Genomic DNA, 56860 nt, shown 5'->3' with positions numbered 1-56860 from the left:
GCCCGGCGCGCACGACGGGCGCCTGGCCCGGCGCCGTCGCGGTGACGGTGAGATGCGAACGCATGAAGGCCCAGTCGCCGTGCACCTGGATCTCCTCGATCTCGCTGCGGCCGTCGAACCGCATCGCGGCACCGGCCTGCGCCTGCATGGCCTGCGCGAACTCGCGCTTGCCGAAAGGCGGGCGACCCGGCACGAGGAACACCGCGTCCTCGGTCATCAGTTCGAGCACCGCCGCGGTGTCTCCCGCCTGCGTCGCCGCCATCCAGCGGTCGACCAGGTCGCGGATCGCGGCTTCATCGGGATTCATGGCGACGGCTCCGTGGGCGGCGCATCATTGTGCGCCCGGCCATCGTGGAATCGTGGTGAGTCGCGCTGCTGCAGCGATACGGGGCGCCACCGCGATCGTACGAATGTCGCCGCGCCGTCGCCCGCCTCAGCCGCGATGCTCCAGCGCCAGGTATTCGGCCGACTGCATCTCGATCAGGCGCGAGGTGGTGCGCTCGAACGCGTGGTTGAGCTTGCTGCCCACGTACAGTTCGGTCGGCGCCGCCGCCGCGGTGCAGACGAAGTTGACGTGGCGGTCGTAGAGCTCGTCGATCAGGTGCACGAAGCGGCGCGCCGGATCGTTGCGGGTGTCGTCGAGCTGCGGGATGCCGCCGAGCAGCACGGTGTGGTGCTCGGTCGCGATCTCGATGTAGTCGCTGGCCGCGCGCGGGCCTTCGCACAGCGCGGCGAAGTCGAACCACGCATGGCCTTCGGCGGTGGCGCGCACCGGGATCTCGCGGCCGTCGATCTCGATCGCGCCGGCGGCATTCGCGCACGGGTCCTGCGGCAGGCCGGCGGTGAGTTCGCGCCAGCGCGAGGCCAGCCATTCCTCGGACTGCGCATCCAGCGGCGCGCGATACACCGGCGACCGGGTCAGCGCGCGCAGGCGGTAGTCGTTGGGGCTGTCGAGCAGCAGTTCCACCGTGTGCGCGCGCAGCTGCGCGATGGCCGGCAGGAAGCGTTCGCGCTGCAGGCCATGTGCATACAGGTTCTGCGGCGCGGTGTTGGAGCTGGTGACCAGCGCCACGCCCTCGGCGAACAGGCGTTCGAGCAGGCGTCCCAGCAGCATCGCGTCGCCGATGTCGTTGACGAAGAATTCGTCGAGCACCAGCACGCGCAACTGCCGGCGCCAGTCGCGCGCGATCTTCGCCAGCGGATCGCTTTCGCCGGCGTGCACGCGCAGCGCGGCGTGCACTTCGCGCATGAAGCGGTGGAAGTGGGTGCGGCGCTTCTCGGCGATCGGCAGTCCGTCGAAAAACAGATCGATCAGAAAGGTCTTGCCGCGACCGACGCCGCCCCACAGGTACAGGCCTTTCGGCGTTTCGGTCTTGCGGCCGAACAGGCTGTCGAACAAGCCACGCTTCACCGGCTGCACCAGCAGCGCGTGCAGGCGGTCGAGTTCGCGCAAGGCGGCGTGCTGCGCCGGATCGTCGTTCCACTCGCCGCGCGCGACGCCGTCGGCATAGCGCTGCGAGGGCAGCCGGGCCGCTTCGCTCACGAACGGGCTCCGGGAAGACGGGATGTCGCGGGCACGGCTTCGCCCCTCGCCTCGTTCGCGCGTGCGGGCATCGGCATCACTCAGTCGGCGACCGGGTTGGGCAGGTACGGCCGGATGGCGGTCTTGATCGCGCCGCGCAGGTCCATCAGGCGGCGATGGAAGAAGTGGCTGGTGTCGGGCATGCGCACGAGCTCCGGCGCCAGGCGCAGCTGCGGGCGGATCGATTCCACCCAGTCGTACACGGCCTGCGGCTCGACGATTTCGTCGGCATCGCCCTGGATGATCAGCCACGGGCAGTCCGGCAGCGTGATCGCGCCGAAGTCCCAATTGCGGCCCGCGGCCGGCGGTGCGATCGAGATCAGCATGCCCGGCTGCAGTTCCGCCGCGCACTTGATCGTCACGTAGGAACCGAAACTGAAGCCGGCCAGCCACAGCTGCGCCTCCGGCCGTTGTTCGCGCACCCAGCGCGCGACCGTGCGCAGGTCATCGGATTCGCCCTGGCCGTGGTCGAACTGACCGTGCGAGGCGCCGGTGCCGCGGAAGTTGAAACGCACCGTGGCGATGCCCGATTCGCGCAGCGCGCGCGCCGCCATCGTCACCACCTTGTTGTGCATGGTGCCGCCCTCGGTGGGCAGCGGATGGCAGACGATCGCGATGATCGGTTGCGCCGGCCCCTCGGGCAGGTCGACGGCGGTTTCCAGGTCGCCGACCGGCCCGGGCAGCCGCAGCGATGCGGATTCGGTGGGGAACGTGGGTGCGTTCATGTGCGCATTCTACGGGCGCGGCCATGACGGCCGGGCCGAAAACGACAACGCCGCCCGGAGGCGGCGTTGCGGAAGTCGTGGGTCGAACTTACTTGATGTTCGACAGCATCCAGTCGACGGTGGCCTTGACCTGTTCGTCGGTGAGGGCCGGGTTGCCGCCCTTGGCCGGCATCACGCCGGCGCTGCCGGTGAAGCCTTCGATCGCGTGCTTGTACAGCGTGTCCTTGCCCTGGGCGATGCGCGGGCCCCAGTGGGCCTGGTCCAGGGTCGGGGCGCCGCCGGCGCCGGAGGTGTGGCAGCCGGTGCACAGCTGGCCAAAGATCACCGAGCCGTCGGTGGTGCCGCCGTAGGCGACCTGCGAGGCGGCCTGGGCGGCGGCGGCGGCCTGGGCGGCCTGCTGCGCGGCGGCGCCGGTGCTGCCGGCATAGACCGCGCCGGCCGGCGCGATGCGCATCTCGGTGCGCTTGGCGGCGATCGGGCTCACTTCCGCCGGCAGCTGCTGGTGCACGTAGTAGGCACCGATGATCAGGCCCAGGGTCACCATCACCAGGAAGGCGATCACCATGGAGAATTTCTTGAGGAATTCGAGGTCGTAATTGCGCACGAGGGGCGGGTTCCTACAGCAATGCCTGGGACGTGTTCCCGGACCACGGACGGCCTGCGCCGGCGGGTCAAAGAGCGCGAATTATTCCAGAAGCGGGCAGCGGGCGCGAGTTTTCCCTCCGCGCCCGGGGCCCGGCGATACCGGCGATGGGCGCGCGATCAGGCTTCGAAGCCCGCGATCGCGGGCGCCGGCGTGTCGCCGGCCACGTCCCGCCAGAAGTGGTACATGACCCCGAACATCACCGCGTACAGCGCCAGCATCGCGCCCAGATAGAGCAACAGCACCGCCAGCACCCCCAGGGTCGGATGCAGCAGGCTGAGGACGGTGGCGACCAGCAGCGCGGCCAAGCTCGCGGCCATCACCGCCGCGATGATGACCACCGCCATTACCAGCAGCGGCAACAGGTTGCGTGAGGCGCCGGACAGGCCTTCCAGCAGTGCCGCACCGACGCTGCGCCCGCGCAGCACCAGCTGCCCGAGTCCGATTGCGAACACCGCCGCGACGAACAGCGCGAACAGGCCGGCCAGGCTGAAAAGACCGCCGACGCCCTCCGGCGGCGCCGGCACCGCGGGCTGCTGGCCGGGCTTCGCGTTCTGCAGCAGCTCGGCCAGGCTGGCCGACCAGGCCTGCAGGGCCTCCATGACGCCGCCGAAGATCGCCATGATCACGGTGAACGCGCCCAGCTGCACCAGCAGCATGACGAAGCTGAAGACGATCATGCGCCGTGCATCGTGCGCATCGCGGAACGGCGCCAGCACGTCGGCGGCATGCGCGGGCACGCCGCGTTCGCTGGCATCGATCACGCGCAGGTAGCCGCCCATCAGCGGGCCGAGCAGGATCACGCTGACGACGGTGGTCAGCGCGGCGATGACCGCCGCCAGGCCCGGGCCGGGCCGCAGCAGCGCATGCGCGAAGACCTGCAGCACGCCCGGCACCAGCGCCGCCACCATCAACAGCGATGCGCCGCCGAAGACGGCACGCGGGTTGGTTCGCCCGACATTGAGCCCGCGCTTGAGCCAGGCCAGGCCTGCCAGCGGTCCGTTGGCGCGAGTGGTCATCACATCTCCGTGGGGGAAGGGCGCGCCGCAGGATGGGGGCGCGCCGGGCCGGGTCCAATGCCCGGGTGAAAAATGCGGGTAGGGAATGCCGGTGGAATCAGCGCGGCAATTGTCGCGCGTGGCGCACGAACCGCCGCAGCACCAGCCGCGCGTGCGGCGTGGCGCTGACGCCGCGTGCCACCTGCCTGTGGCAGCGGCCCTCGCGCGCCAGCGCCTCCTCGCGGGCGTGCACGTAGCCGCGCATGTGCGTGGCGGAAAACTCGGGGTGGAACTGCACGCCCCAGGCGCGATCGCCCCAGCGGAAGGCGTGGCAGGCGTCGTGGTCGGACTTCGCCAGCACCGTCGCGCCCGCCGGCGCGCGCAGCACGCTCTGCAGATGGGTCGCCTGCGCCGGGAACTGCGCCGGCAGGCCCGCGAACAGCGGATCCTCGCCCGCCTGCGGATGCAGCTCCAGTTGCACCGTGCCCATCTCGCGGCCCGCCGGGTGGTAGTCGACCTCGCCGCCCAGCGCATGCGCGATCAGCTGATGCCCGTAGCAGATGCCGAACAGCGGCAGGCCGTCGTGCGCGGCCTCGCGCAGCCAGGAGGCCGCGCGCTCGCTCCAGTCGTGGCGGTCGGTGACCATCGCGCCCGAGCCGGTGACGATCGCGCCGGCGAACCCCTCGCGCGACGGCAGCGCCTGCCCGGCCTCGACGTTCACCACGACGGCATCGTCCGGTTCCAGCCCGGCGGCGACGCGGATCCAGTGCGGGAAGCCGCGATGGCGGCGCATCGAAGCGACCGGCTGGCCGGTTTCGAGGATGAGGAAGGGGTGAGGATGCCGCGTCAAGCCGATGCCCTGTCGGCATCGGCTGCGGCACCGAACGCCCGGCCATGGATGGCCGGGCCGGACGATCCGAAGCCGATGCGGTTGCGCCACGGACGGCACTGCAAGGTCATGGAAACACCGTCAGGCGGATCAGAAAAACCATTTGCCGGTGGGCCGCGCGAACATCGAAAAACCAGCTGCCGCAAGCCCCGTCGCTATACTACCGCGCTTTGCCCCGCGGCCTTCCCGAACCCATGTCACAAGCCAGTGCGCCGACCTTCCAGCAGCTGATCCAGCGCCTCAACGCCTACTGGGCCGAGCGCGGCTGCGTGCTGATCCAGCCGCTGGACCTCGAGGTCGGCGCCGGCACCTTCCACCCGGCGACCTTCCTGCGCGCGCTGGGCCCGGAACCGTGGAACGCCGCCTACGTGCAGCCCTGCCGCCGCCCCACCGACGGCCGCTACGGCGAGAACCCCAACCGCCTGCAGCGCTACTACCAGTACCAGGTGGTGATGAAGCCCTCGCCGGACAACATCGTCGAGCTGTACTTCGATTCGCTCAAGGCGCTCGGCGTCGATCCGCTGGTGCACGACCTGCGCCTGGTCGAGGACAACTGGGAATCGCCCACCCTCGGCGCGTGGGGTCTGGGCTGGGAAGTGTGGTTGAACGGCATGGAAGTCACCCAGTTCACCTACTTCCAGCAGGCCGGCGGACTCGAATGCCGCCCGGTGCTCGGCGAGATCACCTACGGCCTCGAGCGCCTGTGCATGTACCTGCAGAACGTCGACAACGTCTACGACCTCGTCTGGACGCACGGCCCCGACGGCACGCCGGTCACCTACGGCGACGTGTATCACCAGAACGAAGTCGAGCAGTCGGCGTACAACTTCGAACATGCGAATGTCGAGGAGCTGTTCCACCGCTTCGACGCGTGCGAAGCCGAGGCGCTCAGGCTGATCGAACTGGGCCTGCCGCTGCCCGCCTACGACCAGGTGTGCAAGGCCTCGCACAGCTTCAACCTGCTCGACGCGCGCCGCGCGATCTCGGTGACCGAACGCCAGCGCTACATCCTGCGTGTGCGCAGGATCGCGCAGGGCGTCGCCGAGGCGTACTACGCGCAGCGCGAGAAGCTGGGTTTTCCGGTGGTGAAGAAGAGCGCCGAAGCGGCGTGATCGATCGCGCGCTTTGAAGCCCCTCTCCTCCGGAAGAGGGGTTGGGGAGAGGGTGCGACGAAGCGGGAAGGGTGGACAACCAGCAGCCGGACCGCGCTCGTTGCCCTTTCCTCCGTTGCACAAGTTCCTTCGCTCCGCCGAACCCTCATCCGGCGCTTCGCGCCACCTTCTCCCGGAGGGAGAAGGGAAAAAAACAAAAGCAAAAGGCACCACGATGACGATGCAACCGCTCCTGATCGAACTCGGCACCGAAGAACTCCCCGTCAAGGCCCTGCCCGGCCTCGCCCAGGCGTTCTTCGACGGCGTGCTCGACGGCCTGGCCAAGCGCGGCATCGCCTTCGAGCGCGGCGACGCGAAGCCGCTGTACACGCCGCGCCGCCTCGCCGTGCGCCTGCCGGGCGTGGCGACGGAACAGCCGGAGCAGGCGTCGGAAGTGCTCGGCCCGTACCTCAACATCGCGCTCGACGCCAACGGCGAACCGACCCGCGCGCTGCAGGGTTTCGCGCAGAAGGCCGGCGTGGAATGGACCGCGCTGGAAAAGACCAGCGACGCCAAGGGCGAGCGCTTCGTGCGCCGCTCGGTGAAGCCGGGCGCGAGCACCGCATCGTTGCTGCCGGAAATCATCAACGAAGCCATCGCCGCGATGCCGATCCCCAAGCCGATGCGCTGGGGCGACCACGACTACGGTTTCGCGCGGCCGATGCACTGGCTGGTGCTGCTGCTGGGCAAGGACGTCGTCGCCGGCGAAGTGCTCGGCATCCGCGCCGACCGCATGAGCCGCGGCCACCGTTTCCTGCACGACAAGCCGGTGTGGATCAACGGCGCCGGCGAGTACGTCGAGGCGCTGCGCGGCGCGAAGGTGCTGGTCGACCCGGACGAGCGCCGCGCGCGCATCGTCAGCGAAGTCGAACACGCCGCGCAGGCCGGTGGCGGCAGCGCGCGCATCGACGCGGGCATCCTCGAAGAGGTCAACGGCCTGACCGAGTGGCCGAAGGCAATCGCCTGCAGCTTCGACCGCGACTTCCTCGCCGTGCCGCAGGAAGCGCTGATCGCGACGATGGAGGCGAACCAGAAGTTCTTCCCCGTGCTCGACGGCGACGGCAAGCTCAGCGAACGCTTCATCGGCATCGCCAACATCGAGTCGAAGAACGAAGCCGAAGTGCGCAAGGGCTACGAGCGCGTGATCCGCCCGCGCTTCGCCGACGCGCAGTTCTTCTTCGTCGAGGACATGAAGCAGGGACTGGCCGCGATGGCCGAGGGCCTGAAGACCGTGACCTACCAGGCCAAGCTCGGCACCGTCGCCGACAAGGTCGCGCGCGTCGCCGCGCTGGCCGAAGCAATCGCGCCGCAGGTCGGCGTCGATCCCGCACTGGCGCGCAAGGCCGCCGAATTGTCGAAGGCCGACCTGCAGTCGCGCCTGGTCAACGAATTCCCCGAACTGCAGGGCATCGCCGGCCGCTACTACGCCGCGGTGGAGAATCAGCCGCTCGAGGTCGCCAACGCGATCGACGAGGCCTACATGCCGCGCTTCGCCGGCGATGCGATAGCAAAGTCGAAGCTGGGCCAGGTGCTGGCGATTGCCGAGCGCCTGGACACGTTGACCGGTGGCTTCGCCGCGGGCCTGAAGCCGACCGGCAACAAGGATGCGTTTGCGTTGCGGCGTAATGCTTTGGGGCTGGCGCGCATAGTCGTCGAAGGCGGCATCGAACTGGATTTGCGAAAGCAAATCGCCTCTGCAATCGCTCAATTGCCCCCTGGAGGACAGCCAAGCGCTGACCGTAATACCGAAACACTGGGTCTCGATCTGTACGACTTCATCATCGATCGCCTGCGCAGCTACTACGCCGACCAAAGTGTCCCCGTGCAGCAGTTCGAAGCCGTGGCGGCCTTGCGTCCCGCCTCGTTGCTCGACTTCGACCATCGCCTGAAGGCCATCGGCGAATTCGCCAGGCTGCCCGAAGCCGAAGCCCTCGCCGCGGCCAACAAGCGCATCCGCAACATCCTGAAGAAGGTCGAAGGCGAGCTGCCCACGGCGATCGACCCGGCGCGTTTCACCGAAGCGGCCGAGCGCGAACTCGGCGACGCGGTCGAAGCCGCGTGCAACGACACCGACGCGCTGCTGCAGACGCGCGACTACGTCGCCGTGCTCGGCCGCCTCGCGCGCCTGCGTCCGCAGGTCGACGCCTTCTTCGACAAGGTGATGGTCAACGTCGACGACGCGGCCGTGCGCAACAACCGCCTCGCCCTGCTCAAGCGCCTGAGCGACCGCCTCGGCAGCGTCGCGGCGATCGAGCACCTGTCGATCTGATCGTGGGGATGCCGTGCATGCCACGGCATCGCTTCGCCCGCATCGCGGCGCAAGCCGGGGCGCCGGCACGTGTCGTCAGCTTTCCTGCCGTCATCCCAGCGCAAGCTGGGATCCATTGTGCTGTTCTTCGCTCCGTCAGCGGCAACGTGGACAGCAAGATCAAAATGGATCCCAGCTTGCGCTGGGATGACGAGATTGCCGGGTGCCGGACGGCCGCATGCAGCCACAAGCCTGACCGCGCACACGTTCACAGGCTGACCTCGCATACGTCCGCAAGCCTGACGCAAATCCGACCTGGCATGCGTCCGTAAGCCAGACCTCGCAGAAGTCCGCAAACCTGACCTCGCGCGCGTCCGAACCCGACCTCGCACATGTCCGCGACCCGACCCCATGCACATCGCGCGATCCGCCACGTGACAGGCCCCGCACACTTCCCGCTCCGTTAATTCCCTTTTGATCCGCGGCCGGTATCCTCGCCCGATGCCCCGTCTCCCCCGACTGCTCATCGCCGGCTTCCTGTGCACGCTCGCCGCCGGCGGTGCGCGCGCCGCGACGGTGGCCGCGGTCGACGTGCGCGGGCTCGATGAGGCGATGGCGCTGAACGTGCGCGTGTCGCTGTCGCTGGTCGATGCGATCGGCCAGGACATCTCCGGCCGCCGCCTGGCCTACCTGCTGCGCGAGGCCGAGAGCGAAACGCGCGAGGCGCTGGAACCGTTCGGCTACTACTCGCCGCGCATCACCGTCGAACGCACGCGCGACGGCGTGACCACGGTGGTCGGTGAAACGACGGCGCCCGCGGCACCGCCCGCTGCCCCTACCGCCGCCGCAAGCACTCCGACGAATCCACCGACCGCTTCCGTCGCCGAGCCCGGCGCCACTGCGCCTGCCGCGACCGCCGCCAGCGAAACGCCCCCGCCCGGCGAACGCCGCACGAACACCTCGCCCGTCACCGTCACCATCACCGTCGAGCTCGGCGAGCCGGTCACCGTGCGCCGCTCCCATATCGCCATCGAAGGCGAAGGCGGCGACGACAAGTACCTGCGGGCGGACCTCGGCGAGTTCCGTCCGCAGTCCGGCGATGTCTTCGACCACGCGCTGTACGAAGCGAGCAAGACCCGCATCACCCGCCGCCTGGCCGAGCGCGGCTATTTCGATGCCGACTTCGCCACGCGTCAGGTCGCGGTGACGCGCGCCGAGCACGCGGCCGACATCGACCTGGTGTGGACCAGCGGCGACCGCTACGACATGGGCCCGATGCACATCGTGCAGACGCCGAAACACATCATCCGCGACAGCCTGATCGAGAAGCTGATCTACTGGGACGAAGGCAGCTACTACCACCAGGGCAAGCTCGACGCCTTCCGCGACTCGCTGGCGCGGCTCGATTATTTCGCCGGCATCGACATCCAGCCGCAGCCGGAGAACGCCGTCGATGGCGAAGTGCCGGTGGAAGTGACGCTCACGCCGGCCAAGCGCAGCATCTACACCGCCGGCCTCAGCTACGGCACCGACAGCGGTGCCGGCGTGCGCTTCGGCATCGAGCGCCGTTACCTCAACGATCGCGGCCACAAGCTGCTGAGCCAGATCGACTGGGCGGAAAAGCGCAAGACCGCGACGGTGCAGTACCGCATTCCCGCCTTCGCCTGGCTCGACGGCTGGTACACGGTCAGCACGCAGTTCTACGACGAGCAGACCGACTACATCGACACGCGCAAGATCGAACTGGTCGGCAGCCGCAGCGGTCAGGTCAACGACCGGCTCAACGCGGTCGCGTCGCTGCACGGCCTGCGCGAACGCTGGGCGTATGTCACCGACGACAACGGCGGCGGCGAGGTCGCCTACAACTACGCGACCTTCCTGTATCCGTCGCTGCGCGGCGAATACATCGATGCCGACAACCGCCTGTTCCCGCGCGACGCGTTCGGCCTCACCGTCGAACTGCGCGGCGGCCTCAGCGGGCTGGGGTCGGACGCGAGCTTCCTGCAGGCCTGGGGCACGGCGCGCTGGTACCAGGGCATGGGCGAACGCAACCGCCTGATCCTGCGTGGCGAAGCCGGCTACACCTTCACCAACGGCCTGGTCGACATGCCGCCGAGCCTGCGCTTCTTCGCCGGCGGCGATCGCAGCATCCGCGGCTACGCCTTTCGCGAAGTCGGGCCGACGCTGGTCACCGGCGACGGCAAGAAGTTCGCGCTGGGCGCGAAGAACGTGCTGACCGGTTCGGTCGAGTTCGAGCATTACTTCAACGAGAGCTGGGGCGCGGCGGCCTTCGTCGACAGCGGCGATGCCTTCGACGACGACCGGCCCGACTTCCACACCGGTGTCGGTTTCGGCGTGCGCTGGCGCTCGCCGGTGGGCCCGGTGCGCCTGGACATCGCCCACGGCCTGTACGACCCGGATTCGCAGTACGAGATCTACCTCAACATCGGCGCGGACCTGTGATGGCGACGAAGCGGCCCGCGATGACTCCCGCAGAGCGCGACGCGCACGACGTACGCATCGCCGAACTGCGCGCGAAGCGACGCGCGCGCCTGCGCTGGCTCGCGATCCGCGGCAGCATCGTCGCCGGCGCGCTGACGCTGGGGCTGGCAGCGCTGCTGTACTGGCTGCTGGGCACCGTCGGCGGGCGCGACGTGCTGCTGGCGCAGATCCAGCAGCGGTTGCCGGCCGAAGCGCGGCTGTCGTGGCAGCGCGCCGAAGGACCGGCCTCAGGACCGCTGGTGCTGCACGGCGTGCGCTTCCGCTACGTCCTGGCCGACAAGGACGGGAAGCGCGATCCCGCGCATCCGCGCGTGCTCGAATTCGCCGCGCGGCGCGTGACCCTCGATCCCGCGCTGCGCCCGCTGCTCGGTCGCCGTCTGCGCCTGGACGCGCTGCAGCTGGAAGGCGCGACGCTGGAGATTCCCAAGAGCGATGAGCCGTTCGAATTGCCGCGCTGGCCCGAATCGTTGCCGGCGATCAACCCGCCGCTCGCGCTGCAGGCCGACGACGTGCGTATCGACGGACTGACGGTGACGCAGGAACGCCGCCTGCTGATCGACGTGCGCCGCGTGCGCGGTGGCCTCGACGCGAGCAGCGGTCGCCTGCATGTCGAGCGGCTCGACGCCGATACCGATCGCGGCCGCTTCACCGTGCAAGGCGATTACGCCCCGCGCGACGACTACCGCATGGACCTCGTCGCCACGGCCGTGTTGCCGGCGCAGACCGGCACCACCGCGCCGCGCCTGGGCCTGATCGCACGCGGCGATCTGTCGCGCATGGACGTCGCCGTCGCCGGGCGCGTGCCGGGCCCCACGCGGGCCACACTGACCCTGCAGGGCAAGGCGCAACCGCGCTGGCGCCTGCACGCGCAATCCGATGCGCTCGACCTCGCGCTGCTGACCCAGGGCAAGCCCTCCGGCACGCCGATGACACTGCGTTTCGACGCGGACGGTGTCGGCGGCGAGATGAACCTGCGCGGCGAATTCGCGCAACGCGACGCACGGGGTGGCGGCTTCACCGCCATCGTGTTGCCGTCGCAGCTGCGCCTGGAGAACCAGGTTCTCGAAGCCAAGCCGCTGTCCCTGCGCGTGTTCGACGGCACCGCCGTGCTGCGCGGCCGCGCCGACTTCAACGATCCGGAGCACGCGACGCTGCGCTTCGCGGTGAATGCGCGCGGCCTGAAGTGGGGTGGCGCGACCACCACGCCGAAATCGCCCGCGCAGGCCGCGCACGACACGCCCCTGATCGAGGCCGACGCCGACCTCGGCCTCGCCGGCACGCTGCAGGACTGGGCCGCGATCGGCGAGGCCACGCTCACCCGCGATGGCGAACGCGCGCAGGTGCGCTTCGACGGGCGCGGCAACGAGGCGCACCTGCAGCTCAAGCGCCTGCATGCGCAGATGCCCAGCGGCGCACTGGACGCGACGGGCGAGGTGGCGTGGAAGCCGGCGCTGGGCTGGAACATCGCCGCGACGCTCGCCGGTTTCGATCCGGGCTATTTCGCGCCGGCATGGCCGGGTGCGCTGCGCGGTCGCTTCACCACGCAGGGCACGACGCGCGACGACGGCGGCCTCGACGTCGCCGTCGACGCGCCGCAACTCGACGGCCGCCTGCGCGGTCGTCCGCTGCAGGGACGGGGCCGCTTCCTGATGCGCGGTGCGGCGACGCCGGCCGGGCAGGACAGTTACGAAGGCGACGTCGCCCTCGCGCTCGGCGGCAGTCGTGTCGAGGCGAAGGGCAAGGTGGCGACGACGCTCGACATCGACGCGAAGTTCGCACCGCTGCAACTGAACGACCTGCTGCCCGACGGCGCGGGCACGTTGCAGGGCACGTTGAAACTCGGCGGCGCGCGCAACGCGCCGGACATCGACGCCGACCTGACCGGCAGTGGCCTCAGCTACGCCGGCTACCGCGCCGACACGCTCAGCGCGCACGGACGGCTGCCGTGGCGCGGCGGCAACGGAACGCTCGCAGTGCGCGCCACTGGCCTCGACGTCGGCACGCCGCTGGCATCGCTCACGCTGGACGCGCGCGGCGCGGTCGAGAACCTGCAGCTGCAGGCCGACGCGCAGGGCGACATCGGCGCGCTCGCGTTGAGCGGTCACGTCGCCAGGCGTGGCAATACCTGGCAGGGCGCGCTGGCTTCGCTGCAGCTGGTGCCGGTGAAGGGCGCGCAATGGCAACTGCAGCAGGCCGCGCCGTTCCGCTGGGACGGGCGCAGCGGCGCCTTGTCGAACGCGTGCTTGGCCTCCAGCGGCGGCGGTTCGCTGTGCGCGAACGCCGACTGGCCGCGCCGCGGACTCGACGTGCGCGGCGACGCCCTGCCGCTGAGTCTGCTCGTGCCGTATCTGCCCGAACGCGGCGATCGCCGGCCGTGGATCGTGCGCGGCGACATCGCGCTCACCGCGCAGCTGCGTCCGCTCGGCAACGGCTGGCGCGGCAGCGCGCATGTCACCTCGGCGAGCGGCGGCATGAAATTCAGCGAACGCTCGCGCAGCGAAGTGCTGCGCTACGGCGCACTCGACCTGACGGCGACTTTCGATCCGCAACGTCTGTCGGCGCAGCTGCGCAGCACCCTCAACGACGACGGCCACGTCGATGCGCGCATCGCCACCGGCTGGGACGCATACGCGCCGCTGTCGGGCGAGGTCGGCATCGACACCGACGAACTCACCTGGATGGAGCTGTTCTCGCCCGACATCGTCGAGCCCACCGGCAAGCTCGAAGGCCGCGTCACCCTTGGCGGCACGCGCGCGCAGCCGCTGCTCGGCGGCAATGCGCGGCTCACCGACTTCAGCACCGAGGTGCCGGCGCTCGCGATCCAGCTGCACGATGGCGACGTGCGCCTGGATGCGCGCCCCGACGGCAGCGCGCGCATCGCCGGCAGCGTGCGCTCCGGCGAAGGCACGCTCCACGTCGACGGCACGCTGGGCTGGCAGGGCGATGACACCCCGCTGGTGCTGTCGCTGAAGGGCGACGACGTGCTGTTGTCCGACACGCGCGACCTGCGTGCGGTCGCCAATCCCGACGTGCAGGTGCGCTACGCCGCACGCCAGCCGCTGCAGGTCACCGGTACGGTCACCGTGCCCTCGGCCAACATCGATCTGGAGCGCCTGGACGAAGGCGTGTCCGCCTCGCCCGACGTGGTCGTGCTCGATCCGGTCGATCCCAAGGACACCGGCGAATCGCCGCTCGACATGGACCTCACCCTCGCGCTGGGCGACGACGTGAAGCTCACCGGCTTCGGCCTCGAAGGCACCCTGCGTGGCCAGTTGCGCGCGCGGGCGCGCCCCGGCCGCGAGATGACGGCGTCGGGCCGGCTCGACGTCGACGGCCGCTACACCGCATACGGACAGAAGCTGCAGATCACCCGCGGCGAACTGGTGTGGTCGAACGGCCCGGTCGCCGATCCGATCCTCAACATCCGCGCCGAACGCGAAGTCGGCGAGGTCACCGCCGGCATCGACGTCACCGGCCGAGCGTCATCGCCGCAGGCGAAGGTGTGGAGCAATCCGGCCAGTTCGCAATCCGAGGCGCTGTCCTACCTGGCGCTGGGCCGGCCGCTGTCGAGCGCGAGCAGCGACGAAAGCCGCCAGCTCAATGCCGCCAACGCGGCGCTGTCGGCGGGCGGCAGCATGCTCGCCTCGCAGTTGGGGGCGAAGATCGGTCTCGACGATGCCGGCGTGATGGAAAGCCGCGCGCTCGGCGGCAGCGTGCTCGGCGTCGGCAAGTTCCTCTCGCCGCGGCTGTACGTCGGCTACGGCGTGTCGCTGCTCGGCACCGGCCAGGTGCTGACGCTGAAGTATCTGCTGCGCAAGGGCTTCGACATCCAGATCGAATCGAGCACGGTGGAGAACCGTGCGTCGGTCAACTGGCGCAAGGAGAAGTAGGTTGGAACAGTTGCGTGCCGCGCCGCTGCTTTTTTCCGCGATCTGAAGGTGCGGCGCTTCGCCGCCCCTCACCCCAACCCTTCTCCCTTCGGGAGATGGTGGCGCGAAGCGCCGGATGAGGGGAAGCGAAGCAGTGTAGTAGGGGACAGCCTTAGGTCCCTTTTGTGTTCGCGAGTTTTAGCAAGCTCGCTTCGCCGACCCTCACCCCAACCCCTCTCCCGGTGGGAGAGGGGCTCTGTGCACTTAGCGCGCCAGCACTGCTCCAAGCAGCAGCGGTTTGCCGTCGGCGATGTCCGTCCACGTGACGAACGCCTTGCCTTCGTGCAATGCAAGTTGCGGAAAGCCGGTGCCACGGCCACGGCCCTGCAGCTTCGCCACCTCGATGCGCTGCAGTTCGCGCGACAGGTCCGGCGCGTAGCGCGCGAGTTGCAGCGACTGGCCGTCGCGGCCTTCGCGCACCCACAGCGCCCAGGCGGTCTCGCCGTCGAAGGCCACGTCGATGCGGCCCTGCACGGCTTCGCCCGAATCCACCACCACCGGTGCGCCGAAACGGTTGCCCGCATCGGCGGAACGCGCGAGCTTCAGCGTCGGCGTGTTGCCGGCGGCGGTGTACCAGCCGACCAGCACCGCGTCGCCGCGCGCCGCGACCGACGGCCCGTTGACCGGGCACGCGGGCATCGTCCAGCGATCGTCGTGGACCGTATGCGCCGGCGTCCACGCGCCGCGCTCCAGTCGCGTGATGGCGATGTCGCGGATTTCCTCCGGCGTGCGATCGCGGTACACCAGCAGCGGGCCGCGCGCGCCCAGGGCGACATCGGTCTGGCAGCAATCGCAGGTCATCGCGTCGAGGCGCGCCTCGTCGTGGCGTTGCAACTGCGCATCGAACGTGGCGGTGCGCAGGGTCATTGCGCCACTGTCGTGGCCGTCGTGTCCCGCGTGTTCGCCGGAAGCGGCATCGCGACCGTCGAGCCACGCCACGCCCAGCGCATCGCGCGAGGCCGGCCACAGCGACACGAAGCCGTGCTCGGCTGCCTTGCCGTCGTCGTTGACGCGCACCGGCTTCGACCACGTCGCGCCGCCGTCGCCGGAGCGCACCAGCACGACGTCATAGGCATACGTCGAGGTTGCGGACTTCTGCAGCCAGTGCGCCCACAGCGCACCGTCGGGCGTCGCGGCGAGGTGCGGCGTGTCGGCCCAGTTCACGAACCAGTCGGCGCCGTGGGCGATTTCGCGCGGGGCGCTCCAGCGGCCATGTTCGAACGCGGCGAATTTCAGTGTGTGGCCGTGTTCGCGGGGCTCGACCCACGAGAGCAGCAGGCGTCCGTCGGGCAGTGCGAATAGATCCGGCTGCGCGGCCGCGGTGTCGACGGCGAGCGACCAAGGCTGGAGTTGGAAGTTTGCGGATATCGACGCGGCTGCAGGCGTCGCTGCATGCGATGCAGCAGGCGACTCGGCGGGCGGAGCCTCGCGATTGCAGGCGGCGAGGAGGAGGATGGCGAGCAGGGCGGGCACGATCTTCATTGGCGAAGACTAACGTCCGGGCGCGGTTTGAGCTCCTTGTCCCTTCGGGAGAAGAGCCTGGCCCGGAGGTGCTTTTGATCGGGGGATGGCGCGAAGCGCGGCATGAGGGGGAACGGAGCGAGGTTGTGCGATGGCGGGACAGCTTGGGGTCCCGATTTGGGTTCGCGAGTTTTCAGCAATTTCGCTTCGCCAGCCCTCTCCCCAACCCCTCTCCCGGAGGGAGAGGGGCTTTATTCCCTTCTCCCATCGGGAGAAGGTGGCGCGAAGCGCCGGATGAGGGGGGACGGAGCGAGAGTGCGATGGCGGGACAGCTTGGGGTCCCGATTTGTGTTCGCGAGTTTTCAGCAATTTCGCTTCGCCAGCCCTCTCCCCAACCCCTGTCCCGGAGGGAGGGGCTTTATTCCCTTCTCCCATCGGGAGAAGGTGGCGCGAAGCGCCGGATGAGGGTTCGGCGGAGCGATTGCCGGATCCGATCGCGGCTTCGGTGACCGAATCGTGCAGCAGATTTATCGCTCCGCACTCATGCCGGCAGCCCATCGGCATAGCAGAAGGGCGTTCGTCGGAGCGCGCGCCAGTGGCGCGCAAGCGCTCCTCACCCCCCTTTCCCGGTGGGAGAGGGGCTTCAAGCCACGCGTTCGCGCCGCTGCCGCGTGAGATGCACCAGCAGCAGCGAAATCGCCGCCGGCGTCATGCCGGGAATCCGCTGCGCCTGGCCGATGGTCTGCGGCTGCACGCGCTGCAGTTTCTGCGTGACTTCCGCCGACAGGCCGCGCACGGCGGCGTAATCGAAGCCAGCCGGAATCGCCGTGCTCTCGTGCCGCTGCTGGCGTTCGATTTCCTCGCGCTGGCGGTCGAGGTAGCCGGAATACTTCACGCCGATCTCGACCTGCTCGGCCACTGCGGCGTCGTCCACGCCGGGGCCCAGCGACGGCACCGCCATCAGCTTCGCGTAGTCGAGTTCGGGGCGCTTGATCAGGTCGCGCGCGCTGGTTTCGCGGGTGATCGCGAAGCCGAGCGTGGTTTCGATCTCGCGGCCCAGCGCGTTGTTCGGCGCCGCCCAGATGGCGGACAGGCGCGCGTTCTCGCGTTCGACCGCTTCGCGCTTGGCGTCGAACGCGGCCCAGCGCACGTCGTCGACCAGGCCGAGCTCGCGACCCACCGGTGTCAGGCGCAGGTCGGCGTTGTCCTCGCGCAGCTGCAGGCGGTACTCGGCGCGCGAGGTGAACATGCGGTACGGCTCGGAGGTGCCATGCGTGATCAGGTCGTCGACGAGCACGCCGATGTAGGCCTCGTCGCGGCGCGGACTCCAGCCTTCGCGGCCCTGCACGTAACGCGCGGCATTGACGCCGGCGAGCAGGCCCTGCGCCGCGGCTTCCTCGTAGCCGGTGGTGCCGTTGATCTGGCCGGCGAAGAACAGGCCGGCGACGGCCTTGGTCTCCAGCGTCGACTTCAGTCCGCGCGGATCGAAGAAGTCGTACTCGATCGCGTAGCCGGCGCGGGTGATGTGCGCGTGCTCGAAGCCGCGGATCGAGCGCACCAGTTCCAGCTGCACGTCGAACGGCAGCGACGTGGAAATGCCGTTGGGATAGATCTCGGCGACGTCGAGGCCTTCGGGCTCGACGAAAATCTGGTGCGAGGCCTTCTCGGCGAAACGCACCACCTTGTCCTCGATCGAAGGGCAGTAGCGCGGGCCGATGCCTTCGATCTGGCCGGTGTACAGCGGCGAGCGGTCGAGTGCGCCGCGGATGATCTCGTGGGTGCGCTCGGAGGTGTGCGTGATCCAGCACGACACCTGGCGCGGATGGTCGGCGTGCGAACCGAGGAAGGACATCACCGGGCGCGGATCGTCGCCGGGCTGTTCCTCCATCACCGCGTAGTCGAGCGTGCGCCCGTCGATGCGCGGCGGCGTGCCGGTCTTGAGGCGATCGACCACGAACGGGCCTTCGCGCAGCTTGTGCGCGAGCGCGATGGACGGCGGATCGCCGGCGCGGCCGGCGGCGTAGGTGGTCTGGCCGACGTGGACCTTGCCGGCGAGGAAGGTGCCGGCGGTGAGCACCACGGCGGGCGCGGCGAACGTCAGCCCGGTTTGGGTGACCACTGCGGTCACCTTGCCGCCGTCGAAGACGATGTCGTCGACCGCGGACTGGAACAGCGTGAGGCCCGGCTGGTTCTCGACCGCGCGGCGGATGAAGGCGCGGTAGAGCGAACGGTCCGCCTGGCAGCGCGTCGCGCGCACGGCCGGACCCTTGCTCGCATTGAGGCGGCGCCACTGGATGCCGGCGGCGTCGGCGGCGCGCGCCATGATCCCGCCCAGCGCGTCGATCTCCTTGACCAGATGGCCCTTGCCGATGCCGCCGATGGCCGGGTTGCAGCTCATCGCGCCCACGGTCTCGACCGAATGCGTCAGCAGCAGCGTGCGCGCGCCTGCCCGTGCCGACGCGAGGGCCGCCTCGGTGCCGGCGTGGCCGCCGCCGACCACGATCACGTCGTACTGGTAGAAGGAGTGGGACAAGGTTGCGAGCCGCAGGTGCTGGGAGCCGGAATTTTACTTGAGCAATCAGGCGCTTGCCGGAATCGGCCCGGTGCAAGTCGGCGGGTGTCCAAAAGTTGGCACGCATCCTGCTTAACTAACCCTGCACCTTGCGGGGCAGGCGCTAGACGCCGGCTGGAATTGGAACAGGGGCTGGCCAAGCGCTCGCGGGGGAAGCACAGGGGTCGAATGTCGGGGGACGTTCGGCCCCTTTTTTATGTCTGCGCTCCGGGAATGTGACCGGGGTCGCATACGCCGGCGCCGCGAAGCGGGCTTTCGCCGGTTCAGCGGAGCGGGGTCGGAAAAGGATCGGGCGGCGCCGGGATGGAGGAGCCGGCGTCCAACGAAGGCGGAACAGGGGGGATCCGTGATTCTCCGTCGGACGCCGACATGGGCGCTTGCCACCATCGACTGGGCCTGCAACGTCTAAATGCGACGCAACCGGTCAGTGGTTGCAGCTTGCCGTCACTCCCGGGGCAACGCAAGCGTACGGCGGCGCGGTTTTGTGACGGAGTGCTGCATACCGTCACCTGAAACAGCGCCTGCGATTACGGCTCCGCGGTGTTGTCCGATCGACGGTGCGGCGGGTCGCGACGCGATTGCTCGGTGCGACGCGGCATCGGCCGGGCGCGCGGTTCGCTGCGCGGCGGGGCGGGCGTGATGCGCGTGGGCGGCAAGGGCGTGGCGGGCGGCGCGGTGTGTTCGTTCCAGCGCCGCGTCACTTCGCGCTTGCGGCCGTCGGGATCGCGCCAGGGCGGCGGCCGGTCGTCATCGTCGTGATCGTCGCCGGGCGGATTCGAGCCCGGCGGATGAGGGCGGTGGTGGTGGTTGGGGCGGTAGTAGTAGTGCGGACGCCGGTAGTAATAGGGATAGCCGTAATACGGATACCCGTAATACCCGTAGTTGTAATAGCCGGGGTAATAGCCGCCGTAGTCGTAGTAGCGGTATTCGACGCTCGGCTGGCCGTAGTAGTAGCCGTCGCGATAGCCGTAGCCCGCGCTGACGCAGCCGCCGAGCAGGCCCACGAGCGCGGCCGGAAGAAGGAGTTTGCGTATCATGGCGGATACCCCCCGGGGTGTGTGCGCCAGCTTCCGGCCGATGCTTTGAACTCGGGCTTAATTCTTCCGGCGCGCCAGCGTGGCAGGCGAAACCGTTAAGCACGGCCATCGCGCTAGCATCTGCGCGATGAACTCCGCCTCCGACCTCGGCGCACTCGCGCATCCGGCTGCCACACCGGCAGCGCTGCCCACCTTCGACGATGTGCTCGCCGCCGCGGCGCGCATCGCGCCGCATGCGCACAGCACGCCGGTGCTGCGCTCGCGCACACTGGACGCCCTGGCCGGCTGCGAGCTGCACTTCAAGGCCGAACACCTGCAGCGCGCGGGGGCGTTCAAGTTCCGCGGAGCCTGCAACGCGGTGTGGTCGTTGCCCGACGCGACCGCTGCGCGCGGCGTGGTCACCCACTCGTCCGGCAACCACGGCGCTGCGTTGGCGCTGGCGGCACGCACGCGTGGCATTCCCTGCCATGTCGTGGTGCCGCACAACGCGGTCGCGGCGAAGATGGCCGCGATCCGCGCCTACGGCGCCACATTGCACCACTGCGAACCCACCATCGCCGCGCGCGAAGCGGCGTGCGCCGCGGTGCAGGCACAGACCGGCGCGGAACTGGTGCACCCCTACACCGACGCGCGGGTGATCGCCGGCCAGGGCACGGCGGCACTCGAACTGCTCGGCCACGACGGTCGCTTCGATGCGCTCGTCACGCCGCTGGGCGGCGGCGGCCTGCTGAGCGGCACCGCGATCACCGCCGCCGCCGTCTCGCCGGCGACGCGCGTGTTCGGCGCGGAACCTGCCGGTGCGGCCGACGGGTTCGCCTCCCTGCAGCGCGGCGAGCGCGTGCTCGAGCTCGCACCCGATACCGTTTGCGATGGTCTGCGCGGCCTGCTGGGCGCGCCGAACTTCGCCCTGCTGCGCGCGCATCGCGTCGAGGTGCTGCTGGCCGACGACGCCGCGACCGTGCAGGCGCTGCGTCTGTTCTGGCAACGCGCCAAGCAGCTGATCGAGCCGTCGTCCGCGATCGCGCTGGCCGTCGTCCTCGCCAACCGCGAGCGCTTCGCCGGCCAGCGCGTCGGCATCGTCCTGTCCGGCGGCAACGTCGACCTCGACGCACTGGCCGGCCTGTTCGCCTCGGCCTGACCGCGCGCGGTTGCGAAACCGCCCGCTTCCCCCGCAGCATGCGCGTGCGTCTGCAGTCGTCCCGTCCCGTGTCGCTTTTGCCGCCGATGAGCCTGCATGCCACCCCGTCTTCCTGCGCTGCGCAGTAGGTCGTTCTGGATCGCCGCGATGGCGATCGTGCTGGCGCTCGGCTTCCTCGGCACGCGCGGCATCTGGGATCCGGACGAAGGCCGCTACACCAATGTCGCGCTGAACATGCTCGACAGCGGCGACTGGCTGAATCCGCGCCGCAACGACGAAGTCGGCCACTGGACCAAGCCGCCGCTGACCTACTGGGCGATCGCTGCCAGCGTGGGCGCGTTCGGCCAGAACGCTTTCGCGGCACGGTTGCCGTCGGCGCTGGCCTACCTGCTGTGCGTGTGGCTCGCCTGGCGCATCGCGCGCCGTCTCGCGCCCGGCAGCGAGCACGTCGCCGCGATCGCTTACGCGACCATGCCGCTGACGGTCGGCGCGGCGCAGATGATCACCACCGACTACGTACTGTCGGCCTGCACCGGCGTGGCGATGTGGGCCTTCGTCGAGGCCCGCTTCGACGGCGCGCGCAGCCGGCACTGGACCGCACTGATGTGGGTGGCTTTCGCCTTCGCCTTCCTGACGAAGGGACCGCCGGCGCTGATCCACCTGCTGGCCGCGCTGGTGTTCGATCAGTTGATGCCGGCGCGCAAACGCAACCGGGTGCTGCAGTGGTCGGGCCTGCTGCTGTTCCTGTTGCTGGCATTGCCGTGGTACGTGGCGGTGATCGCCAACCATCCCGGACTGTTCCGCTATTTCATCGGCGACGAAGTGGTCAACCGCGTCGTCACCAACGAGTTCGGTCGCAACGGCGAGTGGTACGGCTGGCTGGTCGCCTACGCGCCGACCCTGCTGCTGGGCACGCTGCCGTGGACGCCCGCGTTGTTGCATTGGGCGCGCGAACTGCCGGCACACGTGCGCACGTGGCGCGATCCGTCGCAGCGCGAGCACGACGCGGCCCGCCTGCTGCCGGCGTTGTGGCTGTTGCTGCCGCTGCTGGTGTTCTGCATCGCCCGCTCGCGCCTGCCGCTGTACATCCTGCCGCTGTTCCTGCCGCTGGCGGTGATCATCGCCGCGCAGCGTCAGCAGGAGCGGAGCGGGTTGCGCACGGTCTGGCTCGTCGCGTGGGTCGCGGTCCTGCTGGCGTTGAAGCTGGTGGCCGCGTTCTGGCCGACGCACAAGGATGCCTCGCAGTGGGCGCGCGAAATCCGCGCGCGTGCCGGTGCGCCGGTGCGCGAGGTGCTCTTCGTCGAGGACATGGCGCGTTACGGCCTGCATCTGCACCTGGACGTGGAAGTGGAAAAGCTGTCGCTCGATCCGCAACCGGAACCGCCCTTCAACCCGATCTACGACGAAACGCTCGCGCAGGAACTCGACGAGCACGAGCCCGACACGGTGTGGATCTGCAAGCAGGAGCTATGGCCGCAACTGCAGCAGCGCCTGTCTGAACTCGGGCAACGCACGCAGGTGCTGGGTGCGCCCTACCGCGGCCGGATCATCTTCCGGGTGATGCCGCGCTGACGCGCGTTCACGCGCCGCGGTCGCTGCGCAGTTCCTGCGTGGCGTGGCGATCGCCCGCCGCTGCACGCGCGGCCACGATGCTGAAGATGACGATGCCGGCCATCACCACCATCGCGCCCCACAGCGCGCGCCCGTGTGGCCAGGCTTCGCCGAGCCACAGCGCGCCGATCACCGTGGCGAAGAGGATTTCCGCGGCCTGCATGGCCTCGGCCGCGGCGAGCGCGCTCGGTTCGTTGCGCACCATGCCGGTGGCCTGGAAGAACAGCACCGTCGCGATGACGCCGGCGCCGAGCGCGACGCCCGCCGCCAGCAACACCTGACCCGCGGGTGGCGCACCGGTCGTGGCGAAGGCGCCCGCGGCAACGGCCCACCACAGCGGTTGACTGGCCAGGGTCATGCCGAACACGCGCTGGGTCGCGTTGAGCTCGACGCCGGCGCGTTCCAGATGCAGCAGCAGGCCGCGGTTGCCGAGCGGGTAGGCGAAGGCGCTGACCGCAACCGCGGCGAGCGCGAGCCAGCCGTCGCGATCCAGATGGCCGCCGCCGTGGCCGAGCTGCATCAGCAACACGCCGCCCACCACCACCACGCCGGCCAGCAGCGCCGGCAGCGGAATGCGCGCGCGTGCATCGCGCACGTGCCGGTTCCGATACAGGAACGGCGCGCACAGCATCCCCGCGATCACGGTGAGCTGGAACGTGCCGGCCACGAGCCATGCCGGCCCGCTCGCCGCCGCGTAGCTCAGCAGCACATAGAACAGGACGAAGCCGATGCCGCTCCACAGCAGCCATGGCCGTGGATGCGCGCGGATCGCGCGCCACACCGGCCGCATGCCGCCCTGCCATGGCATCACCAGCAGCATGATCGGCAGCGTGAGCAGGTAGCGCAGCGCCGCGGTCCAGGCCCAGTGGCCGCCTTCGGTTGCCGCGGCGCGGTTGAGCACGTAGGTGCAGGTGAAGAACAGCGCCGACAGCAGCGCGATGGTCACCGCCGCCAGGGCGACTCCGCGTTGCGGCCGCGTCACCCGCGTCTCCGGATCGGGATCTTCGCCACGGGCACGGCGACTTCATCGACGCCGCCGACGCGGATCGGCGTGCCGGGCGGCGGGCCCCAGGCATGCGCGATGATCACTTCCCACGTCGCCGGGAGCTTGTCGTCGCTTCGCAGAGGCTCGTACGCCTGCGCCGCGCGCGCGAAGCGTTCGCGCCCGGTCAGGCTGCGCCGGCGCGTGCGCAGCGCGTTGGTGGCGCCCAGCGTGCGCAGTTCGCGCATCAGGTCGCCGAGAGTGTCGTGTTGCAGGCGGAACTCGTCGCGGTCCAGCACCGGATCCCGGAAGCCGGCGGCGATCAGCGCATCGCCGAACTGCGCGATCGACGCGAACGGACTCACGTGCGGCGCGCTGTCGGCATGGCCGAAGGCTTCGCGCAGTTCCCACAGCGTGTCGGGGCCGAACGTCGACAGCACCATCAATCCATCGGGCTTGAGCACGCGACGGAAGCCGGCGAACACCGCCGGCAGGTCCTCGATCCATTGCAGGCACAGGTTGGAGAACAGCACGTCGACGCTGCCATCGGCGAGCGGCAGCGCGCGCGCGTCGGCGCACAGCGCATGCGGACGCTGCCTGAACGGACGCCAGCCGCCGGCATTGCGGCGGCTCTCGTGCAGCATCGGCAACGCGAGATCCAGCGCGAGTACCTGCGCCTTCGGCCAGCGCTTCTGCATGTCCGCGGTGGCGTGGCCGGGGCCGCAGCCGACGTCGAGCACCACCTGCGGCGTGCGCGGCGTCGCGCCGCCGGCCTCGCGCTGGGCGCGTTCGTCGAAGTAGTCGAGCGAGTCGAGCAGGCGCGCGCCCACTTCCCGCTGCAGGGCGGCGGCATCGTCGTAGTGGTGCGCGGCGCGCGAGAAGGCGCGGCGGACCTGGCGATGGTCGAAGAGCTCGGTCACGGGTGGGGGCTCAGCGGGGTGGGGGAGTCGGGCCAGGCACGCATGGTTTCACCCCGGGTTGCACCGGCCCGCATCGTCATCCCCGCGAACGCGGGGATCCAGTGCCTTTGCGGTTGCGGTTGCCTCGGGAAAAGCAAACTCATTGGGTTTTCCGCCTTCGCGGGAACGACGGGCAACAGCACATGGCGCGCTCACAGCGAATCCATGAACGCGGCGATCTCCCGCGCGACTTCATCGGGCGCGCCGAGGAACGGCGCATGGCCGGCCTGCGCGATCACCACGCTGCGCGCATCCGGCGCGAGCGCCGCCGCGGCCGGCATCGCACCGGCGGGCACCAGGCGATCGCGGCGTCCCGACAGCCACAGGCTGGGTACGCGCAGCATCGGCAATTCGTCGCGCAGGTCGAGGCGGTCGAGCAGTTGCAGGCCCTCCAGCAGCGCGCGCGGTGCCGGCTCGCCGCGTTCGAACGCGCACGCGCGCAGCCGGCGCAGTTCTTCCTGCGCATGTGCGGAACCCAGCGCTTCCAGCGCGAGGAAGCCATCGAGCGTGCCGCGGAAATCGCGCGCCAACGCTTCGCCGAAATCGCGGAACAGGGCCGCGCCGACGCCGTGGTGCCAGTCTTCGCCGACGACGAAGCGTGGCGAGGAGGCGACCATGATCACGCCACGCACCGCGTGCGGATGGTCGAGCGCGGCGCGCAGGGCGAACTGGCCGCCGAGCGACCAGCCGAGCCAGGCGGCATCGGGTACGCGTGCGACGAGTTCGCCCGCCAGCACTTCCGGCACCAGCGGCGTGGCGTCCTCACGGGCGAAGCCGTGGCCGGGCAGGTCGATCAGGTGCAGCGTGTAGCGGTCCTGCAGGCGCTCGACCAGCGGCGCGAACAGCCCGCCGTGCATCGCCCAGCCGTGAATGAGGGCGAGCGCGGGGCCCTGCCCGCGCGATTCGATATGCATGGGCGAGGACCCTCAGCGCGGCGCGGACAGCATCTCGGCCACGCGCGCTTCGGCTTCCGCCTTGTCGCGCGCCCGACCAAGCGCATCCACCAGGCCGTCGACGTCGGCGTGCGAATGCAGCGCCGACAGCGTGACGCGCAGGCGCGCGCGGCCTTCGGGCACGGTCGGCGGCCGGATCGCCGTGACCCAGTAGCCGCGCTGCTCGAGCGTCGCGGACATCGACAGGGCGCGCGTGTCGCTGCCGCACATCACCGGCTGGATCGGCGTTTCCGACGGCAGCAGCACCAGACCCGCCTGCGTGGCCTTTTCGCGGAAATGCGCGATCAGGTCGTACAGCTTGCCGCGACGCCAGTCCTCGCTGCGCGCGAGCTTCACTGCGGCCAGCGTCGCCGCGGCCTGCGCCGGCGGCAGCGCCGTCGTGTAGATGTAGGGACGCGCGGTCTGCGCGAGGTGGTCGATGATGTCGGCATCGCCGACTACCGCCGCACCGTAACCGCCCAGCGCCTTGCCCAGTGTCACCAACTGCAGCGGCACCTGTTCGGTGGTGAGTTGCGCGTCGGCGAGGCTGCCGCGCCCGTCCGGTCCGATCACGCCGACGCCGTGCGCGTCGTCGACGTACATCAGGGCCTTCTGCACGCGCGCGGCCAGTGCCAGTTCGCGCAGCGGCGCGACGTCGCCGTCCATGCTGAAGACGCCGTCGGTGGCGAGCATCGCCACGCCGTCGCCGGCTTCGCGCATCAGGCGCAGCGCGCCGGTGGAATCGCCGTGCGGATAACGCCGCAGCTTGCAGCCGGCCAGGCGCGCGGCGTCGATCAGGCTGGCGTGATTGAGGCGGTCCTGCACGCACACGTCGTCGTCGCCGAGCAGCGACTGCACGACCGCGAGGTTGGCCATGAAGCCGCTGCCGAACAGCAGCGCGCGCGGCGCGCCGAGCCAGTCGGCGAGTTCCTTCTCCAGCGCTTCGTGCAGCACGTGGTGGCCGCACACCAGGTGCGAGGCGGTGCCGCCGGCGCCTTCGCGCGAGGCGGCGTCCTGCAGGGCGTTGATCACCGCGAAGTGCTGGGACAGACCCAGGTAGTCGTTGCTGCAGAAGTTCAGCAGCTTCCTGCCGTCGACTTCGACGCTCGCGCCGTCGCGGTGGGTCACCGCGCGCAGCACGCGCACGCGCGATGCGGCGACGCGTTCGGCACGCGCCGCGGCGATACGCTCACGCCAGGACGCACGGGCCACTCAGATCACCGCGCAGGCAATGGATTCGCGGGCCAGCGGGCCCGGCTCGAGGATGTCGGCGTGCACGGTCTCCCCCTGTTCAACGACCGGCATGGGCTTCAGGCCCAGGCGGGCGAACAATGCCATATCGCGCTCGGTGTCGGGATTGCCGGTCGTCAACAATTTCTCCCCGTAGAAGATCGAATTGGCGCCGGCGAGGAAGCACAGCGCCTGCAGCTCGTCGGACATGGTCTCGCGGCCGGCGGACAGGCGCACCATCGAACGGGGCATGAGGATGCGCGCAACTGCGATCGTCCTCACAAATTCGAAGGGATCCAGCTGCGCGGTGCCGGCCAGCGGCGTGCCTTCGACCTGCACGAGGCGGTTGATCGGCACCGAGTCGGGGTGGGCGGGCAGGTTGGCCAGCGTCTGCAGCAGGCCGGCGCGCTGTTCGCGCTGCTCGCCCATGCCGACGATGCCGCCGCAGCAGGTCTTCATGCCGACGTCGCGCACGTGCGCGAGCGTGTCCAGGCGGTCCTGGTACTCGCGGGTATGGATGATCTCGCCGTAGAACTCCGGCGCGGTGTCGAGGTTGTGGTTGTAGTAGTCCAGGCCGGCACCCTTGAGCGCGCGCGCCTGCTCCGCCGACAACATGCCCAGCGTGGCGCAGGTTTCCAGGCCCAGCGCCTTCACCTGCGAAATCATTTCCGCGACCTTCGGGATGTCGCGGTCCTTGGGCGACCGCCAGGCTGCGCCCATGCAGAAACGGCTCGCGCCGGCGGCCTTGGCCTGCTTCGCCTTCTCCAGCACCGCTTCGGTGGACATCAGCTTGGTCGCGTCCACGCCGGTGTGGTAGCGCGCGGCCTGTGGGCAGTAGCCGCAGTCCTCGGGGCAGCCGCCGGTCTTGATCGAGAGCAGGGTGCTGACCTGGACTTCGGCCGGGTTGAAGTGCGCGCGGTGGACCGCGCCCGCCCGGTGCAGCAATTCCGGGAAAGGCAGGTCGAACAGGGCGCGGACTTCCTCGCGGCTCCAGTCGTGGCGCAGCGCGGCGGGGGATTCACTGACGGCAGGCATGGGGGTTTTCCGACAGACGGGACAGACCGGGGCCGGCAGTCTGGAAACCATGACCACCACTGTCAACCAAACGCAGGCGCATCGGGTTGACGGCGAGCCGGGCGTCGGGGCGTCTCTCGAAGCCGTGCGTCGCCGGCTCGGGCACTGGCTGCGGATCGACGCCTCCCGCCTGCTCTGGCCCAGCCGTTGCCTGGTCTGCGAGGCGCCGGGGCTGGAGGGCCTGGACCTGTGCGGCGCCTGCTGCGACGCCCTGCCGTGGAACCGCTGCGCGTGCCCGCACTGCGCCCTGCCGCTGGCCACGCCCGGGGTCTGCGGGGCATGCCTGCGGCGTGGGGCCGTGCGTGCACGGCGCGGCCGCGCGCCGCTGCTCGATGGCGTCCATGCGGCCTTCGTCTACGCGGCGCCGCTCGACCGCCTGCTGCCGCGCTTCAAGTTCCATCGCGACCTCGCGGCCGGCGCGCTGCTCTCGCAACTGGTCGCCGATGCGGCGCGCCAGTGGCCGCGGCCGCACGCGCTGGTGCCGGTGCCGTTGCATCGCGCACGCCTGCGCCGTCGCGGCTACGACCAGGCGCTGGAACTGGCGCGTCCGCTGGCCCAGGCGCTCGAGCTGCCGCTGCGGGGCGACCTGCTGTGGCGGACGCGCGCGACAGCGGCGCAGTCCGAGCTCGGCGCCGGGGCGCGCCGGCGCAACCTGCGCGGCGCGTTCGCGGTCCGGTGCCCGGACGCGCTGCCGGCCCACGTCGCACTGGTCGACGACGTCATGACCACCGGGACCACCGTCCTCGCGGCCGCCGAGGCGCTCAGGCGCGCCGGCGTCCAGCGCGTGGATGCGTGGGTCTGCGCGCGGGTGCCGTAGTCCGACAGCTGCATGTGTCCGGCGCCGGTCGCGCGTGCCGGATTGCCGTGCCGGGCTGCAACGCCAGGTGCTTCGTCGCGTGGCACGTGAAGCCGCGAAGACGGCCTTGACGGGCGGGGACGCTACCATCGGCCCATGTCGCGAGCCGTCATTTCCCCCGCGATCCGGCGCTTCATCTCGGCAAAGCTCGTCTCGGTGCCGTTCTGGGAAGGCATCCTGCTGCTGCGTTCGCGGCCGGGGATGTGGACCGCGGACGAACTCGCCGCGCGCCTGTACATCAACGGACCGACGGCGCGGCAACTGGTCGGCGAACTGCAACGCAGTGGATTCGCCGCCGCCGACCAGGACGGGATCCGCTACGCGCCCCATCCCGACCTGGCAGAGATGGTCGAGCAACTCGCGGGCCTCTACAGCCGGCACGTCGTGGAAGTCACCAAGCTGATCCACGCGTCGGCGGACCGGCGCGCGGAAAACTTTGCCAACGCTTTCGTACTGAGGAGAGACGAATGATCGTGTTCGTCTACGCGCTGTGCGCCTGCACCTCGCTGGTGTGCGCGGTGCTGCTGATGATCGGGGCGAGACGCACCCGCTCGCGCATGCTGCTGTGGGCCAGCATCTGCTTCTGGCTGATGACCGCGGCGAACGTCGTGGTCATCCTCGATTCGATGGTGTTCCGCGGCGTCGCCCTGTGGCCGGTCCGCCACGGCCTGTCGCTGGCGGCGGTGTGCATCCTGGTCTACGGCCTGATCATGGAGGACCGCTGACATGCAATCGTTCCTGCTCGGCATGATCGCCATGGCCTCCGCGGTCGCCGCCCTGCTGTTCCTGCGCTTCTGGCGCAGCGCCCATGACCGGCTGTTCCTGTGGTTCGCCGGCGCCTTCCTGCTGGAGGCGCTCAACCGCACGTTCTTCGTCCTGCGCGGCGCGAGGACCGAGGACGAGCCGATCTACTTCCTGTTCCGGCTGTGCTTCTTCGTCCTGATCATCATCGCCATCGTCGAGAAGAATCTCTCGTCGCGACGATGAGTGCCGGCGCGGAAATCCGCGCAAGGCTGCGCATGAAAAACAACACGGCCGGCATCGCGATTGGCAGCGCCATGATCAGCAGCAGAACGCGGAACGCAGAGGGTCTGAAGCGGCCGCATCACGCATCAGTGAAAGCACGCGTGCCTGAGGCTGCGCGTGCACGGTGCCAAAGCGCGCCGCGCTCTCGTTTGTGAATTCATCGCGGTGCGCCGGGAAGCGCGCTGCAGTCGTATGCGCGGGAAACCGCCGCTGCAGGAAGTTGGCGCGCCTGGAGGGATTCGAACCCCCGACCAATGGCTTCGGAAGCCACTACTCTATCCGGCTGAGCTACAGGCGCGTTTCGCGGTGATTGTCGGCGACGCCGGCGATTGCCGCCATCGCCGGTTGCCGGGCGCGCGCTGACTCCGCGCGATCGGGCCGAGGGCGCATTCTAGCAGTGGTCGTCGGCGTTGCGGCCGTCGGCGGTGCCCGACGGCCCGGGGCGGAGGGCGCCGTTCGGTCCCGGTCGCAGCCACTGCGCGAAATCGTCCAGGGCCATCGCCTTGGCGAACAGGTGGCCCTGGACCACGTCGCAATTGCGCTGGCGCAGGGCTTCGAGCGTTTCCTCGTCCTCGACGCCCTCGGCGACGACATGCAAGCCGAAGCGGTGCGCCAGGTCGATGATCAGCGAGGTGATGTCGGCGCACGTCGCGTCGATCAGCAATCCCGACACGAACGACTTGTCGATCTTCAGCTCGTCCGCGGGGATGTCCTTGAAGTAGGCCAGGCAGGAATAGCCGGTGCCGAAGTCGTCGATCGAGATCTTCACGCCCATGTCGCGAATGCGCGACAGGATGCGGAAGCTGTGGCGCGGATCCATCACCAGCGAGCGCTCGGTGATTTCCAGCACCAGTTGCACGTCGGGCGTCGACCACAGGCTCAGCGCGTTTTCGACCAGATCGGGCAGGTCATCCTGGCCGACCAGGTCGGCCGGCACGTTCACCGCGACGCCGAAGGGCACGTGCGGATGCTTCCATTCGCCCGCGTGGCGCAGCGCGGAGTTGAGCGCCCAGATCGTCATGGTCTTGATCTGGCCGGTCTGTTCGGCGATCGGGATGAACTGCGCCGGCGACACCAGGCCGCGCGAGCGGTGCTGCCAGCGCATCAGCGCTTCCGCGCCGACGGTGACGAGGTCCGGCAGCCGCAGCTTCGGCTGGTAGACCAGGAACGTCTCGCCGCGCTGCACCGCGCCGCCCAGTTCGATTTCCAGGTCCCAGAATTCGGACAGGCCGCGGTCGTCGCTGGCGTCGGGCGGGAACAGCCAGCGCTGCCCGGTGCCGCGCGCGAGATCGAGGGCCTTCTCGGCCTGGCTCAGCAGGAATTCGGGCTGCGTCGCGTGGTGCGGGCACAGGGCCACGCCGACCGTCGCGGTCATCCGCACGCGACCGGCGCCGCCGTCGAAGGGCAGGTCGAGCCGGCGGAAGAACTTCTGCACCGCCAGTTCCGCGTGCCCGGCGTTCATCAGGCCCGGCAGGATCAGGGCGAAGCGGTTGTCGCCGATGCGCGCGGCGTAATCCTGCGCGCGGATCATCTCGCGCAGTTGTGTGGCGACATGCTGCAGGGCGCGGTCGCCGAAATCGTAGCCGTGGGTGGCGTTGAGCCGGGCGAAGCCGTCGATGTCGGCCACGATCAGCGCGAGGTTGCTCTTGCGCTCGTTGGCCAGGCCGACGTGGCGCCGCAGCAGGGCGAGGAAGCTGCGACGGTTGTGCAGGCCGGTGAGTTCGTCCTCGATGATCGCCATCGCATCCGCCGGCCGACGCGTGCGCGTCAGTGCAGGAACAACTCGACCGGGTCGATGCCGTAGGCGCCGCTGGGCAGGCCGCCCTTCACGCTCAGGGGCTGGCCCTTGTCGTCGTGGTCGGTCTCGCCCAGGTCGAGCACCCGGAACTGCTGCAGCGGCGTCTTGTCGGCATCGAGCAGCAGCATCACGCGCGGCCGCAGGCGCTTGAGGCTGTGCACGTCGGTGACCACGGCCACCTGGCCGTTGGAGAGTTCCACCAGCGACCCGGTCGGATAGATGCCGCAGTTCTGGATGAACTGCTCGACCAGCTCGGCCTGGAACAGCGTCCCGCGTTGCTGGTACAGCTCGTTCACCGCCTGGTGCGGCGAGCGGCTGGCCGCGTACGGACGCGCGCTGGTCATCGCGTCGTAGCTGTCGACGATGCCCATGATGCGGCCGAAGATCGGGATGTCGCCGCCACGCAGGTTCCACGGATAGCCGCTGCCGTCATGGCGTTCGTGGTGGGTGGCGACGATCTCGCGGATCTTCGGCGACAGGCCCGGCGTGGCGTCGATGATTTCCAGGCCGTGCTCGACGTGCTTGCGCGCCTGTTCCATTTCCAGCGGCGACAGCGGCACGCGTTTGTGCAGCAGGCCCTCGGGGAGGCGCGTCTTGCCGACGTCGCTCAGCAGCCCCGCGAGCGCGAGCAACTGCAGCTCCGCGCGTTCCAGGCCGAGGTGGCGGCCGAAGCTCGCCGACCAGATCGCGCAGCCCATCGCATGCTGGTAGGCGTAGTTGTCGCGCCGCTTCATCTCCTTGAGCCAGACGAACGCGGTGGGATTGCGCAGGATGGAATCGATCATCGCATCGACGCCGTCCTTCAATCGCTCCAGGTCCAGACGCTTGCCTTCGTGCAGGTCGGTCATCACCTCTTCGATCGAGGCTTCCAGCGTGGCGTGCACCGCTTCGGCCTGGCGCAGTTCCGCCTGCACGTCGAGTTGCGGTTCCCAGCGCGTCTTGCGCAGCGCATCGACTTCCGCGGCGGCGCGGCTCTGGCGCACGGCATCGGGTTCGTCGAAGGCGAGGAAGCGCGGATTGGGCGAGGTGCCCAGCACCACGTCGACCCACACGTGGTTGCACAGGCGCTGCAGCATCGCGATCTCGTCCTCCGACGTGATCTTGATGCCCTGCATGAGGAAGGCGGTCTCGAGCCAGGGCCGGTCGAGCCGACTGACGTACATCCCCAGCGTCAGTCCCTGGACGCCAATCCGGACTTCCCTGGTGTGGATATCCATACGATCCCCCTGGACCCCACGGCTAGCCTACGCCCGGCCGCGACGCAGGCATAGTGCACGGGCTGGCCGCCGGTCCGGAATCCCGCAGCGATCGGCGACAATGCGCAGGCGCGGCAATGCCGCGCGCACCTCTTCCCCCGCAGAGTGGCGAACCAGATGGGTTACGAGCGCGACTACGCCCCCATTCCACCGCCGGTGCCGCGCTGGCGCGAGCGACTGGGCCAGTACTGGCGACTGGTCCGCGGCGACCGGCCGATCGGCTGGCTGCTGCTGTTGTGGCCGACCTGGTGGGGGCTGTGGCTGGCCGCGAAGGGCGTGCCGCCGTGGTGGACACTGATCGTGTTCACCCTCGGCGTGTGGCTGACGCGCGCCGCCGGTTGCGTGATCAACGACTACGCCGATCGCTGGCTCGATCCGCATGTCGAACGCACCAAACAACGCCCGCTCGCGACGGGTGCCGTAAGCGGACGCGAGGCGCTGGCGGTGTTCGCGGTGCTGATGCTGGTCGCGTTCGCGCTGGTGCTGACGATGAACCGGCTCACCGTGTACCTGAGCTTCGTCGGCGTGGTGCTCGCGGCGACGTATCCGTATCTCAAGCGCTACACCTATCTGCCGCAGGTGTACCTGGGCATGGCCTTCGGCTGGGGCATCCCGATGGCGTTCGCCGCGATCCGCGGCGAAGTGCCGCCGGTGGCGTGGCTGCTCTACGTCGCCAACATCCTGTGGTCCACCGCGTACGACACCTGGTACGCGATGGTCGATCGCGACGACGACCTGCGCATGGGGAGCAAGTCGACGGCGATCCTGTTCGGCGAGATGGACCTGGTCGCGCAGGGCGTGCTGTACGCGCTGTTCGTCTATGCGCTGTTCCTGGTGGGGCGGCGCGCGGAGCTGGGGGCGTACTTCTGGTACGCGCTGGGCGCGGCCGCGGTGCTGATCGCCTACGAATTCGCGATCGCCCGCCGCCGCGACCGCGACGCCTGTTTCCGCGCGTTCCTGCACAACCACTGGGTGGGGCTAGTCGTGTTCGCCGGCTTCGTCCTCGAGCTGGGCTTGCACGGCGCGCGCTGAAGTCGCATAGACTCGGCCGGCCCGATGGGGATCGGGTCATTCACAAGGGGGATTCGCATGAAGTCGTGGGGCATGTGGTTCGTCATCCTGGGGCTGGGCTCGTTCCTGCTCAATCTGGTCGGCATCGAATTCGTGGTCCTGGGCTGGATCGACAACTGGGGTCCGACCGTCGGCATCGGCATCCGCGTCGGCCTGATCGTCATCGGCGCGGCGATGTGGCTGATCGGCCGCAAACAGGAAGCCGGACAACCGGCGGCCTGAAGTCGCCGCGTTCCTGCAACGGCCCGCCACGCGCGGGCCGTTGCGTTTTCCGGCACGGCGATTTGCCGCGACAATGCGTCGCGTCGCCACGAGGGAGGTTTCGATGAACCGTGTCGTTCCACCGGCGCGCCGCGAACACTGGCTGGCGCGCACCGCCCTGCGCTGCGCCGGATTCGCCGAACGCTGGTTTCCCGATGCCTGGGTGTTCGCGGTGCTGGGCGTGCTGATCGTCGCCGTTGCGGCACTGGCCTGCGGCGCGCGGCCGCAGGCGATCGCGCAGGCCTTCGGCCAGGGCTACTGGAGCCTGATTCCCTTCACCATGCAGATGGTGTTCGTGGTGATCGGTGGTTACGTGGTCGCCAGCGCGCCGGTGGTCGCGCGCCTGATCGAACGCCTCGCGCGCTGGCCACGCAGCGGGCGCGGCGCGGTCGCGTTCGTCGCTGCAGCGAGCATGCTGACCTCGCTGCTCAGCTGGGGCTTCTCGCTGGTCTTCGCCGGGTTGCTGGTGCGTGCGCTGGCACGGCGGCCGGAACTGCGCATGGACTACCGCGCCGCCGGCGCCGCGGCGTATCTCGGCCTGGGCGCGGTGTGGGCGATGGGCCTGAGTTCATCCGCCGCGCAGTTGCAGGCCAATCCGGCGAGCATGCCGCCGGGCCTGCTCGCGATCACCGGCGTGCTGCCGTTCGCGCAGACGATCTTCCTGTGGCAATCGCTGCTGCTGACCGCGGTGCTGATCGCCGTGTCGGTGCTGGTGGCGTACGCGACGGCGCCCGGCGAAGCGAACGCGCGTGGCGCCGAGGCTGACGCCCACGACCGCATTCCGGACCGCAGCGACGCGGCAACGCCGGCGCGCCTGCGTCCCGGCGAGTGGCTCGAACACAGCCCGCTGCTGACGATCCTGCTGTCGCTGCTCGCCTTCGGCTGGCTCGCCGGTGAATTCGCCGCGAAGCCCGCGGCGCGCGCGATCGCCGATCTCAACACCTACAACCTGCTGTTCCTTTCGCTCGGCCTGCTGTTGCACTGGCGGCCGCGCGGCTTCCTCGACGCGGTCGCGAAAGCCGTGCCCGGCACCACCGGCGTGTTGCTGCAGTTCCCGCTGTACGGCGGCATCGCCCTGCTCCTGACCGGCGTGCCGGGCACGGGCGGCGAAACGCTGGCGCATCGCCTGTCCGAACTGTTCGTGCAGGTCGCCTCGCCCGACAGCTTCGCCCTGGTGATGGGCGCGTATTCGGCGGTGCTCGGTTTCTTCGTGCCGTCCGGCGGCGGCAAGTGGATCATCGAGGCGCCCTACGTCATGCAGGCCGCGAACGAACTGCGCGTGCACCTGGGCTGGGCGGTGCAGGTCTACAACGCCGCCGAAGCGTTGCCCAACCTGGTCAATCCGTTCTGGATGCTGCCGCTGCTGGGCGTGCTCGGATTGAAGGCGCGCGACATCGTCGGCTTCACCTTCGTGCAGCTGCTGGTGCACGTGCCGCTGGTGCTCGGGCTGTTGTGGCTGCTCGGGATGACGCTGGAGTACCGGGCGCCGGTGATGCCGTAGGCGAAGCGCGGAACCGTCGCGTTTCGCTTACGCGCTCGCTTCGCGCTTCGGCGCCACCCAGGCCGCGGCGAGGATGCCGAGCTCGTAGAGGATGCACATCGGGATCGCGAGCATCAGCTGCGAGACCACGTCCGGCGGCGTGATCACCGCCGCGATGACGAACACGCCGACGATGGCGTACCCGCGCGACTCGCGCAGCTGCTGCGGCGTGACCCAGCCCAGCAGCGCGAGGATCACCAGCGCGACGGGCAGCTCGAAGCTGGCACCGAAGGCGAGGAAGATCACCAGCACGAAATCCAGGTATTTGCCGATGTCGGGCATCATCGCCACGACCGCTGGCGTGAACTTGCTGAGGAACCCGAACACCGCCGGCAGCACCAGGAAATAGGCGAATGCACAGCCGGCGTAGAACAGCGTCACTGCCGAGACCAGCAGCGGCAGCGCCAGCTTTTTCTCGCGCTGGTACAGGCCGGGCGCGACGAAGGCCCAGGCCTGGTACAGCAGCCACGGTACCGAGGCGAACACCGCGGCGAAAAACGCCAGCTTCACCGGGACGAAAAAGCCGCCGGCCGGATCGTTGGCGATGAGCTGGCCGCCGGCCGGCAGTTTCGACAGCAGCGGCGCGGCCAGCCAGGCATACAGGCGGCTGGCGAACGGCATCAACGCGAGGAACACCACGATCAACCCGGTCACCGCGCGCAGCAGGCGCGCGCGCAATTCGATCAGGTGGTCGATCAGGCGCGTTTCGGAGGGCGAGCTGTCGGCTTCAGCGTCGTGCATCGGAAGCGGATCCGGCGGACTGCGTGGTGGCGTGGGCCGCGTCCGCATCGTGGCGGTCGATGCCGTGAGTGGCGTCGTGGTCGGGGCCGTGCTCTTCGAGCGACAGTTCGCCCTGCGCGCGTGCGTCGGTGACCGAACTCAACGGCGGCTCGTGGTCGTCGTCGCCCTGGTCGGCGGCCGCGTCGTTGCCGGCCTCGCTGCGCAACGCGTTACGCACGTCGGCGCGGGCGTCCTCGAATTGCTGCTGCAGCGCCGTCGCGCCCTGCGCCAGCGAGTTGCGCGCTTCGGCCAGGTCGGCACGGGTCTGCTGCAGGCTGCGCCGGAGTTCCTCGTCGGCCAGTTCGTTCTCGAGTTCGGCCTTCACCGAATACCACTGCGCGCGCGCGCGCCGCACCCACAGGCCGGCGAAGCGCGCGGCCTTGGGCAGGCGCTCGGGACCCAGCACGAGCAGGGCCACGATCGCGATCAGGAAAATCTCGCCGAATCCGATATCGAACATGCGTCAGCCGCTCCCGCGGCGGATCCGGATCAGCGCGGCGTGTGCTCGTCGTCCCGCTGCGAGGCGGTGGTGTTGTCGCGACGCGATTCGTCCGGCAGCTGCGCCGACGGCTTCTTCTCGTCGTCGTCCTGCATGCCCTTCTTGAAGCCCTTCACGGCTTCGCCCAGATCCTTGCCGACATTGCCCAGGCGCTTGGTGCCGAACACCAGCACCACGATCACCAGCACGATCAGCCAGTGCCAAATGCTCAAACCGCCCATTGCTCATTCCCTGTGGAGTGGGCGCTCAGGATACCGCAGGCGTCGTGAGCGCTGCGGAAGCCGGTCACGCAGGCGGCGGGCAGCGCGGCCTGCACCGGTTCAGTGTCGCGGCGGCGTGGTCGGCGCCGGCGTGGGCTCCGGCGGCAGCGGCTCGGTGCGCACGCTGTCGGCCGGCACGTCCTCGAACGGCGCGGGCTTGGCTTCTTCCGGCGGCGGTGCGAGCGGCTGGGTCTGCGCGGCCGGTGCGGTGGCCGCCGCTGGCGACGCGGCGACCGCAGGCGCCGCCGGAGCGCTGCCGCCGCGACGCTCGCGCGCGAGCGCGCCGGCTTCCTCCAGCGCATCGCGGAAGTCGACGACGCGGTCGTCCGGCTGCTGGCGCGTGCGGCCTTCGAAGATCATGCGCGGCGTGGTGCCTTCGCCGTAGACCAGCTGGTTGGCCGCGTCGTCGATCGACAGCACCGCGCCATCGAGGGCGATGCCCGCGAACAGCCCGCGTGCGCGCGACCACGACCAGATTTCCGCCTTGAGCTGGCCATCGGTGGCGGTCGCCGCGCTGCGTCCGACCGGGCCGGCGGCGACGCCCGCATCGGCGCCCAGCGTGATCTTGCCGTTGACGATCGAGTCCAGGCCGCGCTCGCCGCGGAACACCAGCACGACGTCGGCCGACTGCACGCCGGCCTGGAAGCCGATGCTGCCGCCGGTGAGCTTGACGAAACTCGGATTCGACCAGCTGCCGTCGGGGTTCTTCACCGACACCAGACCGTGACCGCGGCGGCCGCCCAGCAGCAGGCCGACCTTGAGCGTGTCGGGCACGACGACTATCGCGCGTGCCTCGTCGAACAGCTTGTCGGGAATCGCCGATTCGGGAATGCGCTGCACTTCGGTGAGCACGCGCACGGCGTCGACGGCGCGCTGGTCTTCCTCGGGCCCGGCGATCGCGTTGCCGGCGAAGGCCAGCGAGAGGGCGAGGGACAGCGGCAGGAAGGACAGCTTCGACAGGACGGGACGCGGCATGGCGGCTCCTCGGCGGGGAATGCCCGGAGGGTACTGACGAGGCAATGAATGGCGACGGTACGGCGCCGGCGCGGAATGGCGGGCTCGCGGCGCGCGGATCGTGCGCGCGGGTGACGCCGCGCGGGCGCGGCTGTCATCCTATGCCGATGATTACGCCCACCCCGTCGGCAGGCGCCCACAGCGCCTCCGTGCCCGCCACGACCGACGCAGGCACCGTGCTGGTGCTGGTGAACCTGGGGACACCCGACGCACCGACGCCACCCGCGGTGCGCCGCTACCTGCGCGAATTCCTCTCCGACCGCCGCGTGGTCGACCTGCCGCGCTGGTTGTGGTGGCCGGTGCTGAACCTGGTGATCCTGCCGCTGCGTTCGCAGCGCGTGGCGCACAAGTACGCCAGCATCTGGCGCGACGGTTCGCCGCTGGCGGTGTACACGCAGCGGCTGGCGCACGCGGTGCAGCGTCTGCGTCCGCAGTGGCGCGTGCTGCACGCGATGCGCTACGGCGCACAGGGCCTGACGGACGTGCTGCAGCAACTGCGCCGCGAGGGCGTGCAGCGCGTGGTCGTGTTGCCGTTGTATCCGCAGTACTCGACGACGACGACGGCCTCGGTGCGCGACGTGATCGAAGCGGCGGGTTTCGCGATCTGCGACCACGGCTACACACAAGGCTCAACGACCGCGACGCCCGCGACGCCCGCGACGCCCGCCACGCCGACGGCGCTGTGCATCGGCGACTATCACGACGATCCCCGCTGGATTGCCGCGGTCGCCGAATCGATCCGCGCGCACCGCGCGCAGCACGGCAATGCCGCGCATCTGTTGTTTTCCTTCCACGGCCTGCCGCAGCGCCTGGCCGACCAGGGCGATCCCTATCCGCGCCAGTGCGAAGCCGGTGCCCGCGCGATCGCGGCGGCGCTGGGCCTGCGCGACGAATCGTGGACACTGAGCTACCAGTCGCGCTTCGGCCGCGAGAAGTGGCTCGAACCGGCGACCGCGGATACGCTCGCCGCACTGGCCGCGCGCGGCATCCGCAGCGTCGACGTGGTCGCGCCGGGCTTTGCCGTCGACTGCCTGGAAACGCTGGAGGAAGTCGCGCAGATGCTGCGCGACGAATTCCGCGCGCGCGGCGGCGAACTGCGCTACATCCCCTGCCTCAACGACGATCCCGCCCACGCGCGCGCACTCGCCGCGATCGCGGGCGACGCCGTTGCTGCCGTCGCGGTGCGCGGAGCATGAGCGCGATGCGCGCCTTCGCCGTGGACACCGTGTTCGGCACGCTCGCCGGACTGCGCTGCGGTCGCGAGGGCGCCCCGCGCGTACTCGCGCTGCACGGCTGGCTCGATAACGCCGCCAGCTTCGTGCCGCTGTCGGCGCACCTGCACGACAGCGACCTGGTCGCGCTCGATCTGCCTGGCCACGGCGCCAGCGCGCACCTGCCGCCCGCGGCCGATTACCTGCTGATCGGCTTCCTGCGCGCCGCCTTCGCCGCGGCCGATGCGCTGGGCTGGGAACGCTTCGCCCTGCTCGGCCATTCCCTCGGCGGGGTCATCGCCAGCCTGATGGCTTCCGCGCAGCCGCAGCGCATCGAGCGGCTGCTGACCATCGAGGCGCTGGGCGCGCTCACCGAAGCCGAGGCGCGCACCACGCAGCGGCTGCGCGATGCGATGGCCGCGTACGCGCTGCTGCCGGCCAAGCAGTTGCGCGTCTTCCCGGACATCGCCACCGCCGCGCGCGCGCGCCTGCAGGCCGGCACCGGCGACCTGGGCGAAGCGGCGGCGTTGCTGCTGGTCGAACGCGGCCTGCGTCCCGTCGACGGCGGCTTCGTCTGGCGCAGCGATCCGCGCCTGACGATGCCAACCGCCGTGCGCATGAGCGAGGCGCAGTGCCGCGACCTCATCGCCCACATCGAATGCCCGACGCGGGTGATCTACGCCGATCCGGCGCAGAACTACTTTCCCGACGCGCTGCGGCGCGAGCGCGCGGCGCTGCTGCGCCACGGCGAACTGATCGTCATGCCCGGCAGCCACCACCTGCACATGGACGACGCGGCGGGTGTGGCGGCGGCGATCGGCGACTTCTTCCGCGCCGGCTGACCTCCGCGCGTTACTGCTGCTCCGTCGCCAGCTGGTAGCCCACGCGCACGCCCGCGTCCTCGCCGTCGGCGATGGTCAGGGCCGCGTGGCGCTTGCCCTTCTCGTACATCACTACCTTGCCCTGCGTGCCCTGCATCAGGGTCATCGCCGACTTCCAGCCATCCGCCTGCATCTGCCGGTCGGCGGCCGTGGCGACGTCGGCCGCGGCGCCGCCGGTGCGCAGGTGCACGATCACCGCGTTGGGCATTTCCATCGCTGCTTCCACCGTGTAATCGCGCGGCAGGTATACGTCCTTCGGGAAGGTCGCGGGCAGGGCGGTGCCGCCGCCGCTGCTGATCTTCATCTCGCCCTGGTCGGTACGGATGGTCATCTGGCCCTTGTCAGCATCGACGTCCGCCTTGTGCCCGGTGCGCGCCTCGATGGCCGCTTCGGCCATGCGTTCGCCGGGCGACTTGCCGCAGGCGGCGAGACCGGCGGCCACGATGAAGACGGAAACGAGGATCAACTGGCGCATGGCCGCGACTCCGGAAGCGCCGCATGCGCGGCTACCGCCGGAACAACGCAGCCGGCCGCGTCAGCCGGCCAGCAGCGTGCGCATCGCCGCCTTCAGCCGGCGGCCTTCGGCCTGGAAGTAATCGCGTTCCGCATGCCACGCCGGGAAGCGCTGCTCGACTTCGTGCCAGAACGCGGGCGAATGGTCGGCGCGGATCAGGTGGCAGAGTTCGTGCACCAGCACGTATTCGAACGCACTCGGTCGCGCGAGCACCAGGGCCAGGTCCAGCGCCATCGTGCCGTTGGGCGCCAGCGAACCCCACTGCGAGCTCATCACCTTGAGCGCGATGCGCGACGGCGCCCGCGGCAGCGTCGGCAACAGCGGCGGCAGCCAGCGGCCGATGTCGGCGCGCGCTTCGGCTTCGTAGAAATCGCGCAGTGCGCGGCGCAGCGCGGCATCGCGCACGTTGGCCGGCACCGTGGCGACGAGCACGCCGCCGGCGGTGGCCAGGCGCAGGGCGCGGCCTTCGCTCCACACCACGGGCAACTGGCCGCCGCGCAGCGGGATGGACGCCGTCACGTGCGGCTCGAGCGCGGGCGCGGCACTGCCGTTGTGCGCGAGTTGCGCCATCAGCCAGTCGCCGTGTTCAAGCACGAAACGCCGGCCGGCGATTTCGCTGGCGCGGATCGGCAGCGTGAGGCGCGCGCCGCGTTCGCTCACGCTGAGCTTGATGCGGCGCGCGCGCGGATCGCGCACGCGCAGCACGTCGACGGTCGCGCCGTTGTCGAGGGTGAAGCTGAGGGTTTCGCGCGTGGCCGCGCGCGGCGTGGCGCGCGGCTTCCCCGCCAGCAGGCGGAGTGGGTTCATGCGGGCGCGCTCGTCATGGGCAAAAGCATATCGCGACGACGGCGCGATGCCGTCGCGCATTCAGCTGTGATCGTTTTCATCTGGGGCCGATGGCAGGTGGGGCGCGGCGTGCGATGGGCCGCGCGAAGACCGCGGCACTTCGCCGGATCGGTGTGACCGGCGCGACGCGCGTCGCGCCGGCGGCGGTTGCGCTCAGGCTTCCGTCTTCGACAGTTTCAGCGCCTTTTCCAGCACCGTGAACAGCCGCTTCACCTCGCCGCTCATCAGCGCAAAGCGGGCATCGAGTTCGGCGCGGATGTCGTCGCGCTCGGTGGACTCGAGCTGGTCCACCGCGCCATCGAGCAGCTTGAACTTGCGCACCACGAGGTCTTCGCCGAGCACAAACGAGACGTGGTCGTCGAGCGTCAGCGCCAGGCGCGTGACCTGCTTGCCGGCTTCCAGGTGCTTGCCGATCTCGTCGCCCTGCAGCTCCTGGCGCTGGCACTTCACCACCGCGCCCTGGTCGACCGGATCGCGCAGTTCGCATTCGTCGCCCAGCGACAGGCCGTCGGGCAGCGGTTCGCCCGCGATCCAGCCGGTGAGCACGCTGCGCGGCGCGACCTCGGCGTTCAGCGGCAGCGCCGGGAAACTGCCGAGCGCGCGGCGGATCTCGCTGACCACGTTCTCCGCGCTCTTGCGGCTGGAAGTATCGACCACGACGATGCCGTGCTCGAGGTCGAGCAGCGCATCGGTGCGGCTGGGTTTGACGAACGCGCGCGGCAACAGGTCGGTGATCAGTTCGTCCTTGATGCGCTTGCGCGTGCGACCGCCGGGCTTGCGGCCTTCCTTCTGCTCGATCTCCTCCAGCTTCTTCGCCAGCATGTCGTTGACCACGCTGCCGGGCAGCAGGCGGTCTTCGCCACCGACGGTGAGCCAGATCGCATCGCGCTGGCGCGCGGCGAAGACATCGCTGTCGCGACCGAAGGGAGAGATGAAGCCGCGGCTGGACAACTCCAGCGGACCGACCGGCTTGAGCCGGCATTCGTCCAGGCCGCTGTCGAGCTCGTCGAGTCTGGTGGTGGTGGGGAAGCGGAAGAGGGTGAGGTTGCCGAAGAACGGGGAACTAGCCATGGACCAGCGAAAATCCGGTGCTTGAAGAAGGTTGGAGCGTCGCCGTCGGTGTCCGTGGCTTGCGTGCGCGGGGCGGAGTGCCCCGCAAACATCCATGCGTGCGCGTATGCGAACTATAGCAGCGCGCTCGCGCCGTTCCGCCGCCCTCGACGGCCGTTCCGCGCGCCGCACGCACTGGAGGTGCGCGGCGTAGCTCTTGACATTCGCGCGCGACCTCGCATGGCATTCGCTGCGCAACGCGCGTGTCCGGATGTCGCCGCCGACGCCGTACAGGAGAGGGTGCCGCGGTGTCGCGCACCCTACGCAGGCGTGCGGTGAGCGACGCGCGGAAACTGTGTGGCAGTGCGCGAAAACGCGGGCAAAATCCGCCGTCAACTTCGTTGCCTCTGCACGAAATGTCGGCTACCTTTGACGCACGGACACTGTCTCATCAGTTGTCATCAGGAGATTCGCACATGGAAGTGGCGCAGCTGGCGCAAGCCTGGTTGTGGAAGTTTTTCCGTCCCGCGGGTGAGGTGGCGCAGCACGCGCAGAGCCCGGCGCAGGACGTTTCGAGCGCGCATTCGCGCGATTCGCATTAGTCCCACGGTTTACGCAGGTCCGCGGCCCCTGGCCGCGGTACGGATTGCTGTGTGTGCAACGAGGGCCCGGCGCAGGTCGGGCCGTTCACAAGGAGAAGCGAGCCATGGAAGTGGCGAAGTTGGCGCAATGCCGGATCGAACGACGCATTGATCCCGCGCCGGGATCGCGCAAGGCCGGCCCGCGGTTGCGGGCACGGCGCGCACGGGTGCCGGCAGCAGATCGCGTCAGCTAGTGCGTACGCGCCGGGACTCCGCGTCGCGCGCGAAGCAATTCCAGCAAAGAACCGTGCCGCCGCGGCAGCGAACGTGCACGCAGTGGACCGTCGCGGCAGGCGGTCACAATGAGAACGAACACATGGAAGCAGTAGCTCCGGCGCACGCCAGCCGTAAACCCGCGATTCCTGCCTCGGATCGCGGCACGCCATCCGAATACCGCGCCTCGATGCCGGCGACCGTCCACGTCGTCTGACTCGTCGCGTGCATTGCCGCGCGATGGGCCGCGCGCGTCCACGCCGGACGAAAGTCCGGCTCCCTCGATCCAGTCCAACCGTCAACGGTGCACCATGAAAATCCGCTCCATGAATCCCGGCCGGCGCTCGCTCATGAAGAAGCTGGGATTGCTGTCGCTGTCCGTCGTCGCCCCGAGCTGGGCCGCGCGTAGCGCCACCAAGGCGACCCGCACGAAGCGCTACGACTACGTCATCGTTGGCGCCGGTCCCGGCGGCGGCCCGCTCGCCGCGAACCTCGCCCGCGCCGGCTACAAGGTCGCGCTGCTGGATGCCGGCCTGGATCCGTTGTCGGCGGAAGCGGCCGCGATCAATCCGGCGACGAAGACCGTGTACGAAACCCCGGGTTTCTTCGGCGGTGCTTCCGAGCATCCGCTGCTGAGCTGGGACTTCTACGTCAGCCACTATTCCAACCTCGAACAGCAGCGCAAGGATCCGAAATACGTGCCTGCGAAAGGCGGCGTGCTCTACCCGCGCGGTTCGTGCGTTGGCGGATCGGCCTCGCACAACGCGCTGATCTTCACCTATCCGCACGACAGCGACTTCGACAGCATCGCGCGCATGACCGGCGACGCCTCGTGGTCGGGTCGGAAGATGCGCGAATACGTCGCAGTGATCGAGAACTGCGGCTATTGCGGCGACGGCGCGCGCCTGCGCGGCAAGGGCGGCTACATCCCGACCAGCTTGAACGAGCAGGCCGCCTACGACATCTACCCGATGATCGACGACATCACCCACGCCGGCGTCAACGGGCCGATCACCCGCGACGCCAACGACCCCGCGGTGGCGCGCGGCGCGGTGGGCGCGGTCAACACGCCGATGAACGTCGGGCACAGGAAGCGCGTGGCGATCCGCGAATACCTGGCCGAAACGCAGAAGCAGTTCCCGGACAACCTCGACATCATCACCAACGCGCTGGTTGCGCGCGTCATCACCCGGCAGGCCGGCGCGAAGACCGTGGCGATCGGCGTGGAGTTCTTCGCCAACGGCGGCCGCAGCTACCGCGCCAGCAAGCTCGCGCCGCAAGCCGCGCGCGGCGAGCGCACCTTCATCGCCGCCAACCGTGAAGTCATCCTCGCGGCGGGCGCGTTCAACACGCCGCAGATCCTCAAGCTCTCCGGCATCGGACCGCGGGCGGAGCTGATCCGCCACGGGATTCCGGTGGTGAAGGACCTGCCCGGCGTGGGCGAGAACCTGCAGGACCGCTACGAGGCGCCGGTGGTGTTCAACCTGCGCGAGCGCAACGAGCTGTGGCAGCGCTGCCAGGCCTTCCAGCCGGGTGATCCGTGCTTGGAGAGCTACCAGACCGGTCACTGGACCGAAGGCGGCAAGACCTGGAATTTCGCCGGGCCCTACGCCGGCAACACGATCTACGCCACGCGCATCCTCAAGACCAGTGTCGCCAGGGGCGAGCCGGACATCTTCCTGGTCGGCATCCCGGTGAAGTTCACCGGCTACTACCCCAACTATTCGAACGAGCCGCTGAGCGCGCACTGGACCTGGAACGTGCTCAAGGTGCACACCGAGAACACCGCCGGCACGGTGAAGCTGCGCTCGGCCGATCCGCGCGACACCCCGCTGATCAACTTCCACTACTTCCAGGAAGGCAACGCCGGCAGCGCCGACCTCAAGGCCGTCGTGGAAGGCATCCGTGCGGTGCGCGCGAGCATGAGCCAGCCGCTCGCGCAGAAGCACATCGACTCCGAAGCGCTGCCCGGCGCCAGCGTCGACACGCAGGCCGAACTGGAGCAGTACGTGAAGAACGTGGCCTGGGGCCACCACGCCTCGTGCACCGCGAAGATCGGCGCCGACCACGATCCGATGGCGGTGCTGGACAGCCGCTTCCGCGTGCGCGGCGTGAAGGGCCTGCGCGTGGTGGATGCCTCCGTCTTCCCGAAGACGCCCGGCTTCTTCCCGACCGCGGCGATCATCATGATCAGCGAGAAGGCGACCGACGTCATCCTCGAAGACGCGCGCCGGCACTGAGTCCCGTCAACAGCCGCCCGTCGCGCGCGTCGTCCCCCGCGCGCGCGACGGCGGCTATCCCTTCGTCATTTCGAATCTGCACAAAAGGAAGCGACATGCAGGCCAGCGTCACCCTGCCCAACAAGGTGCTCAAGTACGGCAACGAAGCCATTGACATCAGCAATCCGGATCTCGATCACCACGCGTATCCGGAGCAATACCGCAAGGTGCTGCATTCGTTCGTGCAGGACACCGCGGCGAACTGCGAGTTCTACCGCGACCGCATGGCGCGGGCGTCCATCAAGCCCGGCGACATCACCACCCAGCAGGCCTTCGAAGCGATCCCGCCGATGTCCAGCGGTGAAGTCAGCGCGTTGAACGACAGCACGCTGCTCCCCGACCGCACCCGCGAGTACCTGCAGTCCGGCTTCTACGGCGCGCCGCTGGAGCAGAAGCTGTGGCGCAAGTTCACCTCGAGCGGATCGAGCGGGCTGCGGCCGAAGGTGTCCTACTACACGCGCGACGACTGGGACGTGCTGACCACGACCGCGGCGCGCCTGCATTCGCGCTTCCTGCCCCTGAACCGGATCTCGCGCATGTTCAACTGCTTCAACCCGGCGCACGTCGGCGCGAAGTTCCAGGAAGACAGCTTCTCGCTGCTGGGCCTGTCGGTGGAAGGCGCGCACATGACGCGCACCACGCCGGAAGCGGTGCTGGAACAGATGATGAGCAGCGGCGCCAGCGAACTGGGCGGCTTCAACGCGCTGGCGATCGTGCCGGGCCTGCCGGCGGGCGCGAAAGGCACGAACAAGGGCACCAACCTGGATTCGCTGCTGAACCTGGACATGGAGAACTTCATCGGCCGCAACATCCGCGTGATCATCACCAGCGGCTCGGCTCGCGACGTGCCCGGCCTCGACCTGAAGGAACGCGTGTGGGAAGGCAACGCCATGGCCGGCGTGGAGAAGACCAGGTTCTTCGAGATGTACGGCTATTCGGAAAGCCTGCCCAACGCGATGGACTGCGAGCACAACGAAGGCCTGCACCTCGCGGTCGGCCCGACCTACACCGAAGTGCTGGACGAGAAGACCGGCAAGCACGTGAAGAACGGCGAGCGCGGGCTCGTCGTCATTACCGGCATCCGCAACGGTTCGCGTTTCATCCGCTACGCCGTCGGCGACGAAGCGACCTACGTCACCGACACGTGCAAGTGCGGCCGGTCTTCGCCGCGCCTGCAGGACATCCGCCGCGTCGAGGACATGGAACGCCTGCAGCAGGGCTGCGCCGGCGGCCTGTGAGCCGCCGTTCCGGATACGACATTACAAGGACGAGGACAGCAACATGAGTGACGTGGTAACCCTGCACAACATCATCCGCGGCGAAATCCGCGAGCCCGCCGCCCGCAAGGTCGCCGGCGCCTTCAGCTTCCCGGTCACCACCGCGCAGGACGTGGCGGCGGCGGTGAAGTTCGCCAACTTCCAGACGCCCGAACCGATCGACAAGGTCCTGCGCGCGCTGTCCAGCATCGGCCGCAAGGCCGACTGGATCACCGATGAAGACCTCAAGGTGCAGGCTGCGCTGAGCGGCAGCCCGGTCAAGCACATGCGCAACTCGATCGCGGCCGTGAACAGCTGGCTGGCCGACATCGAGACCTACGTGCGCCGCCACGCCGACCTGCAGGACCTGGGCTCCGGATCGCAGCGCGCGATGGCCCTGCTGGACCGCAACGGCGCGCTGTACCAGGGCGGCATCACCACGATGTTCATCCTGGCCGGCGACGAGATCTCGATCGCGCCCTGGAACATCGCGCAGGCCCTGCTCGCCGGCACCAAGGCGATCGTCAAGCCCAGCCGCATCGAACCGCTGAGCGCGTTCCTGTTCACCAAGGCTCTCATTGCCGAAGGCATCCAGCCGCCGGCGCTGCTGTACATCAGCCGCGATTCGGAAGAGGAACAGAACCTGGTCTCCACCCTGATCAAGCAGACCCGGCAGTCGGTGATGTACGGCGAAGACAACACGGTGAGCACGATCTGCCAGCCGTTCGGCTTCCGGCCCGACCACAAGTACCTGGCCTATCTGACCGGGCGTTCCGGCGCGGTGGTGTATCCGGACGCCGATATCGGCCTGACCGCGGAGATGATCATCCGCGGCGCCTGCGACGATCGCGGCAACCGCTGCAATTCCACCAAGAAGGTGTTCGCACCGCGGCAGCTGGCGAAGGAGCTGGAAGCGGCGCTGGTGCAGGCCGCGGAAGGGCTGGTCCGCGGCGATCCGACCGACCTGGCGACCGACATCGGCCGCAACGATCCGCAGGCCCGCGCGATCGCCCAGCAGTGGGCCAGTTCCGCGCAGGTGGTCTACGACCGCGACATGTTCCTGATGTCGGTGCCGCAGCATGCGCCGATCCTCAAGGAGGAATTGCCGTATCCGAGCATCGCGCTGTGCTACTACGACGACGGCCAGGATCCGGTCGACCTGATCAACGGCAGCGTCAGCAACACCTACCTCGGTGCCGCCGTGGCCGTGTCGGTGTTCACCCGCAGCCGCGCGCAGTTCGACCTGGCGAGCACGCGCCTGCAGGCGTGCAAGACGCTGATGAACCTGCCTTCGACCGCGTTCGACTTCTGGACCGCGCACCAGCGCTGGCACCTGTTCACCGAACTGATGCGCAAGGTCGAGGTTGTCGTGGCCGCGTAGGCCGTCGCCCGAACCTGTCGCTACCCCTCTTTTTCAAAACCACAAGGAAGACTCCCAATGCCGGCTCTGATGCTCATCGAACTGACGGTCAAGGACGCGGAAAAGCTCAAGGAATACTCGGCGCAGACGCCCGCGATCCTGAAGAAATTCAACGGCGAACTGCTGATCAAGGGCAAGGCGACGCCCGTGCACGCCAGCACGCCCGCGACCAACCACGACGTGGTCGTGATCTTCCAGTTCCCGACGCGCGAAGACGCGCTGGGCTGGTACCAGTCGCCGGAATACCAGCAGCTGCTGGGCGTGCGCGACGCCGCGATGGACAGCGTCTTCAAGCTCGTCGCCTGACCGCGGCGCTGCGCGGCGTCGCGGCCGCCTGATCCGGCTTCCCTGCCGCGTCGGCGCGGCCGCCGCACCGCCGCCGCGCCGCCCCACAAGTGGCCCCTTCGTTCGCCCCATCCGCACCGCCTCCCGCAGGCGGTGCCGGGCGCGGCTGCCCGGTTTCCGGAAAGGAAACGGTGCGCGAACGTTTTCCAACGCTTATCAAGGACAGACTACGTATGGATGATTCAAGCCTCAGACTGATCGACGTGACATTGCGCGACGGTGGTTACCGCAACAACTTCGACTTCAGCATGAAGTACGTGCTCGAGCACGCCACCCACATCCAGGAATCGGGCTGCGAGTACATCGAGATCGGCTATCGCAACGGCTCCGTCGTCCCGTCCCCGAACATGGGTTTGACCGGACACGGCAGCAACGACTACATCCGCGCGCTGAAGGCGGCGCTGCCGAAGATCAAGCTGGTCGTGATCGCCCACGCCGCCAACATCGGCGACGACGACGTGCGCGAGATGGCCGAAGCCGGCGTCGCGATGCTGCGGCTGTGCCTCAACGCCGGCAACATCGCGGAAACGCTGCGGCTCGCGCGCCTGGCCAGGAGCGTGGGCATGGAAGTCAGCTGCAACGTGGTGCGCGTGAGCGCGATCGACCTGCCGACGCTGGGCGCACTGGTCGCGCAGCTGGACGCGCACCGCGACGTCATCGACGTCGTCTACTTCGCCGACTCCAACGGCAACCTCACGCCGAAGGCGGTGCAGGAAATCGCCGCGGAGATCCGCCGGCACACGCCGCTGCCGATCGGCTTCCACGCGCACGACAACATCGGCCTGGCCATGGCGAACGCCATCGCCGCCATCGACAGCGGCGTCACCTACATCGACGCGAGTCTGCTCGGCATGGGCAAGGGCATCGGCAACCTGAAGCTGGAGAAGTGGGTCGCCTGCCTGCTGCGCAAGGGCAGCAAGCGTTACGCACTGCTGCCGATCCTGCGTGCCGCGCGCGCGCTGCGCGACTCCTCCAGCTACACCGAGGACCGCGGCGACTACGCGGCCGACGTGCTGTGCGGCCTGTACAACTATTCGTTCACCGACCGGCAAAAGGCGGAAGCGATGCTGGCCGGCACGCCGTCCGCGTGATGGACGCCATGGCACTGCACGACCCGCCATCGGCCCCGGACCCGCACGCCGGTGCGTACGAAGTCCACGGCGATCCCGCCTGCACCGGCGATGTGCTGCTGCTGGGGCCGGTGAGCCCGCTCTGGCATGGCGCCGACTTCTGCCGGCCGCTGCTCGGCTTGTTCGCCGCGCGCAGGCAACGCGTCCACGTGCTCGATCCCGTCGCCGTCCTCGAGGACGGCGAACAGGACGCCGAGGCGGTGCTCGGGCGGCTGGCCGACCACATCGGCCGCCATCTGCCGCCGCTGCAGCTGATCGGGGGTTATGCCTTGGGCGGCACGCTGGCGCTGGCGCTGGCGCACCGCCTGCCGCAGACGCCGCGGGTGTTGTGCCTGTCGGGCCCGGGCTTCGTCGATGCGCCCCTGCGCGCCGCGCTGGAGACCCTGCTCGAACCGCTGCGCCGCAACGATCTGGCGCAGTGCCTGTCCCTGCTCGCCGCGCAGGTCGCGCCGCGCGGCAGCGCGCCGAAGGCCACGCACACCGATGCGTTCGCCGACGACCATGCGCTGGTGTCGTGCGCGCGCATGCGCCGCGGGTTCGAATTGCTGCTGCGACTGGACGCGCGCACGCAGCTGCACCGCTATCCCGGCCGCGTGCTGTGCCTGCTGGGCGAGCACTCGCAGCTGGCGACGATCGACAATCTCGCGATCGACCCCGCCGCCGATACGCGCCGCCAGGTCCGCGTGGTGCCCGCCTCCGGCATGCGCATCCTGCGCGACAACGAGACGTTTACCCTCACTTCCCTCCACGAATGGCTGAACGACTGTGAACAAGAAGGTCCTGGTACTGCCGGGTGACGGCATTGGCAAGGAAGTGTGCGACGCCGCGCTTCCCGCACTGGAAGCGCTCGATCTGCCGATCGAACTGATCTACGGCGAGATCGGCTGGGAATGCTGGATGCGCGACGGCGATCCGGTGCCGGCGGCGACGTGGCAGCGGATCGAACAGGTCGACGCGATCCTGCTGGGCGCGATCACCAGCAAGCCCAAGAAGCAGGCCGAAGCGGAACTGCCGCCGGCACTGCAGGGCCAGAACCACAGGTACGTCTCGCCGGTGATCCAGCTGCGCCAGCGCCTGGGCCTGTTCGCGAACGTGCGGCCGTCGTTCTACCTCACCGGCAACGGCAAGCCGTACCGGATGAGCGTGATCCGCGAGAACACCGAGGGCCTGTACGCCGGCTACGATTACCGCGGCATTCCCGAGGCGATCCGTCCGCTGGTGAAGCACCCCAACCTCGAGCGCTACGGCGCCGACGAGGCCTCGTGCACGCTGCGCCTGCAGACGCGCTTCGGCCTGGAGCGCCTGTTCGGCTTCGCCTTCGAGCATGCGGTGCAGCACGGCTTCGACCGCGTGACCTTCGCCGACAAGCCCAACGTGATGCGCGAAAGCGGCGATTTCGCCCAGGAAATCTTCGAAGCGGTCGCCGCGCGCTATCCCGGCATCCGCGCCGACATCCAGAACGTCGATGCGGTCGCGCTGTGGCTCGTCACGCGCCCGGAGCAGTTCGGCGTGATCGTGGCGGAGAACATGTTCGGCGACATCCTCTCGGACCTCGCCGGCGGCGTGATGGGCGGCCTGGGCCTCGCGCCCAGCGCCAACTACGGGGAGGGCGTCGCCTACTTCGAGCCGGTGCACGGCAGCGCGCCGGGCATGGTCGGAAAGGACAAGGCGAACCCGGCGGCGATGTTCCTGAGCATCGCGATGCTGCTGGAACACCTCGGTTTCGCGCGCGAAGCGGCGCGGCTGCAGGACGCCGTGCGCAACGCCATCCGGAGCGGCGCGCATCTCACCTACGACCTGGGCGGCAGCGCGGGCACGCGCCGCTTCGCCGACGAGGTGCTGGCGTTGCTGCACGGCCAGCACCGCCCGCGCACCGCGGCCGTGCTCGCGGTGGGTGACGAACTGGTCGGCGGCGAATACCAGAACACCAATTCCACCGAGATCGGTCGCCACCTGGCGACGCTGGGTTACGAGGTGAAGGAACACGCGGTGTGCGGCGATCAGCGCCACCTGATCGCGCGCGCGCTGACGCGTTTCCTCGGCGAGTACGACCTCGTCCTGGTCTGCGGCGGACTGGGGCCGACCTCCGACGACCTGACCCGCTTCGCCGTCGCCGACGCCCTGCAGGCGCCGCTCGAATTCCGCGACGACTGCTGGCAACACATCACCCGCCGCATGCAGTCGTTCAACCTGCCGGTGCGCGAGCAGGACAAGGTGCAGGCCTACCTGCCGGCCGGTGCGCGCGCGCTTGCCAACAGCTGCGGCCTGGCCAGCGGCTTCCTGCTGGAAAAACACGGCACCACCATCGCGGTGCTGCCGGGGCCGCCGGCGGAAATGCGCGCCATGCTGCACGCGACGTTCGCCCCGGACGCGACGGCGACGCGGACCGACACGCGCAGCTTCGAGTGGAAGCTGCTGGGACTGATCGAGAGCGATGCGCAGGCCTTCGTCGCCACGCTGGCGTCGGCGTTCGCCGCGCGCATGAAGTACCTGTGGCGCTATCCGTACCTCAACCTGCGCGTCGATGTCGCCGCATCGGATGCCGAGGGCCTACGTTGCGCGCACGAACTCGATGCGTACCTGCGCGCGCACACCGTCAGCACCGACGGCCGCTCCGCGCTCGAGCAGATCGCCGGCGCCGGCGACGTGCACTGGACCTCGCAGGGCGATGCGGCGCTGGCCGAGCTGTTGCGCGAGCTGCCCGGCAGCGCGGCGGGCGAGGCCTTCGTCGTGACGACCGAGCCGCGCCTGGACAGCCTGGGCGATCCGCGCGATTACGCCGGCAGCCTGCGGATCGCCTGCGCGACTCCGTCCGGCCGCACCTACCGCATCGCCACGCCGCTGCGCGGCGTCGAAGTGCGCGACTACGTCCGCGAATTCGCCGCCTGGTGCTACCTGCGCGACCAGGCCCGCATCGACCAGCCCGCCCTCGAGGAAACCACGGCATGAACGCCAAACACGTCGAATGGAAGCAACGTCTGCTGCAGCTGGATACGGCGGCGGTCTCGGACGCGATGGACAGCCTCGGCATCAACCGCGCGCTGTTCGGCATCGCGCCGCGCGTGGAGGGCGCCAAACTCGCCGGCCCCGCCTACACGGTCATGTACGAGCCCATCTCCGAGACGCCGGCCGCGTTCCAGAACGCGGCCAACTACATCGACGATGTCCCGGCCGGGCACGTGGTGGTGATCGACAACGGCGGCAACACCGCCTGCACCAACTGGGGCGACATCCTCACCCGCAAGGCGGTGCAGCAGCAGCTCGCGGGCACGGTCATCAACGGTTCCGCGCGCGACATCGAGACCATCCGCGCGCTCGGCTACCCGCTGTTCACCCGCGGCATCTACATGGTGTCGGGCAAGAACCGGGTCCGGCTCAAGGCCACCAACGTGCCGGTCGAGATCGCCGGCGTGCGCATCCAGCCGGGCGACTGGCTGTTCGCCGACGACAACGGCGTGGTGGTGGTGGCGGCCGAACGCCTCGACGAGGTCATCGCGCGCGCTGAGAACGTGCATGCGACCGAACAGGGGATCGTGCAGGCCATCGGCGCCGGCGAAAGCCTCGTCGCCGCCCGCGAAAGCCACGGCTACGCGACGCCGTGGGAGCAGCGCGCCGATGCCGTCTGATTTCGTCGCCCACTGGCAGGAGCGCCTGCGCTTCGTCGACGTCCACTACCACGCCAATCCCGACACCTACACGCGCCGTTACCACGCCCTGCAGGCGGGGCAGGAATACCGCGCGCTCGGCGGCGGCGTGCTGCTCAAGAGCCACCTGGGCTGCACCGCCGCCGTCGCCGCCACCGCGCAGGCCATGGACCTGCCGGTATTCGGCTCGGTGGTGCTCAACCGCATCGGCGGTGGCCTCGACCTGCGGCCGATCCAGCAGTCGCTGTGCTACTACGGTTCGGCGCCGTTCTGCGGCCGCCTGCTGGTGGAGCTGCCGACGATCGTGACGACCGGTCATCGCAGCAAGTTGCAGCGCGCGTACGCGAACGCGGCGGTGGAACGCTACGCGTTGCAGCCGTGCGACCTGGGTGACACGGATGGCGTGTTGCCGGCGAGCGTCGAGCGCCTGGTCGAGTTCTGTCGCGACGAGCAGGTCGTGCTGACCAGCGGGCATGCGACCCGTGCCCAGGTCGAAGCGCTCGTCGAGCTGTGCCTGCGCAAGGGCGGCGTGCGATTGCTGCTGAACCAGCCGGCCAATCCGATGACCGGCATGGATGCCGCGGCGCTCAAGGCGCTGGGCGCGCACGACTGGCTGTACGTCGAGCAGACCGCGCTGACCCTGCTGCTGGGCTACCAGACCTTCGAGGACTTCGCGCAGGTGCTGGGCAGCGTGCACAACGTCGTCTACAGCTCCGACCTCGGTCAGCCGAGCCAGCCGACGCCGGGCGAATGGCGCGCGCAATCCCTGCAGTGGTTCGAGCAGATGGGATTGCCCGCGGCGCGGATCCGCGAGGTGAGCCTGACCCATGCGTTGCGGATGCTCAGTCCGTGAGTGCCGGCGGGCGCGGCGCGATCAGGTCGCGTCGCCCGTCTCCGCCGCCTCCGCGTGCGGCTCCCCCGCCAGCCACGCGTGCGCATCGGGCAGGGCGCCGCCGCGTGCGCCCAGCGCGAGGAAATCGAACAGCTTGGGATCGCCCAGCTGCGAGGGGCGGATATCGCCGAGCGCGCGCGCGATGGTCTCGATGCGGCCGGGGCTGTCCTTCTCCCACGCTTCCAGCATCTTCTTCACCTGCTTGCGCTGCAGGTTTTCCTGCGAGCCGCACAGGTTGCAGGGAATGATCGGGAACCGCTTCGCTTCGGCATAGGCGGCGATGTCGTCCTCGCGCACGTAGGCGAGCGGGCGGATCACCACGTGCTTGCCGTCGTCGCTGAGCAGCTTGGGCGGCATGCCGGCGAGCTTGGCGTGGAAGAACAGGTTGAGGAAGAAGGTCGCCACCAGGTCGTCGCGGTGGTGGCCGAGCGCGATCTTGGTGAAGCCCTGTTCGGCGGCGTAGGAATACAGCGCGCCGCGGCGCAGGCGCGAGCATAGCGAGCACATGGTCTTGCCCTCCGGCACCACGCGCTTGACCACCGAGTAGGTGTCCTGCTCGAGGATCCTGTACGGCACGCCGAGCGATTCCAGATACGCCGGCAGGATGTGTTCGGGAAAATCCGGCTGCTTCTGGTCGAGATTCACCGCGACCAGTTCGAACTTCACCGGCGCCTTCTGCTGCAGCTGCAGGAGGATGTCGAGCATGGTGTAGCTGTCCTTGCCGCCGGACAGGCACACCATCACCTTGTCGCCGTCCTCGATCATGCCGAAGTCGGCGATCGCGCGGCCCACCTGGTGGCGCAGACGCTTGCCCAACCTGTTCGCGTCGTGCGACGCCTTGCGCGCACGCGGCAGCGGCTCGGGCAGGGGCAGGATCACACTCATGACAGCAGGCTCATGACAGCGCGCCCTTCAACAGGTTCAGGAACGGCGGGCTCACGACAGGCTCACGCAACGGGCTCACGCAACGGGCTCACGGCGACAGACTCGGAACAGGCAATGCGGCGGCCATTCTACCGTCGCCGTCCCGATGCCCCCGGACGCCCCGTCGCGGCCCCTGCGACGGCCGTGCGGCACCATTGCGTGACGGCGGTAACGGTGTTTCCGGCATACTCGGCAAAGCCGGGCGCATCGGAGCAGGGATCGCCGGAGAGAGGTCGGTACGCGGCCTGACGCGTACAGGGGACACGGACTGGAGGTTCGATGAGCAATCGGCTCGGCCGCGCGCTGCGCGGTCATTTTTTTGCGTGCCTGGCATTCGCGGGCCTGGGACTGGCGACGCTGCCCGCGATGGCGCAGCTCCGCCAGGAAGGCGCGATTCCGGACGGTCGCGGCGGCGTGGGTGCGCTGGCGACCGGTATCCACCACAGCTGCGGCCTGCGCCAGGACGGCCGCGCCTCGTGCTGGGGCGACGACTTCAACGGTGAGGCGCGGCCGCTGCCGGGTACCTTCATCGAACTGAGCGCCGGCTTCGACCACACCTGTGGCCTGCGCGGCGACGGCAGCGTGGAATGCTGGGGTCAGGGTTACGTGCGGCCCGAAGACGTGCCGCCGCCGCCGGAAGGCTATCCGCCGCCGCCTCCGCCGCCGTCGCCGATTCCGGCCGGCAACTACACCGCGCTGGCGTCGGGCATCTCCACCACCTGCGGCCTGCGCGTGCGCGAGCAGCCGTGGCAGTTCCCCGAAGGCAACGTCGCCTGCTGGTCGGCGGGCTGGGGCTCGCAACTGCCGGCGCCGCCGCCGGGCGACTTCGTCGCGATCAGCCTCGGCGACAACTTCGCCTGCGGCCTGCGCGCCAACGGTCATCCCGAATGCTGGGGCGCGCTGGACACGCAGCAGATGCCGGCCGACGAGAGCTTCATCGCCATCACCGCGGGCGCCATGCACGCGTGCGGCCTGCATGCCGACGGCAGCGTGCGTTGCTGGGGCGACAACTGGATGGGCCAGGCGACGCCGCCGGCCGAATTGTTCACCGCGATCGGCGCCGGGGTGACGCACAGCTGCGGACTGCGCCCGGACGGCCACGCGCAATGCTGGGGCGGCAACGAGTCGGGCCAGGGCACGCCGCCGCCGGACGACCGCTTCATCGCGCTCAGCGTCGGTGCGTTCCATGCCTGCGGCGTGCGCATCGACGGCACGCTGGCGTGCTGGGGCGATGCGCGCCTGTACCCGGTCGCCGGCACGCCGCCGCCGCCGGGTCCGATGCCGTTGCCATGGGAAGGCCTCTTCGGCATGGGCCAGCTGGCCGCAGGCGATTACCACCACTGCCAGGTCACGCCGGGCGGCCGCCTGAGCTGCTTCGGCAATTTCGTGCCCGAGCCCGCGCCCGGCATGCACTTCAGCGCGGCCAGCAGCGGCTTCGACGCCACCTGCGCGCGCAATGAATTCGTGAATTCAACCACCAAGTGCGACAAGCTCCTCTAACCGAATAGTTTTTGCATTGGGCTGCGATAGCCATAGCGCTTCCTCGGTCTGGTGTTGAGTCGATGGGCAATGGCATCACAGTGTCTCTGC

At 69.5% G+C, this 56860-nt stretch carries 49 protein-coding genes and 1 tRNA gene (1 of these 50 cut by a window edge); 25 read left to right on the top strand and 25 right to left on the bottom strand.

Annotation, left to right across the window (positions count from 1 at the left end):
- The 6 genes from ACFPN1_RS14105 to ACFPN1_RS14080 all read right to left on the bottom strand — a co-directional run.
- Positions 1 to 307, bottom strand: partial view of a YybH family protein gene (locus ACFPN1_RS14105; RefSeq protein ID WP_386755782.1) — the 5' portion only. The gene continues 86 nt to the left of window position 1, outside the view; 307 of the gene's 393 nt are visible here — the first part of the coding sequence; it begins with the start codon at positions 305 to 307; its stop codon lies beyond the left edge, outside the window.
- Positions 308 to 433: 126 nt separating this feature from the next.
- Positions 434 to 1543, bottom strand: coding sequence for a cell division protein ZapE (zapE, locus tag ACFPN1_RS14100; protein ID WP_386755781.1), 1110 nt, complete (start codon positions 1541 to 1543; stop codon positions 434 to 436).
- Positions 1544 to 1623: 80 nt separating this feature from the next.
- Positions 1624 to 2307 carry an alpha/beta hydrolase gene (locus ACFPN1_RS14095; protein WP_386755780.1) on the bottom strand — a complete coding sequence of 228 codons (684 nt, stop codon included), beginning with the start codon at positions 2305 to 2307 and terminating at the stop codon, positions 1624 to 1626.
- Positions 2308 to 2395: 88 nt separating this feature from the next.
- A complete protein-coding gene (locus ACFPN1_RS14090) occupies positions 2396 to 2911 on the bottom strand; it encodes a c-type cytochrome (protein ID WP_386755779.1) in 516 nt (171 codons plus the stop codon).
- Between the two features lie 158 nt (positions 2912 to 3069).
- The gene (locus ACFPN1_RS14085) at positions 3070 to 3969 is read right to left on the bottom strand and encodes a hypothetical protein (protein WP_386755777.1); all 900 of its coding nucleotides are present in this window, start codon (positions 3967 to 3969) and stop codon (positions 3070 to 3072) included.
- Positions 3970 to 4066: 97 nt separating this feature from the next.
- Positions 4067 to 4798 carry a glutamine amidotransferase gene (locus ACFPN1_RS14080; RefSeq protein WP_386755776.1) on the bottom strand — a complete coding sequence of 244 codons (732 nt, stop codon included), beginning with the start codon at positions 4796 to 4798 and terminating at the stop codon, positions 4067 to 4069.
- 233 nt (positions 4799 to 5031) lie between these two features.
- Between ACFPN1_RS14080 and glyQ the strand changes: the two genes are divergently transcribed.
- The 4 genes from glyQ to ACFPN1_RS14060 all read left to right on the top strand — a co-directional run bounded on the left by glyQ (position 5032) and on the right by ACFPN1_RS14060 (position 14628).
- Positions 5032 to 5949, top strand: coding sequence for a glycine--tRNA ligase subunit alpha (glyQ, locus tag ACFPN1_RS14075; protein WP_386755775.1), 918 nt, complete (start codon positions 5032 to 5034; stop codon positions 5947 to 5949).
- 214 nt (positions 5950 to 6163) lie between these two features.
- On the top strand, positions 6164 to 8257 hold the full coding sequence (glyS, locus tag ACFPN1_RS14070; RefSeq protein WP_386755773.1) for a glycine--tRNA ligase subunit beta: 2094 nt from the start codon (positions 6164 to 6166) through the stop codon (positions 8255 to 8257).
- A 591-nt stretch (positions 8258 to 8848) separates the two neighbouring features.
- Entirely contained in the window at positions 8849 to 10699 is a 1851-nt protein-coding gene (locus tag ACFPN1_RS14065) for an autotransporter assembly complex protein TamA (RefSeq protein WP_465262154.1), read from the top strand.
- 20 nt (positions 10700 to 10719) lie between these two features.
- Complete coding sequence (locus ACFPN1_RS14060) at positions 10720 to 14628, top strand: translocation/assembly module TamB domain-containing protein (RefSeq protein ID WP_386755771.1); 3909 nt, start codon at positions 10720 to 10722, stop codon at positions 14626 to 14628.
- 243 nt (positions 14629 to 14871) lie between these two features.
- On the opposite strand, the gene ACFPN1_RS14055 is transcribed toward ACFPN1_RS14060, so the two are convergent.
- The 3 genes from ACFPN1_RS14055 to ACFPN1_RS14045 form a co-directional block, all read right to left on the bottom strand.
- A complete protein-coding gene (locus tag ACFPN1_RS14055; RefSeq protein ID WP_386755770.1) occupies positions 14872 to 16149 on the bottom strand; it encodes a sialidase family protein in 1278 nt (425 codons plus the stop codon).
- A gap of 622 nt (positions 16150 to 16771) precedes the next feature.
- A complete protein-coding gene (gene mnmG, locus ACFPN1_RS14050) occupies positions 16772 to 18661 on the bottom strand; it encodes a tRNA uridine-5-carboxymethylaminomethyl(34) synthesis enzyme MnmG (RefSeq protein WP_386755769.1) in 1890 nt (629 codons plus the stop codon).
- 566 nt (positions 18662 to 19227) lie between these two features.
- A complete protein-coding gene (locus tag ACFPN1_RS14045; protein ID WP_386755768.1) occupies positions 19228 to 19737 on the bottom strand; it encodes a hypothetical protein in 510 nt (169 codons plus the stop codon).
- A 127-nt stretch (positions 19738 to 19864) separates the two neighbouring features.
- On the opposite strand from ACFPN1_RS14045, the gene ACFPN1_RS14040 reads away from it, so the two are divergent.
- Positions 19865 to 20875: a pyridoxal-phosphate dependent enzyme gene (locus tag ACFPN1_RS14040; protein ID WP_386755767.1), complete on the top strand. Its 1011-nt coding sequence runs from the start codon at positions 19865 to 19867 to the stop codon at positions 20873 to 20875.
- 96 nt (positions 20876 to 20971) lie between these two features.
- On the top strand, positions 20972 to 22447 hold the full coding sequence (locus tag ACFPN1_RS14035) for an ArnT family glycosyltransferase (protein WP_386755766.1): 1476 nt from the start codon (positions 20972 to 20974) through the stop codon (positions 22445 to 22447).
- 7 nt (positions 22448 to 22454) lie between these two features.
- Here ACFPN1_RS14035 and ACFPN1_RS14030 read toward each other — a convergent pair whose 3' ends face one another.
- The 5 genes from ACFPN1_RS14030 to bioB form a co-directional block, all read right to left on the bottom strand.
- Entirely contained in the window at positions 22455 to 23468 is a 1014-nt protein-coding gene (locus tag ACFPN1_RS14030; protein WP_386755765.1) for a multidrug resistance efflux transporter family protein, read from the bottom strand.
- The gene (gene bioC / locus ACFPN1_RS14025) at positions 23465 to 24388 is read right to left on the bottom strand and encodes a malonyl-ACP O-methyltransferase BioC (RefSeq protein ID WP_386755764.1); all 924 of its coding nucleotides are present in this window, start codon (positions 24386 to 24388) and stop codon (positions 23465 to 23467) included. Before bioC ends, ACFPN1_RS14030 begins: the two co-directional genes overlap by 4 nt.
- 191 nt (positions 24389 to 24579) lie before the next feature.
- Positions 24580 to 25341 carry a pimeloyl-ACP methyl ester esterase BioH gene (gene bioH / locus ACFPN1_RS14020; protein WP_386755763.1) on the bottom strand — a complete coding sequence of 254 codons (762 nt, stop codon included), beginning with the start codon at positions 25339 to 25341 and terminating at the stop codon, positions 24580 to 24582.
- A 12-nt stretch (positions 25342 to 25353) separates the two neighbouring features.
- Positions 25354 to 26571, bottom strand: a complete 1218-nt coding sequence (gene bioF, locus ACFPN1_RS14015) for an 8-amino-7-oxononanoate synthase (RefSeq protein WP_386755762.1) — start codon at positions 26569 to 26571, stop codon at positions 25354 to 25356.
- Complete coding sequence (gene bioB, locus ACFPN1_RS14010; protein ID WP_386755761.1) at positions 26572 to 27624, bottom strand: biotin synthase BioB; 1053 nt, start codon at positions 27622 to 27624, stop codon at positions 26572 to 26574. It lies immediately after the preceding gene.
- A 49-nt stretch (positions 27625 to 27673) separates the two neighbouring features.
- Between bioB and ACFPN1_RS14005 the strand changes: the two genes are divergently transcribed.
- The 4 genes from ACFPN1_RS14005 to ACFPN1_RS13990 all read left to right on the top strand — a co-directional run bounded on the left by ACFPN1_RS14005 (position 27674) and on the right by ACFPN1_RS13990 (position 29506).
- Entirely contained in the window at positions 27674 to 28480 is an 807-nt protein-coding gene (locus ACFPN1_RS14005; RefSeq protein ID WP_386755759.1) for a ComF family protein, read from the top strand.
- 135 nt (positions 28481 to 28615) lie between these two features.
- Positions 28616 to 28990, top strand: coding sequence for a hypothetical protein (locus tag ACFPN1_RS14000; protein ID WP_386755758.1), 375 nt, complete (start codon positions 28616 to 28618; stop codon positions 28988 to 28990).
- Positions 28987 to 29244, top strand: a complete 258-nt coding sequence (locus ACFPN1_RS13995) for a DUF5985 family protein (protein WP_386755757.1) — start codon at positions 28987 to 28989, stop codon at positions 29242 to 29244. The genes ACFPN1_RS14000 and ACFPN1_RS13995 overlap by 4 nt, the downstream gene beginning before the upstream one ends.
- 1 nt (position 29245) lies before the next feature.
- On the top strand, positions 29246 to 29506 hold the full coding sequence (locus ACFPN1_RS13990; RefSeq protein ID WP_386755756.1) for a DUF5985 family protein: 261 nt from the start codon (positions 29246 to 29248) through the stop codon (positions 29504 to 29506).
- A 260-nt stretch (positions 29507 to 29766) separates the two neighbouring features.
- Here the strand turns inward: ACFPN1_RS13990 and ACFPN1_RS13985 are convergent.
- The 3 genes from ACFPN1_RS13985 to ACFPN1_RS13975 all read right to left on the bottom strand — a co-directional run bounded on the left by ACFPN1_RS13985 (position 29767) and on the right by ACFPN1_RS13975 (position 32560).
- Positions 29767 to 29843: transfer RNA gene (locus ACFPN1_RS13985), tRNA-Arg, on the bottom strand.
- Positions 29844 to 29936: 93 nt separating this feature from the next.
- Positions 29937 to 31286, bottom strand: coding sequence for a putative bifunctional diguanylate cyclase/phosphodiesterase (locus tag ACFPN1_RS13980; protein ID WP_386755755.1), 1350 nt, complete (start codon positions 31284 to 31286; stop codon positions 29937 to 29939).
- A 26-nt stretch (positions 31287 to 31312) separates the two neighbouring features.
- Positions 31313 to 32560: an HD-GYP domain-containing protein gene (locus ACFPN1_RS13975; RefSeq protein WP_386755754.1), complete on the bottom strand. Its 1248-nt coding sequence runs from the start codon at positions 32558 to 32560 to the stop codon at positions 31313 to 31315.
- 156 nt (positions 32561 to 32716) lie between these two features.
- On the opposite strand from ACFPN1_RS13975, the gene ubiA reads away from it, so the two are divergent.
- The 3 genes from ubiA (at position 32717) to ACFPN1_RS13960 (ending at position 35432) form a co-directional block, all read left to right on the top strand.
- A complete protein-coding gene (gene ubiA, locus ACFPN1_RS13970) occupies positions 32717 to 33631 on the top strand; it encodes a 4-hydroxybenzoate octaprenyltransferase (protein ID WP_386755753.1) in 915 nt (304 codons plus the stop codon).
- A 57-nt stretch (positions 33632 to 33688) separates the two neighbouring features.
- Entirely contained in the window at positions 33689 to 33892 is a 204-nt protein-coding gene (locus ACFPN1_RS13965; RefSeq protein ID WP_386755752.1) for a hypothetical protein, read from the top strand.
- 103 nt (positions 33893 to 33995) lie between these two features.
- The gene (locus tag ACFPN1_RS13960; RefSeq protein WP_386755751.1) at positions 33996 to 35432 is read left to right on the top strand and encodes a short-chain fatty acid transporter; all 1437 of its coding nucleotides are present in this window, start codon (positions 33996 to 33998) and stop codon (positions 35430 to 35432) included.
- Positions 35433 to 35459: 27 nt separating this feature from the next.
- On the opposite strand, the gene tatC is transcribed toward ACFPN1_RS13960, so the two are convergent.
- The 4 genes from tatC to ACFPN1_RS13940 form a co-directional block, all read right to left on the bottom strand.
- Positions 35460 to 36212 (bottom strand): twin-arginine translocase subunit TatC, encoded by a 753-nt coding sequence (tatC, locus tag ACFPN1_RS13955; protein WP_386755750.1) that lies wholly within the window; start codon positions 36210 to 36212, stop codon positions 35460 to 35462.
- Positions 36199 to 36711: a Sec-independent protein translocase protein TatB gene (gene tatB, locus ACFPN1_RS13950; protein WP_386755749.1), complete on the bottom strand. Its 513-nt coding sequence runs from the start codon at positions 36709 to 36711 to the stop codon at positions 36199 to 36201. The genes tatC and tatB overlap by 14 nt, the downstream gene beginning before the upstream one ends.
- 29 nt (positions 36712 to 36740) lie before the next feature.
- Complete coding sequence (gene tatA, locus ACFPN1_RS13945) at positions 36741 to 36971, bottom strand: Sec-independent protein translocase subunit TatA (protein WP_386755748.1); 231 nt, start codon at positions 36969 to 36971, stop codon at positions 36741 to 36743.
- 99 nt (positions 36972 to 37070) lie between these two features.
- Entirely contained in the window at positions 37071 to 37970 is a 900-nt protein-coding gene (locus ACFPN1_RS13940) for a lipid-binding SYLF domain-containing protein (protein WP_386755865.1), read from the bottom strand.
- Between the two features lie 161 nt (positions 37971 to 38131).
- On the opposite strand from ACFPN1_RS13940, the gene hemH reads away from it, so the two are divergent.
- On the top strand, positions 38132 to 39220 hold the full coding sequence (gene hemH, locus ACFPN1_RS13935; RefSeq protein WP_386755747.1) for a ferrochelatase: 1089 nt from the start codon (positions 38132 to 38134) through the stop codon (positions 39218 to 39220).
- Positions 39221 to 39225: 5 nt separating this feature from the next.
- Positions 39226 to 40077, top strand: a complete 852-nt coding sequence (locus ACFPN1_RS13930; RefSeq protein WP_386755863.1) for an alpha/beta fold hydrolase — start codon at positions 39226 to 39228, stop codon at positions 40075 to 40077.
- 10 nt (positions 40078 to 40087) lie between these two features.
- Here the strand turns inward: ACFPN1_RS13930 and ACFPN1_RS13925 are convergent, their stop codons facing one another.
- From ACFPN1_RS13925 to ACFPN1_RS13915, 3 genes are all read right to left on the bottom strand, one after another.
- On the bottom strand, positions 40088 to 40591 hold the full coding sequence (locus ACFPN1_RS13925) for a hypothetical protein (RefSeq protein WP_386755746.1): 504 nt from the start codon (positions 40589 to 40591) through the stop codon (positions 40088 to 40090).
- A 60-nt stretch (positions 40592 to 40651) separates the two neighbouring features.
- The gene (locus ACFPN1_RS13920) at positions 40652 to 41437 is read right to left on the bottom strand and encodes a M48 family metallopeptidase (protein ID WP_386755745.1); all 786 of its coding nucleotides are present in this window, start codon (positions 41435 to 41437) and stop codon (positions 40652 to 40654) included.
- 192 nt (positions 41438 to 41629) lie between these two features.
- On the bottom strand, positions 41630 to 42547 hold the full coding sequence (locus ACFPN1_RS13915; protein ID WP_386755744.1) for a recombination-associated protein RdgC: 918 nt from the start codon (positions 42545 to 42547) through the stop codon (positions 41630 to 41632).
- A gap of 1144 nt (positions 42548 to 43691) precedes the next feature.
- Here ACFPN1_RS13915 and ACFPN1_RS13910 point away from each other — a divergent pair.
- From ACFPN1_RS13910 to ACFPN1_RS13870, 9 genes are all read left to right on the top strand, one after another.
- Positions 43692 to 45620: a GMC family oxidoreductase gene (locus tag ACFPN1_RS13910; protein ID WP_386755743.1), complete on the top strand. Its 1929-nt coding sequence runs from the start codon at positions 43692 to 43694 to the stop codon at positions 45618 to 45620.
- A gap of 95 nt (positions 45621 to 45715) precedes the next feature.
- Positions 45716 to 46897 (top strand): phenylacetate--CoA ligase family protein, encoded by a 1182-nt coding sequence (locus ACFPN1_RS13905; RefSeq protein WP_386755742.1) that lies wholly within the window; start codon positions 45716 to 45718, stop codon positions 46895 to 46897.
- 43 nt (positions 46898 to 46940) lie between these two features.
- The gene (locus ACFPN1_RS13900) at positions 46941 to 48296 is read left to right on the top strand and encodes an aldehyde dehydrogenase family protein (RefSeq protein WP_386755740.1); all 1356 of its coding nucleotides are present in this window, start codon (positions 46941 to 46943) and stop codon (positions 48294 to 48296) included.
- A gap of 57 nt (positions 48297 to 48353) precedes the next feature.
- A complete protein-coding gene (locus tag ACFPN1_RS13895) occupies positions 48354 to 48641 on the top strand; it encodes a DUF1330 domain-containing protein (protein ID WP_386755739.1) in 288 nt (95 codons plus the stop codon).
- 212 nt (positions 48642 to 48853) lie between these two features.
- Entirely contained in the window at positions 48854 to 49771 is a 918-nt protein-coding gene (locus tag ACFPN1_RS13890; protein WP_386755738.1) for a beta/alpha barrel domain-containing protein, read from the top strand.
- Between the two features lie 8 nt (positions 49772 to 49779).
- Positions 49780 to 50607: a hypothetical protein gene (locus ACFPN1_RS13885; protein ID WP_386755736.1), complete on the top strand. Its 828-nt coding sequence runs from the start codon at positions 49780 to 49782 to the stop codon at positions 50605 to 50607.
- Positions 50576 to 52759, top strand: coding sequence for an isocitrate/isopropylmalate family dehydrogenase (locus ACFPN1_RS13880; protein ID WP_386755735.1), 2184 nt, complete (start codon positions 50576 to 50578; stop codon positions 52757 to 52759). Before ACFPN1_RS13885 ends, ACFPN1_RS13880 begins: the two co-directional genes overlap by 32 nt.
- Entirely contained in the window at positions 52756 to 53436 is a 681-nt protein-coding gene (locus ACFPN1_RS13875; protein WP_386755734.1) for an RraA family protein, read from the top strand. The genes ACFPN1_RS13880 and ACFPN1_RS13875 overlap by 4 nt, the downstream gene beginning before the upstream one ends.
- Complete coding sequence (locus tag ACFPN1_RS13870; RefSeq protein ID WP_386755733.1) at positions 53426 to 54307, top strand: DUF6282 family protein; 882 nt, start codon at positions 53426 to 53428, stop codon at positions 54305 to 54307. The genes ACFPN1_RS13875 and ACFPN1_RS13870 overlap by 11 nt, the downstream gene beginning before the upstream one ends.
- Positions 54308 to 54328: 21 nt before the next feature.
- Here the strand turns inward: ACFPN1_RS13870 and ttcA are convergent, their stop codons facing one another.
- Positions 54329 to 55231 carry a tRNA 2-thiocytidine(32) synthetase TtcA gene (gene ttcA, locus ACFPN1_RS13865; protein ID WP_386755732.1) on the bottom strand — a complete coding sequence of 301 codons (903 nt, stop codon included), beginning with the start codon at positions 55229 to 55231 and terminating at the stop codon, positions 54329 to 54331.
- Between the two features lie 318 nt (positions 55232 to 55549).
- On the opposite strand from ttcA, the gene ACFPN1_RS13860 reads away from it, so the two are divergent.
- Positions 55550 to 56770: an RCC1 domain-containing protein gene (locus ACFPN1_RS13860; protein ID WP_386755731.1), complete on the top strand. Its 1221-nt coding sequence runs from the start codon at positions 55550 to 55552 to the stop codon at positions 56768 to 56770.
- Positions 56771 to 56860 lie beyond the last annotated feature (90 nt).

The organism is Lysobacter yangpyeongensis (assembly GCF_042655745.1).
Taxonomy (GTDB): Bacteria; Pseudomonadota; Gammaproteobacteria; order Xanthomonadales; family Xanthomonadaceae; genus Agrilutibacter; species Agrilutibacter yangpyeongensis.
This window is presented reverse-complemented; position numbering and strand designations above follow the sequence as displayed.

What these genes read in the sequence shown, in the direction of transcription:
- ACFPN1_RS14040 (WP_386755767.1), top strand. Translation starts at nt 19,865, where the DNA reads ATGAACTCCGCCTCCGACCTCGGCGCACTCGCGCATCCGGCTGCCACA.
- ACFPN1_RS13860 (WP_386755731.1), top strand. Translation starts at nt 55,550, where the DNA reads ATGAGCAATCGGCTCGGCCGCGCGCTGCGCGGTCATTTTTTTGCGTGC.
- ACFPN1_RS13990 (WP_386755756.1), top strand. Translation starts at nt 29,246, where the DNA reads ATGCAATCGTTCCTGCTCGGCATGATCGCCATGGCCTCCGCGGTCGCC.
- tatB (WP_386755749.1), bottom strand. Translation starts at nt 36,711, where the DNA reads ATGTTCGATATCGGATTCGGCGAGATTTTCCTGATCGCGATCGTGGCC.
- ACFPN1_RS13995 (WP_386755757.1), top strand. Translation starts at nt 28,987, where the DNA reads ATGATCGTGTTCGTCTACGCGCTGTGCGCCTGCACCTCGCTGGTGTGC.
- ACFPN1_RS13960 (WP_386755751.1), top strand. Translation starts at nt 33,996, where the DNA reads ATGAACCGTGTCGTTCCACCGGCGCGCCGCGAACACTGGCTGGCGCGC.
- ACFPN1_RS13975 (WP_386755754.1), bottom strand. Translation starts at nt 32,560, where the DNA reads ATGGATATCCACACCAGGGAAGTCCGGATTGGCGTCCAGGGACTGACG.
- ACFPN1_RS13885 (WP_386755736.1), top strand. Translation starts at nt 49,780, where the DNA reads ATGGCACTGCACGACCCGCCATCGGCCCCGGACCCGCACGCCGGTGCG.
- ACFPN1_RS13925 (WP_386755746.1), bottom strand. Translation starts at nt 40,591, where the DNA reads ATGCGCCAGTTGATCCTCGTTTCCGTCTTCATCGTGGCCGCCGGTCTC.
- ACFPN1_RS14065 (WP_465262154.1), top strand. Translation starts at nt 8,849, where the DNA reads ATGGCGCTGAACGTGCGCGTGTCGCTGTCGCTGGTCGATGCGATCGGC.
- ACFPN1_RS13915 (WP_386755744.1), bottom strand. Translation starts at nt 42,547, where the DNA reads ATGGCTAGTTCCCCGTTCTTCGGCAACCTCACCCTCTTCCGCTTCCCC.
- ACFPN1_RS14005 (WP_386755759.1), top strand. Translation starts at nt 27,674, where the DNA reads ATGACCACCACTGTCAACCAAACGCAGGCGCATCGGGTTGACGGCGAG.
- ACFPN1_RS13920 (WP_386755745.1), bottom strand. Translation starts at nt 41,437, where the DNA reads ATGAACCCACTCCGCCTGCTGGCGGGGAAGCCGCGCGCCACGCCGCGC.
- glyQ (WP_386755775.1), top strand. Translation starts at nt 5,032, where the DNA reads ATGTCACAAGCCAGTGCGCCGACCTTCCAGCAGCTGATCCAGCGCCTC.
- bioH (WP_386755763.1), bottom strand. Translation starts at nt 25,341, where the DNA reads ATGCATATCGAATCGCGCGGGCAGGGCCCCGCGCTCGCCCTCATTCAC.
- ubiA (WP_386755753.1), top strand. Translation starts at nt 32,717, where the DNA reads ATGGGTTACGAGCGCGACTACGCCCCCATTCCACCGCCGGTGCCGCGC.
- ACFPN1_RS13900 (WP_386755740.1), top strand. Translation starts at nt 46,941, where the DNA reads ATGAGTGACGTGGTAACCCTGCACAACATCATCCGCGGCGAAATCCGC.
- ACFPN1_RS14060 (WP_386755771.1), top strand. Translation starts at nt 10,720, where the DNA reads ATGACTCCCGCAGAGCGCGACGCGCACGACGTACGCATCGCCGAACTG.
- ACFPN1_RS13910 (WP_386755743.1), top strand. Translation starts at nt 43,692, where the DNA reads ATGAAAATCCGCTCCATGAATCCCGGCCGGCGCTCGCTCATGAAGAAG.
- glyS (WP_386755773.1), top strand. Translation starts at nt 6,164, where the DNA reads ATGACGATGCAACCGCTCCTGATCGAACTCGGCACCGAAGAACTCCCC.
- ACFPN1_RS13930 (WP_386755863.1), top strand. Translation starts at nt 39,226, where the DNA reads ATGCGCGCCTTCGCCGTGGACACCGTGTTCGGCACGCTCGCCGGACTG.
- ACFPN1_RS14055 (WP_386755770.1), bottom strand. Translation starts at nt 16,149, where the DNA reads ATGAAGATCGTGCCCGCCCTGCTCGCCATCCTCCTCCTCGCCGCCTGC.
- ACFPN1_RS14045 (WP_386755768.1), bottom strand. Translation starts at nt 19,737, where the DNA reads ATGATACGCAAACTCCTTCTTCCGGCCGCGCTCGTGGGCCTGCTCGGC.
- hemH (WP_386755747.1), top strand. Translation starts at nt 38,132, where the DNA reads ATGATTACGCCCACCCCGTCGGCAGGCGCCCACAGCGCCTCCGTGCCC.
- ACFPN1_RS14095 (WP_386755780.1), bottom strand. Translation starts at nt 2,307, where the DNA reads ATGAACGCACCCACGTTCCCCACCGAATCCGCATCGCTGCGGCTGCCC.
- ttcA (WP_386755732.1), bottom strand. Translation starts at nt 55,231, where the DNA reads ATGAGTGTGATCCTGCCCCTGCCCGAGCCGCTGCCGCGTGCGCGCAAG.
- tatC (WP_386755750.1), bottom strand. Translation starts at nt 36,212, where the DNA reads ATGCACGACGCTGAAGCCGACAGCTCGCCCTCCGAAACGCGCCTGATC.
- ACFPN1_RS13890 (WP_386755738.1), top strand. Translation starts at nt 48,854, where the DNA reads ATGGATGATTCAAGCCTCAGACTGATCGACGTGACATTGCGCGACGGT.
- bioB (WP_386755761.1), bottom strand. Translation starts at nt 27,624, where the DNA reads ATGCCTGCCGTCAGTGAATCCCCCGCCGCGCTGCGCCACGACTGGAGC.
- ACFPN1_RS14085 (WP_386755777.1), bottom strand. Translation starts at nt 3,969, where the DNA reads ATGACCACTCGCGCCAACGGACCGCTGGCAGGCCTGGCCTGGCTCAAG.
- ACFPN1_RS14035 (WP_386755766.1), top strand. Translation starts at nt 20,972, where the DNA reads ATGCCACCCCGTCTTCCTGCGCTGCGCAGTAGGTCGTTCTGGATCGCC.
- ACFPN1_RS13965 (WP_386755752.1), top strand. Translation starts at nt 33,689, where the DNA reads ATGAAGTCGTGGGGCATGTGGTTCGTCATCCTGGGGCTGGGCTCGTTC.
- ACFPN1_RS13980 (WP_386755755.1), bottom strand. Translation starts at nt 31,286, where the DNA reads ATGGCGATCATCGAGGACGAACTCACCGGCCTGCACAACCGTCGCAGC.
- ACFPN1_RS14000 (WP_386755758.1), top strand. Translation starts at nt 28,616, where the DNA reads ATGTCGCGAGCCGTCATTTCCCCCGCGATCCGGCGCTTCATCTCGGCA.
- tatA (WP_386755748.1), bottom strand. Translation starts at nt 36,971, where the DNA reads ATGGGCGGTTTGAGCATTTGGCACTGGCTGATCGTGCTGGTGATCGTG.
- ACFPN1_RS13905 (WP_386755742.1), top strand. Translation starts at nt 45,716, where the DNA reads ATGCAGGCCAGCGTCACCCTGCCCAACAAGGTGCTCAAGTACGGCAAC.
- ACFPN1_RS13895 (WP_386755739.1), top strand. Translation starts at nt 48,354, where the DNA reads ATGCCGGCTCTGATGCTCATCGAACTGACGGTCAAGGACGCGGAAAAG.
- ACFPN1_RS13870 (WP_386755733.1), top strand. Translation starts at nt 53,426, where the DNA reads ATGCCGTCTGATTTCGTCGCCCACTGGCAGGAGCGCCTGCGCTTCGTC.
- ACFPN1_RS13875 (WP_386755734.1), top strand. Translation starts at nt 52,756, where the DNA reads ATGAACGCCAAACACGTCGAATGGAAGCAACGTCTGCTGCAGCTGGAT.